At 64.9% G+C, this 53,946-nt stretch carries 61 protein-coding genes and 1 riboswitch (1 of these 62 only partly in view); of the genes, 18 read left to right on the top strand and 43 right to left on the bottom strand.

All coding sequences use genetic code 11. From position 1 onward, the window contains the following. The 5 genes from KMZ68_RS21975 to KMZ68_RS21955 form a co-directional block, all read right to left on the bottom strand. Positions 1–474: the 5' portion of a M16 family metallopeptidase gene (locus tag KMZ68_RS21975; protein WP_249779447.1), read on the bottom strand. The gene continues 906 nt to the left of window position 1, outside the view; 474 of the gene's 1,380 nt are visible here — the first part of the coding sequence; its start codon is at positions 472–474; its stop codon lies beyond the left edge, outside the window. Between the two features lie 218 nt (positions 475–692). Continuing rightward, a complete protein-coding gene (locus KMZ68_RS21970; protein WP_215613240.1) occupies positions 693–1,394 on the bottom strand; it encodes a hypothetical protein in 702 nt (233 codons plus the stop codon). 89 nt (positions 1,395–1,483) lie between these two features. Continuing rightward, a complete protein-coding gene (gene lspA / locus KMZ68_RS21965) occupies positions 1,484–1,981 on the bottom strand; it encodes a signal peptidase II (protein WP_215613239.1) in 498 nt (165 codons plus the stop codon). Positions 1,982–2,156: 175 nt separating this feature from the next. After that, positions 2,157–5,156, bottom strand: a complete 3,000-nt coding sequence (gene ileS, locus KMZ68_RS21960; RefSeq protein WP_215613238.1) for an isoleucine--tRNA ligase — start codon at positions 5,154–5,156, stop codon at positions 2,157–2,159. A 202-nt stretch (positions 5,157–5,358) separates the two neighbouring features. Next, positions 5,359–6,342: a bifunctional riboflavin kinase/FAD synthetase gene (locus KMZ68_RS21955; RefSeq protein ID WP_215613237.1), complete on the bottom strand. Its 984-nt coding sequence runs from the start codon at positions 6,340–6,342 to the stop codon at positions 5,359–5,361. 228 nt (positions 6,343–6,570) lie between these two features. Here KMZ68_RS21955 and KMZ68_RS21950 point away from each other — a divergent pair, with 228 nt between their 5' ends. After that, a complete protein-coding gene (locus tag KMZ68_RS21950; protein WP_215613236.1) occupies positions 6,571–6,966 on the top strand; it encodes a response regulator in 396 nt (131 codons plus the stop codon). 252 nt (positions 6,967–7,218) lie between these two features. Here the strand turns inward: KMZ68_RS21950 and KMZ68_RS21945 are convergent, their stop codons facing one another. The 8 genes from KMZ68_RS21945 to uvrC form a co-directional block, all read right to left on the bottom strand. After that, positions 7,219–8,073, bottom strand: coding sequence for a TIGR01459 family HAD-type hydrolase (locus tag KMZ68_RS21945; protein WP_215603431.1), 855 nt, complete (start codon positions 8,071–8,073; stop codon positions 7,219–7,221). A 15-nt stretch (positions 8,074–8,088) separates the two neighbouring features. Continuing rightward, positions 8,089–9,555, bottom strand: a complete 1,467-nt coding sequence (locus KMZ68_RS21940; protein WP_215613235.1) for an EAL domain-containing protein — start codon at positions 9,553–9,555, stop codon at positions 8,089–8,091. Positions 9,556–9,786: 231 nt separating this feature from the next. Further along, on the bottom strand, positions 9,787–11,133 hold the full coding sequence (locus KMZ68_RS21935) for an aspartate aminotransferase family protein (RefSeq protein WP_215613234.1): 1,347 nt from the start codon (positions 11,131–11,133) through the stop codon (positions 9,787–9,789). A gap of 126 nt (positions 11,134–11,259) precedes the next feature. Further along, entirely contained in the window at positions 11,260–12,222 is a 963-nt protein-coding gene (prmB, locus tag KMZ68_RS21930) for a 50S ribosomal protein L3 N(5)-glutamine methyltransferase (RefSeq protein ID WP_215613233.1), read from the bottom strand. Beyond that, a complete protein-coding gene (locus KMZ68_RS21925) occupies positions 12,222–12,689 on the bottom strand; it encodes a molybdenum cofactor biosynthesis protein MoaE (RefSeq protein ID WP_215613232.1) in 468 nt (155 codons plus the stop codon). The genes prmB and KMZ68_RS21925 overlap by 1 nt, the downstream gene beginning before the upstream one ends. A gap of 4 nt (positions 12,690–12,693) precedes the next feature. Then, positions 12,694–12,945, bottom strand: coding sequence for a molybdopterin converting factor subunit 1 (gene moaD, locus KMZ68_RS21920; protein ID WP_215613231.1), 252 nt, complete (start codon positions 12,943–12,945; stop codon positions 12,694–12,696). Beyond that, positions 12,942–13,559 (bottom strand): CDP-diacylglycerol--glycerol-3-phosphate 3-phosphatidyltransferase, encoded by a 618-nt coding sequence (gene pgsA, locus KMZ68_RS21915; RefSeq protein WP_215613230.1) that lies wholly within the window; start codon positions 13,557–13,559, stop codon positions 12,942–12,944. Before pgsA ends, moaD begins: the two co-directional genes overlap by 4 nt. Before the next feature lie 92 nt (positions 13,560–13,651). Further along, positions 13,652–15,742: an excinuclease ABC subunit UvrC gene (gene uvrC / locus KMZ68_RS21910; RefSeq protein WP_215613229.1), complete on the bottom strand. Its 2,091-nt coding sequence runs from the start codon at positions 15,740–15,742 to the stop codon at positions 13,652–13,654. A 281-nt stretch (positions 15,743–16,023) separates the two neighbouring features. On the opposite strand from uvrC, the gene KMZ68_RS21905 reads away from it, so the two are divergent. Next, positions 16,024–16,647 (top strand): outer membrane protein, encoded by a 624-nt coding sequence (locus KMZ68_RS21905; RefSeq protein ID WP_215613228.1) that lies wholly within the window; start codon positions 16,024–16,026, stop codon positions 16,645–16,647. Between the two features lie 200 nt (positions 16,648–16,847). Here KMZ68_RS21905 and KMZ68_RS21900 read toward each other — a convergent pair whose 3' ends face one another. The 4 genes from KMZ68_RS21900 to KMZ68_RS21885 all read right to left on the bottom strand — a co-directional run bounded on the left by KMZ68_RS21900 (position 16,848) and on the right by KMZ68_RS21885 (position 19,702). Beyond that, positions 16,848–17,060 carry a cold-shock protein gene (locus tag KMZ68_RS21900; RefSeq protein WP_027536987.1) on the bottom strand — a complete coding sequence of 71 codons (213 nt, stop codon included), beginning with the start codon at positions 17,058–17,060 and terminating at the stop codon, positions 16,848–16,850. Positions 17,061–17,349: 289 nt separating this feature from the next. Further along, positions 17,350–18,210: a 23S rRNA (adenine(2030)-N(6))-methyltransferase RlmJ gene (locus KMZ68_RS21895; RefSeq protein WP_215613227.1), complete on the bottom strand. Its 861-nt coding sequence runs from the start codon at positions 18,208–18,210 to the stop codon at positions 17,350–17,352. 187 nt (positions 18,211–18,397) lie between these two features. Continuing rightward, complete coding sequence (locus KMZ68_RS21890) at positions 18,398–19,102, bottom strand: ribonuclease T2 family protein (RefSeq protein WP_215613226.1); 705 nt, start codon at positions 19,100–19,102, stop codon at positions 18,398–18,400. A 129-nt stretch (positions 19,103–19,231) separates the two neighbouring features. Then, positions 19,232–19,702 carry a hypothetical protein gene (locus KMZ68_RS21885; RefSeq protein WP_215603420.1) on the bottom strand — a complete coding sequence of 157 codons (471 nt, stop codon included), beginning with the start codon at positions 19,700–19,702 and terminating at the stop codon, positions 19,232–19,234. Between the two features lie 166 nt (positions 19,703–19,868). On the opposite strand from KMZ68_RS21885, the gene KMZ68_RS21880 reads away from it, so the two are divergent. Then, entirely contained in the window at positions 19,869–20,174 is a 306-nt protein-coding gene (locus KMZ68_RS21880; RefSeq protein WP_215613225.1) for a hypothetical protein, read from the top strand. A gap of 43 nt (positions 20,175–20,217) precedes the next feature. After that, positions 20,218–20,763: a DUF3617 domain-containing protein gene (locus KMZ68_RS21875; protein WP_215613224.1), complete on the top strand. Its 546-nt coding sequence runs from the start codon at positions 20,218–20,220 to the stop codon at positions 20,761–20,763. Between the two features lie 42 nt (positions 20,764–20,805). Here the strand turns inward: KMZ68_RS21875 and KMZ68_RS21870 are convergent, their stop codons facing one another. Genes KMZ68_RS21870 through KMZ68_RS21860 form a run of 3 tightly spaced genes read right to left on the bottom strand, consistent with a single transcriptional unit; the run spans position 20,806 to position 23,498 of the window. Then, positions 20,806–22,194 (bottom strand): ATP-binding protein, encoded by a 1,389-nt coding sequence (locus tag KMZ68_RS21870; protein ID WP_215613223.1) that lies wholly within the window; start codon positions 22,192–22,194, stop codon positions 20,806–20,808. A gap of 24 nt (positions 22,195–22,218) precedes the next feature. Continuing rightward, entirely contained in the window at positions 22,219–22,941 is a 723-nt protein-coding gene (locus tag KMZ68_RS21865; RefSeq protein WP_215613222.1) for a response regulator, read from the bottom strand. After that, complete coding sequence (locus KMZ68_RS21860; RefSeq protein ID WP_215613221.1) at positions 22,938–23,498, bottom strand: MarR family winged helix-turn-helix transcriptional regulator; 561 nt, start codon at positions 23,496–23,498, stop codon at positions 22,938–22,940. Before KMZ68_RS21860 ends, KMZ68_RS21865 begins: the two co-directional genes overlap by 4 nt. Before the next feature lie 397 nt (positions 23,499–23,895). Here KMZ68_RS21860 and KMZ68_RS21855 point away from each other — a divergent pair, with 397 nt between their 5' ends. From KMZ68_RS21855 to KMZ68_RS21840, 4 genes are all read left to right on the top strand, one after another. Further along, complete coding sequence (locus tag KMZ68_RS21855) at positions 23,896–24,975, top strand: branched-chain amino acid aminotransferase (protein ID WP_215603414.1); 1,080 nt, start codon at positions 23,896–23,898, stop codon at positions 24,973–24,975. Between the two features lie 260 nt (positions 24,976–25,235). Beyond that, positions 25,236–26,744, top strand: a complete 1,509-nt coding sequence (hisS, locus tag KMZ68_RS21850) for a histidine--tRNA ligase (protein ID WP_215613220.1) — start codon at positions 25,236–25,238, stop codon at positions 26,742–26,744. Positions 26,745–26,893: 149 nt separating this feature from the next. Beyond that, complete coding sequence (locus KMZ68_RS21845) at positions 26,894–27,097, top strand: tautomerase family protein (RefSeq protein WP_025590867.1); 204 nt, start codon at positions 26,894–26,896, stop codon at positions 27,095–27,097. Between the two features lie 163 nt (positions 27,098–27,260). Next, positions 27,261–27,656 (top strand): thioesterase family protein, encoded by a 396-nt coding sequence (locus tag KMZ68_RS21840; RefSeq protein ID WP_215613219.1) that lies wholly within the window; start codon positions 27,261–27,263, stop codon positions 27,654–27,656. 41 nt (positions 27,657–27,697) lie between these two features. Here KMZ68_RS21840 and proC read toward each other — a convergent pair whose 3' ends face one another. Then, entirely contained in the window at positions 27,698–28,462 is a 765-nt protein-coding gene (gene proC, locus KMZ68_RS21835; protein ID WP_249779662.1) for a pyrroline-5-carboxylate reductase, read from the bottom strand. A 225-nt stretch (positions 28,463–28,687) separates the two neighbouring features. Next, positions 28,688–29,188, bottom strand: coding sequence for a YbjN domain-containing protein (locus KMZ68_RS21830; RefSeq protein ID WP_215613217.1), 501 nt, complete (start codon positions 29,186–29,188; stop codon positions 28,688–28,690). Between the two features lie 428 nt (positions 29,189–29,616). Continuing rightward, positions 29,617–29,792, top strand: a riboswitch (FMN riboswitch). 73 nt (positions 29,793–29,865) lie between these two features. On the opposite strand from KMZ68_RS21830, the gene KMZ68_RS21825 reads away from it, so the two are divergent. The 4 genes from KMZ68_RS21825 (at position 29,866) to KMZ68_RS21810 (ending at position 32,562) form a co-directional block, all read left to right on the top strand. Further along, positions 29,866–30,465, top strand: a complete 600-nt coding sequence (locus KMZ68_RS21825) for a 6,7-dimethyl-8-ribityllumazine synthase (RefSeq protein ID WP_215613216.1) — start codon at positions 29,866–29,868, stop codon at positions 30,463–30,465. A gap of 280 nt (positions 30,466–30,745) precedes the next feature. Further along, the gene (locus tag KMZ68_RS21820; protein ID WP_215613215.1) at positions 30,746–31,036 is read left to right on the top strand and encodes a hypothetical protein; all 291 of its coding nucleotides are present in this window, start codon (positions 30,746–30,748) and stop codon (positions 31,034–31,036) included. 136 nt (positions 31,037–31,172) lie between these two features. Further along, the gene (locus KMZ68_RS21815) at positions 31,173–32,180 is read left to right on the top strand and encodes a c-type cytochrome (protein ID WP_249779446.1); all 1,008 of its coding nucleotides are present in this window, start codon (positions 31,173–31,175) and stop codon (positions 32,178–32,180) included. A 115-nt stretch (positions 32,181–32,295) separates the two neighbouring features. Next, positions 32,296–32,562, top strand: coding sequence for a DUF3551 domain-containing protein (locus KMZ68_RS21810; RefSeq protein ID WP_215613214.1), 267 nt, complete (start codon positions 32,296–32,298; stop codon positions 32,560–32,562). A 32-nt stretch (positions 32,563–32,594) separates the two neighbouring features. Here KMZ68_RS21810 and KMZ68_RS21805 read toward each other — a convergent pair whose 3' ends face one another. The 10 genes from KMZ68_RS21805 to KMZ68_RS21760 all read right to left on the bottom strand — a co-directional run bounded on the left by KMZ68_RS21805 (position 32,595) and on the right by KMZ68_RS21760 (position 41,299). Further along, complete coding sequence (locus KMZ68_RS21805; RefSeq protein WP_215613213.1) at positions 32,595–33,884, bottom strand: MFS transporter; 1,290 nt, start codon at positions 33,882–33,884, stop codon at positions 32,595–32,597. 304 nt (positions 33,885–34,188) lie between these two features. Then, positions 34,189–34,401: a hypothetical protein gene (locus KMZ68_RS21800; RefSeq protein ID WP_215613212.1), complete on the bottom strand. Its 213-nt coding sequence runs from the start codon at positions 34,399–34,401 to the stop codon at positions 34,189–34,191. Between the two features lie 167 nt (positions 34,402–34,568). Further along, a complete protein-coding gene (locus KMZ68_RS21795; RefSeq protein WP_215613211.1) occupies positions 34,569–34,997 on the bottom strand; it encodes a hypothetical protein in 429 nt (142 codons plus the stop codon). A 100-nt stretch (positions 34,998–35,097) separates the two neighbouring features. Next, on the bottom strand, positions 35,098–35,529 hold the full coding sequence (locus tag KMZ68_RS21790; protein WP_249779445.1) for a hypothetical protein: 432 nt from the start codon (positions 35,527–35,529) through the stop codon (positions 35,098–35,100). Positions 35,530–35,910: 381 nt separating this feature from the next. After that, a complete protein-coding gene (locus KMZ68_RS21785) occupies positions 35,911–36,864 on the bottom strand; it encodes a ribose-phosphate pyrophosphokinase (protein ID WP_215616429.1) in 954 nt (317 codons plus the stop codon). Positions 36,865–37,026: 162 nt separating this feature from the next. Beyond that, on the bottom strand, positions 37,027–37,704 hold the full coding sequence (locus KMZ68_RS21780) for a hypothetical protein (protein ID WP_249779444.1): 678 nt from the start codon (positions 37,702–37,704) through the stop codon (positions 37,027–37,029). 93 nt (positions 37,705–37,797) lie between these two features. Beyond that, on the bottom strand, positions 37,798–38,568 hold the full coding sequence (gene pgeF, locus KMZ68_RS21775) for a peptidoglycan editing factor PgeF (RefSeq protein WP_215613210.1): 771 nt from the start codon (positions 38,566–38,568) through the stop codon (positions 37,798–37,800). Continuing rightward, entirely contained in the window at positions 38,565–39,641 is a 1,077-nt protein-coding gene (locus tag KMZ68_RS21770; protein WP_371741483.1) for a class I SAM-dependent methyltransferase, read from the bottom strand. The genes pgeF and KMZ68_RS21770 overlap by 4 nt, the downstream gene beginning before the upstream one ends. A 56-nt stretch (positions 39,642–39,697) precedes the next feature. After that, a complete protein-coding gene (gene lgt, locus KMZ68_RS21765) occupies positions 39,698–40,552 on the bottom strand; it encodes a prolipoprotein diacylglyceryl transferase (RefSeq protein ID WP_215613208.1) in 855 nt (284 codons plus the stop codon). A gap of 12 nt (positions 40,553–40,564) precedes the next feature. After that, on the bottom strand, positions 40,565–41,299 hold the full coding sequence (locus tag KMZ68_RS21760) for a dienelactone hydrolase family protein (RefSeq protein ID WP_215613207.1): 735 nt from the start codon (positions 41,297–41,299) through the stop codon (positions 40,565–40,567). A 211-nt stretch (positions 41,300–41,510) separates the two neighbouring features. Here KMZ68_RS21760 and KMZ68_RS21755 point away from each other — a divergent pair, with 211 nt between their 5' ends. The 4 genes from KMZ68_RS21755 (at position 41,511) to ychF (ending at position 44,679) form a co-directional block, all read left to right on the top strand. After that, entirely contained in the window at positions 41,511–41,768 is a 258-nt protein-coding gene (locus KMZ68_RS21755; protein ID WP_215613206.1) for an accessory factor UbiK family protein, read from the top strand. A gap of 309 nt (positions 41,769–42,077) precedes the next feature. After that, entirely contained in the window at positions 42,078–42,827 is a 750-nt protein-coding gene (locus KMZ68_RS21750) for a 50S ribosomal protein L25/general stress protein Ctc (protein ID WP_215613205.1), read from the top strand. A 21-nt stretch (positions 42,828–42,848) separates the two neighbouring features. Further along, positions 42,849–43,451, top strand: a complete 603-nt coding sequence (gene pth / locus KMZ68_RS21745) for an aminoacyl-tRNA hydrolase (RefSeq protein WP_215613204.1) — start codon at positions 42,849–42,851, stop codon at positions 43,449–43,451. A 130-nt stretch (positions 43,452–43,581) separates the two neighbouring features. Beyond that, positions 43,582–44,679 carry a redox-regulated ATPase YchF gene (gene ychF / locus KMZ68_RS21740; protein WP_215613203.1) on the top strand — a complete coding sequence of 366 codons (1,098 nt, stop codon included), beginning with the start codon at positions 43,582–43,584 and terminating at the stop codon, positions 44,677–44,679. A 31-nt stretch (positions 44,680–44,710) separates the two neighbouring features. Here the strand turns inward: ychF and KMZ68_RS21735 are convergent, their stop codons facing one another. Further along, positions 44,711–45,004 (bottom strand): DUF4282 domain-containing protein, encoded by a 294-nt coding sequence (locus tag KMZ68_RS21735; protein WP_215613202.1) that lies wholly within the window; start codon positions 45,002–45,004, stop codon positions 44,711–44,713. Positions 45,005–45,206: 202 nt separating this feature from the next. Here KMZ68_RS21735 and KMZ68_RS21730 point away from each other — a divergent pair, with 202 nt between their 5' ends. Next, positions 45,207–45,671 carry a MaoC family dehydratase gene (locus KMZ68_RS21730; protein ID WP_215613201.1) on the top strand — a complete coding sequence of 155 codons (465 nt, stop codon included), beginning with the start codon at positions 45,207–45,209 and terminating at the stop codon, positions 45,669–45,671. After that, positions 45,671–46,153 carry a MaoC family dehydratase gene (locus KMZ68_RS21725; protein ID WP_215613200.1) on the top strand — a complete coding sequence of 161 codons (483 nt, stop codon included), beginning with the start codon at positions 45,671–45,673 and terminating at the stop codon, positions 46,151–46,153. The genes KMZ68_RS21730 and KMZ68_RS21725 overlap by 1 nt, the downstream gene beginning before the upstream one ends. Positions 46,154–46,180: 27 nt before the next feature. On the opposite strand, the gene KMZ68_RS26170 is transcribed toward KMZ68_RS21725, so the two are convergent. The 10 genes from KMZ68_RS26170 to uvrB form a co-directional block, all read right to left on the bottom strand. Further along, a complete protein-coding gene (locus tag KMZ68_RS26170) occupies positions 46,181–46,315 on the bottom strand; it encodes a hypothetical protein (RefSeq protein WP_256443688.1) in 135 nt (44 codons plus the stop codon). Positions 46,316–46,458: 143 nt separating this feature from the next. Continuing rightward, positions 46,459–46,872, bottom strand: a complete 414-nt coding sequence (locus tag KMZ68_RS21720) for a hypothetical protein (protein WP_215603390.1) — start codon at positions 46,870–46,872, stop codon at positions 46,459–46,461. 159 nt (positions 46,873–47,031) lie between these two features. Further along, entirely contained in the window at positions 47,032–47,919 is an 888-nt protein-coding gene (locus KMZ68_RS21715) for a hypothetical protein (protein ID WP_249779443.1), read from the bottom strand. A 214-nt stretch (positions 47,920–48,133) separates the two neighbouring features. Next, positions 48,134–48,574, bottom strand: coding sequence for a nuclear transport factor 2 family protein (locus KMZ68_RS21710; RefSeq protein WP_215613199.1), 441 nt, complete (start codon positions 48,572–48,574; stop codon positions 48,134–48,136). Between the two features lie 174 nt (positions 48,575–48,748). Next, positions 48,749–49,015, bottom strand: coding sequence for a hypothetical protein (locus tag KMZ68_RS21705; protein WP_215613198.1), 267 nt, complete (start codon positions 49,013–49,015; stop codon positions 48,749–48,751). Between the two features lie 157 nt (positions 49,016–49,172). After that, the gene (locus KMZ68_RS21700) at positions 49,173–49,622 is read right to left on the bottom strand and encodes a nuclear transport factor 2 family protein (RefSeq protein WP_215613197.1); all 450 of its coding nucleotides are present in this window, start codon (positions 49,620–49,622) and stop codon (positions 49,173–49,175) included. Beyond that, positions 49,589–49,852: a hypothetical protein gene (locus KMZ68_RS21695; RefSeq protein WP_215613196.1), complete on the bottom strand. Its 264-nt coding sequence runs from the start codon at positions 49,850–49,852 to the stop codon at positions 49,589–49,591. Before KMZ68_RS21695 ends, KMZ68_RS21700 begins: the two co-directional genes overlap by 34 nt. A gap of 36 nt (positions 49,853–49,888) precedes the next feature. After that, entirely contained in the window at positions 49,889–50,029 is a 141-nt protein-coding gene (locus KMZ68_RS21690) for a hypothetical protein (protein ID WP_215613195.1), read from the bottom strand. A gap of 663 nt (positions 50,030–50,692) precedes the next feature. Beyond that, positions 50,693–50,890: a hypothetical protein gene (locus KMZ68_RS21685; protein ID WP_215613194.1), complete on the bottom strand. Its 198-nt coding sequence runs from the start codon at positions 50,888–50,890 to the stop codon at positions 50,693–50,695. Between the two features lie 6 nt (positions 50,891–50,896). Then, positions 50,897–53,935 (bottom strand): excinuclease ABC subunit UvrB, encoded by a 3,039-nt coding sequence (gene uvrB, locus KMZ68_RS21680; protein ID WP_215613193.1) that lies wholly within the window; start codon positions 53,933–53,935, stop codon positions 50,897–50,899. Positions 53,936–53,946 lie beyond the last annotated feature (11 nt).

Genomic DNA, 53,946 nt, shown 5'->3' with positions numbered 1-53,946 from the left:
GAATTCTTCCAGCACGACGTCGCGTTCCGGCAGCACGTTTTCGTCCTTCAGGATCAGGCCGGTCATGCGATCGGCCTCGAACTCCATCATCTTGGCCAACTGCTCGCGCGGCACGCGCTGGAAATAGCCGGTGTAGTCGGTGGAGGTGAAGGCGTTCTCGTTGCCGCCGATCCGAAGCACGGTCTTTGAAAACTCGCCGGCCGGATGCTTGGCGGTGCCCTTGAACATCAGATGTTCGAGAAAGTGGGCGAGGCCGGATTTGCCGGGTGTCTCGTCGGCGGAGCCGACCTTGTACCAGATCATCTGGGTGACGACGGGAGTGCGGTGGTCCGGGATCACCAGCACCTGCAGGCCGTTCGGGAGCGTGAAGGTGGCGGGACGCTCGGAGGTTACGGTGGTCTGGGCACTGGCGCTCTGCAGGGCCAGCGGCGGCACAATGAGCAACGTCAGCGCCGAGGCGAGACGGATCGCCATTCGAAGTCGTGAAGTCATGACGTGTGTTGACGGCAGTCAGCCTGGATATTCGCTGATTGCGGCCGGTCCTTCCTCGCTCGAGAAAATTCGATGGTGCAAAGCCGCGCCGCCGGCTTTCGGTTCGACGCGTTGCCGCTCGTCCTTCCGACGCACGATACCGGGCGGGAACCGGCGCGTCCTGAGACTGGCGCGGCCGCCGATGCGGCTGGCGCCCAGGTTCAACGCTCTTTACCCGTCATTACGTCGTATTGCTTGTCGAGCGATTGCTTCGGTCCGGTGCCGTAGGCGAAATTCGGCGATGGGGTCTGGTAGCCGGTCGGTGGCTGGGTCAGGGAGTCCCGCGTCGGCTCGCCCTGGAAGGGCGCGGTCTCGGTGGCGTTGCCGCCGAACATGTTCCTGAACAATCCGCCATCGTAACCAAGCTGCGATGGGCTGAGCATCGGATTGGACGAAGCGCCCGGCTGGATCGGGTCATTGTCCTTGCGAGCCGGCGCCGCGGTTCGGCCGACATTGAGTTCACTCGGCGTCAGGATGCGGGCCGATTGCTGAGGATCCTTGTTCTCTTTCTTGCGGGCCGCGATGGCGGCCTTGCGCCGGGCTTCATCCGGATCCTTCGGCCAGTTCGGCGCCTTCACCTCGGCCGACGTGGAAGCCGGCGGCGGCAGGGCGAGCTTGGGAGGCACCACCAGCGGCGACCGCTCGCGGTACTCGATACCCCGGTTCTCCATGTTGGTGCCGCCGATGCCGGCCATGATACCTTCGACGATCTTCTCCTCGAAGGTCTTGTCGTCCTCTTCATCGTCCTGGGCGCGCACAGGGCCGGATGCCATCACGAGGCCGATGCCCAGCGCGACGGCGGAGAGCTTCAGCGCTCTCCACGGGTTTTGCACAATCCAACCGCTGGCTTCGGTGTCGCGCATCGCGTTGTTCCTGTTCAAAAATCTTCGCGAGGGGGCGCCGCTGTGAGGCGCAGCTCCGTTCCTGCCTGGAGGGCTCGTATCAGCCGGGATCAGGGCGCTTTTGCGGCCGGCACCCCTAGGAAGGAATCATACAGCAGGGCCGCTACCCCGGCAACAATCGCCACGTCGGCCAGGTTAAACACGTACCAATTGAAGGTTTTTCCCCCGATCTGGAGGTGAAATAGGGCGAAATCGACCACCGCGCCATAGGCGAAGCGGTCGATGGCGTTGCCGATGGCGCCGCCGATGATCAGGCCGAGGGCGATGGTCGCCAGCACGGTCCGCGACCGCGCCATCCAGACCGCCAGAACCACCACCGCCACCGCCTTGACGATCATCAGCACGATCTGGGTGAACTGGCTTTCGCTCTGGAACCAGCCGTAACTGATGCCGGTATTCCAGGCCAGCACCAGGTCGAAGAACGGCGTGACCTTCACCGCGCCGCGGCGGGCGATGTCGAACACGAACAGCAGCCAGAGTTTCGACGCCTGATCGAGCGCAAGCGCGACCATGGCGGCCATCACCCCGGCGCGGAGGTGGGAGTTCATGGCGCCCCCGCCGCCGCAAAATAAGATGTCGTCCCGGCGAACGCCGGGACCCATACGCCGTGTCGGTCCTGTTTGGAAAGACTGCTCGCCATCTTCCTTTGTCTATCGCTGACGCCGGTGGTTATGGGTCCCCGCGCCGAGTGCGCAATTGCGCACCAGGCGGGGACGACAGGAATTACACGGTCACTCCCAGCGCCTTCCATTCGCGCAGCGCCTTTGCGTCGCGCGGCGAGACGTCGGGATATTCGGCATCCTCGCCGACGGTGGGCAGGATCTTCCACGACCGCGCGCACTTGGTGCCGACCGCCTTCTCGACCACGACGGCGACGCCGGGCACCTCGTTGAGGCGGAACGCAGCCGCCGGCGCCGCGTCATTGGTCGCCATCGCGTTCGAGGTGATGCAGACCTCGGCCAGATCGATATCGAACAGCGTCTCGAAAATCTTCCGGTCCGAGACATAGACCAGCGGCGAGGCCTCCAGCGAGGAGCCGATGCGCTTGGCGGCGCGTTCGACTTCCAGCGCGCCGGTGACGACGCGGCGGACGTTGCGGATGATCTCCCATTTCGCCGCCAGCGCATCGTCGCGATAGGCGCCGAGGTCCGTCGGGAAGGTGAGGAGGTGCACCGACCGGGTGCCTTCGGGCCGGTAGTTTACCCAGGCCTCGTCAGCCGTGAAGCTGAGCACGGGCGCCAGCCATTTCAGAATCGCGTCACACAGGATATCGACCGTGGTGAGCGCGGCCTTGCGCGCCAGCGAAGACGGCGGATCGCAATACAGCGTATCCTTGCGGATATCGAAATAGAACGCCGACAGCTCGGTGTTCATGAATGCCGCCAGCGTCGCCACCACCGTCTTGTAGTCGAATTCGGCATAGGCCTTGCGCACGATGGCGTCGACTTCGGCCAGGCGATGCAGGATCAGCCGTTCGAGTTCGGGCATCTCGGCGCGATCGACCACGTCGCCGGGCTTGAGATGCGCCAGCGTGCCGAGCATCCAGCGGATCGAGTTGCGCAGCTTGCGGTAGGTCTCGATGGTGTTCTTCAGGATCTCCGGGCCGATGCGCTGGTCGTCGGCATAATCGGTGGCGCAGACCCAGAGCCGCAGGATGTCGGCGCCGGAATCCTTCATCACCTTCTGCGGCTCGACGGTGTTGCCGAGCGACTTCGACATCTTGCGGCCGTTCTCGTCCAGCGTGAAGCCGTGGGTCAGCACCACGTCATAGGGCGCGCGGCCGCGGGTGCCGCAGCTTTCCAGCAGCGAGGAATGAAACCAGCCGCGATGCTGGTCCGAACCTTCCAGATACATCACGGTGTCCCGGCCGCCATCGACCTTGCGGACGATATTGCCGAGGCTGGGGAAATTCTGGCGGTCTTCCAGCACGAAGGCGTGGGTCGATCCGGAATCGAACCAGACGTCGCAGATATCGTCGACCTTTTTCCAGTCCTCGGCCGCGCGATCCCCGAGAAAGCGTTCGCGGGCGCCGTCCATGTACCAGGCGTCGGCGCCTTCCTCCATGAAGGCTTCGGCGATGCGCTGATTGACCACTTCGTCCTGCAGGATTTCGGCGGAGCCGTCGCCCTTTTCGCGCACGAACACCGCGATCGGCACGCCCCAGGCGCGCTGGCGCGAGATCACCCAGTCGGGCCGGCCGGCGATCATGCCGTTGATGCGGTTCTGGCCTGCCGGCGGCACCCATTGCGTCACCGAGATCGCACGCAGCGCGCGGGCGCGTAGCGTGTCGCCGGGCTTGGCCTTGCCGCCGTCGACAATGTCCTTGTCCATCGCAATGAACCATTGCGGCGTGTTGCGGAAGATCACCGGCTTCTTCGAGCGCCAGGAATGCGGATATTGATGCTTGAGCCGGCCGCGCGCCAAGAGCATGCCGGCCTCGACCAGCGCCTTGATCACGGCCTCGTTGGCGTCGCCCTTTTCGCCCTTGTCGTTGATGACGCGTTTTCCCGTGAAGCCCGGCGCGTGATCGGTGAAGGCGCCGTTCTCGTCGACGGTGTAGGGGATGGTGGTGTTGATGCCCCGCGGCTCCAGCTCGCGCGCATTCGCCATCCAGACGTCGAAGTCCTCGCGGCCGTGGCCGGGCGCGGTGTGGACGAAGCCGGTGCCGGTGTCGTCGGTGACGTGCTCGCCTGCGAGCAGCGGCACGGTGAACCCGTAGCCGCCGCCGGCGCCCTTCAGCGGATGGGCGCATTCCACTGCGTCCAGCGTGTCGGCCGCAATATCGCGTACCTTCTCATAGGCCGCGACGCGCGCCTGCTTGAACACGCTGTCTGCCAGCGCATCCGCCAGGATCAGGAGATCGCCGTTCCTGGCCCAGTTGTCGGCCGGCGCGTCGGTGACCTTGTAGAGGCCATAGGCGATCTTCGGCGAGAAGCTGATGGCGCGGTTGCCGGGCAGCGTCCACGGCGTCGTGGTCCAGATCACGACGCTGGCGGTGGCCAGCGCGCCATGCGCCGGCGACGTCACCGGAAATTTCACCCACACGGTATCCGAGGTGTAGTCCTCGTATTCGACTTCGGCCTCGGCCAGCGCGGTCTTTTCCACCACGCTCCACATCACCGGCTTGGAGCCGCGATAGAGCGTGCCGTTGGCGGCGAACTTCATCAGTTCGCGTGCGATCTGCGCCTCGGCGGGATAGCTCATGGTGGCGTAGGGATGATCCCAGTCGCCGATGATGCCGAGCCTTTTGAATTCCTCGCGCTGCACGTTGAGCCAGTGCGTCGCATAGGCGCGGCACTCCCTGCGGAACGCCACCATGGCGGCAGAGTCCTTGAAATCCGGCTTCTGCTTACCCTTGGAGCGGTAGTTCTCTTCCTCGATCTTCCATTCGATCGGCAGGCCGTGGCAGTCCCAGCCCGGCACGTAGTTGGAATCGAAGCCCAGCATCTGCTGGCTCTTGGTCACGACATCCTTGAGGATCTTGTTCAGCGCATGCCCGATATGGATGTTGCCGTTGGCATAGGGCGGGCCATCGTGCAGCACGAATTTCGCCCGGCCGGCGGCGGACTTTCGCAATTGATCGTAGAGGCCGATCTCGTTCCAGCGGGCCAGGATTTCCGGCTCTCGCTGCGGCAGCCCGGCGCGCATCGGGAATTCCGTCTGCGGCAGGAACAGGGTTTTGGAATAATCTGATGCGTCGGACTTCTGCGGCTTTTCGGACATGAATACTCTGGTTTGGCTCGAAGGGCGCTGGAAACGCGATTCATTCGCGGATGAACGAGGGAAATCCCGGTCTTGCGCCGAGCCGGAACTCAGGCGGAAGCCGGGCCGCTAATGGGGATGGTGCGCCGCGCAAACATGGGCTTTCCATAGCAGCCGGCCGGGGGAATCGCAAAGCCCCGCCGTCCGGCGATCCGGCAGGCGATCAACCGACCACCCCGAGCTTCGGGAAGGCGTCGGGTGCGGCGGCCAGGGCCGCGCGGGCGATGGCGCTGTCATCGTCCATCCGGGTCACCAGCGCCTCGACCGAGTCGAACTTCAATTCCTCGCGAATGAAGGCGATGAAGGCGACGTCCAGCGTCTCCCCATAGAGGTCGCCCTTGAAGTCGAACAGGAATACTTCCAGCAGCGGCGCGCCATTGTCGAAGGTCGGGCGGCGGCCGAAGCTCGCCACGCCATTGATCCGCACCTGGTCCTTTCCCTGGCCGCGGCCGACCCGCACCGCATAGATGCCGTGCTTGAGCCCGCAATTCTTGTCGAGGCGGATATTGGCGGTGGGATAGCCGAGATCGCGGCCGCGTTTCTCGCCGTGGATCACCTCGCCGGTGATGAACCACGGGCCGCCGAGCATCGTGGTGGCGTCGCCGATCTGCCCCTCCGCCAGCGCCATCCGGATCGCGCTGGAGGAGACCGGCCGTTCCTCGATATCGATATGGGCCTGGACGTCGACCTCGATGCCGAGCCGGGGGGCTTCAGAAACCAGAAGGCTCGGCGAGCCGACCCGGCCCTTGCCGAAATGGAAGTCGTAGCCGACCGCAATCCCGCTGATTCCGAGCCGTTCGATCAGGTCATGGTGAATGAAATCCTGCGCCGTGGTCCCGGCGCGCCCCTTGTCGAAGGTCATCACCACGGCGCCGGAAAGCCCGGTCCCGGCCAGCAGCCTGAGCTTGGCGGCCTCGTCGGTCAGCCGGAACTGGGGGGTGTTCGGGCTGAAATAGCGGCGCGGGTGGGGCTCGAAGGTCACCGCCAGCGCCGGCCGGCCATGGGCGCGCCCCATCTGCAGGGCGGCTTCAATCACCGCGCGGTGGCCGAGGTGGACGCCGTCGAAATTGCCCATCGCCACCACCGCGCCCCGGGGAATCGCGGTCGTGGGCGTGGTGTCGCGGATAACAATGAAGCCAGGCGTCATTTTCGGGGATTCTTGCTCAAATCGGATGGGGACGGGACCGTGACGTGGCGGCCCCAATGAAGTCAAGCGGGGCCCGATCGACCGTAGAACGGGTGTCTTGCCGGTCTTTCCCGCGGAGGTCGGTTAACGGGCTGTTTAACGGCTGATGCTACTGATGGGGGCGAACTGCGGGGCTTTTCGGCCCGATGCAGGCTCGTTGATGGTTTGTAGCGTTGCGGGGGAGTGAAGATGGCGGTTGATCTGTCGATGCCGGTTCTGGTGGTGGATGACTACAGCACCATGATCCGCATCATCCGAAATCTTCTGAAGCAGCTCGGCTTCGAGAATATCGATGACGCCAACGATGGATCGGCGGCGCTCAACAAGATGCGCGGCAAGAAGTACGGGCTGGTGATCTCCGACTGGAACATGGAGCCGATGACCGGCTACGACCTGCTCCGGGAAGTCCGGGCCGACCCCAATCTCGCCACCACCCCGTTCATCATGATCACGGCCGAATCCAAGACCGAAAACGTCATCGCCGCCAAGAAGGCCGGCGTGAACAATTACATCGTCAAGCCGTTCAACGCCGCCACGCTGAAGACCAAGATCGAGGCGGTATTCCCGGACATGGCGAACGCGTAAGGCGCGCTACACCCCCTCGGGACGATGCATCCAGGTTAACGGCTAGCGCCATTTCCACCTCAGATGCTCCATCCTTCGAGACGCATCGCGGAGCCTGTCATCGGGCGCGCATTCGCGCGACCCGTTGGCGATGCTCCTCAGGATGAGGTCTCAGTCCCTCATGGTGAGGAGCGCGTCTTCGCGCGTCTCGAACCATGAGGCCCCGCGTGAAGCGTACTGGTTCGGGCAAGCTGGAAAACGCTCCAGAACCCACTACCACCTCAGCTCCCGCGTCAGCGCCTTTGGCGGGTGGCCGAACAATTCCTTCACCGACGCCGGGTCGAGCTGGTCGATGCCCTCGAACTCCTCGGAGTGGATGCCGCGGGTCACGAACAGGCAATCGATGCCGAAGCCGTGCGCGCCGGCCAGGTCAGTCCGCACGGAATCCCCGATCGCCAGCACGCGGTTGAGCTCGATCGGATGGCTGTGGCGCTCGGCGGCGAGCTCCATGGCGCGTTCGTAGATCGGCCGGTGCGGTTTGCCGTAGAAGATCACCTCGCCGCCGAGTTCGCGGTAGAGTTCGGCGATCGCGCCGGCGCAATAGATCAGCCGGTCGCCGCGCTCGACGACGATGTCGGGATTGGCGCAGATCAGCGTCAGCTTGCGCTCGCGGGCCTTGAGCATCATGCCGCGATAGTCCTCGGCGGATTCGGTTTCGTCGTCGAACAGGCCGGTGCAGACGATGTAGTCGGCCTGCTCCAGCGGCGCGAGCACCGGATCCAGGCCGCGATAGATCGAGTTGTCGCGCTCCGGGCCGAGCCAGAACATCTTCTTGCCGGGATGGCCGGCGACGAAATGCCGGGTCAGGTCGCCTGAACTGACGATGGCGTCATAGGTCTCGTCGGCGATGCCCATCTTGCGCAATTGCCGCTGCACGGAGTCCGCGGGCCTTGGCGCGTTGGTGATCAGAATGACCGCGCCGCCCCGGGCACGAAACGTATGCAGCGCCTCGCAGGCTTCGGGAAAGGCCTCGAGCCCGTTGTGAACCACGCCCCAGATATCGGAGAGCACGACGTCGACGCCATCGACGAGGTCGCGCAGCTTCTCGACGAACGTCAGCGCCGTCATGACGGGGAACGCCGGTCAGCCCGGTCCGGCGGCGCGGCGCGCCAGCGCGGCATTGCCGGTTGCCCGCGGCGGGGGCTCGATGGCCGGACTGTTGAGTGGAGCCGTATTGCTGGAGCCATGGGGTTCCTGCGCCTTGTCTGGAGTGGCCCCGCCGGTAGCAGATGCCCCCTCGGGCCGCAACGGCCGCGGCGGTGCAAACAGAAATCCCTGCCCGAACCGCACGTCATAGTCGAGCAGATCGACCACGGCGCGTTCCCCCTCGATCTTTTCGGCGATCAGGTCGATGCCGAAGCGGCCGAGCAGGTCGGAAAGGTCCGAGGGGTGAATGTCGGATGTGGAGGTCTGCTTCGGGTCCAAGAGCAGCGCTGCCGGCACCTTGATGAAGCGGACCCCGCGGTCGGCGAGTTCCCGCGGCTCGATCCGCAGGTCGGTGACGTGATCGATCGAGAAACGGAAGCCGCGCTGCGCCAGCGCCGCGAGATGCTCGGTCTCGGTCAGACCGAGGTTGCGGAACGTCGCCTGCTTGAATTCGAGCACGAAGGACGGCGCCAGCGCGCGATTGGCTTCGAGGAAATCGAGGCATTGCGCGAAGGTGGCGGGATTGCCCAGCGTCGCCGCGGCGACGTTGCAGAAGATCCCGACATCCTTGTTGCGCACCATCAGCCGGCGCAGCACCTGCACGCAGCGCAGCATCACCATGTTGTCGATCCGCCCGATCAGCCCGCCGGCTTCGGCGACCGCGATGAAATCCTCGGCGGCGAGAATCTGGTCCTTGTCGTCGCGCAGCCGCGTCACCGCCTCGTAGAAGCGCACCTTGCGCTGCGGCAGCGTCACCATTGGCTGCAGATAGATATCGATGCGGTTTTCCTCGACCGCGCTTTTGACCGCGGCGAGCAGCTGCGCCTGGCTGCGCGAAGGCGCGGTCTGGGCGGCGGGGGCAGCAGCCGCGGCGGCGGGAGTGGGCGCTGCCGTGGCGGCGGGCGCTACGGCAGGGGCCTCGGCCGCAGTGCCGGTTTCCTCGGCGGCAAACGTCAACTCGTTCTGCGCTTGCCTGTCCGGCGGCTGAACTGCGGCGCCCGAGGCCAGCAGGTCGTCATGGCCGGCGACGGAGACCGCAAGCTGCTTGACCAGCATCCCGAGCTCGTTGATTTCGCCAACCACGTTCTGGATGCGGTCGGCTCCGGCTGAATTGGCCGACGCCACCCGGCCCTCGACGGCGGCGAGGCGGCGCCCGAATTCGGCGACCTGGCGGGCGAGGTCGGCGGTGCCGCGCGACAGGTCGGCGATCTGGCCGCCGACGTCGGTGCGGTCGCGTAGCCGCATCGACACGGCATTGTAGAGGATCAGGAAGGTCAGCGCGGTCAGCGCCACGATCGCGGATTCCGATCCGCTGATGCCTGCCACCGAATACAGGATCAGGCCGAGGGAGGCTGCGACCAGCACCATGCAGATGGCGATGAAAATCGTGGAAATGCGGATCATGTCGCGCGCAACGCCCTCAAGACCAGACTGCCCCCGCTTCCGGAAAACGCGCAACCTTCAGGAATCGGTCGTATCGTGCGCTCCCCCAAGCGGCGCAAGCTTAGCATCAATGTTGATTCGCAGGGCTAGTGTTCTTTTGAGCGGCGCCGAACTGTCCTCCGGCTCAAGCGTATTCTGGTTCAGCTCTCCCTCGCCCCGCAAGCGGGGCGAGGTGAAGAGGCCGCGGCGGCGCTACGCTACCGCGCGGATCACCTTGGCGACCTTGGCGACGATTTCGCCGATCTGGTCTTCGCTGACGATCAAGGGCGGCGTCAGCGCCAGGGTGTCGCCGGCGACCCGCAGCATCAGGTCGTTGTCGTGGAAGGCGCTGTTCAGCCCGTCGAAGCCGCGCTTGCCTGGCATATCCGGGCGCGACGCGAGATCGATGCCGGCGGTCAGGCCGACGGTGCGGATATCCACCACATTGGGCTCGTTCTTCAGCGACATCACCGCGTCGGCGAATTTCGGCTCGAGCTTGTTGGCGCGCTCGAACAGCTTCTCGTCGCGGTAGATATCGAGGGTCGCGAGCGCCGCGGCGCAGGCGATCGGGTGCGCCGAATAGGTGTAGCCGTGGGTCAGTTCGACCATGTGTTCCGGGCCGCTCATGAAGGCGTCGTGGATGGTGTCGCGCACCAGCACGCCGCCCATCGGCGCCGCACCGTTGGTGATGCCTTTGGCAAACGTCAGCATGTCAGGCAATACGCCGTAGCGTTCCGCCGCGAAGGCGAAGCCGAGCCGGCCGTAGCCGGTGATGACTTCGTCGAAGATCAGGAGAATGCCGTGCTTCTGGGTGATCTCGCGCAGCCGCTTCAGATAGCCCTTCGGCGCCGGCAGCACGCCGGTCGATCCCGCCATCGGCTCGACGATGACGGCGGCGATGGTGGAAGCACCGTGCAAATTGACCAGCCGCTCCAGCTCCTCGGCAAAGTGCGCGCCATATTCCGGCTCGCCCTTGGTGAAGGCCTGCTTGTCGCGGTCATAGGTGTGGGGCAGGTGATCGACGCCGGCGAGCAGCGTGCCGAACATCTTGCGGTTATTGACGATGCCGCCGACGGAAGTACCGCCGAAGCCGACGCCGTGATAGCCGCGCTCGCGGCCGATCAGCCGGGTGCGGGTGCCCTGACCCTGAGTCTGGTGATAGGCCAGCGCGATCTTGAGCGCGGTATCGGCAGCCTCCGATCCGGAGTTGCAGAAGAACACGTGATCGAGGCCCTTGGGCGCGAGATCGGCGATCCGGCTGGCGAGTTCGAAGGCCTGCGGGATGCCGAACTGAAACGGCGGCGCATAATCCAGCGCGGCGGCCTGCTTGCCGATCGCTTCGGCGATCTGGCTGCGGCCGTGGCCGGCATTGCAGCACCACATGCCGGCGGCGGCGTCGATGATCTTGCGGCCGTCGACGGTGAGATAATGCATGTCCTTGGCGCCGGCGAGCAGCCGCGGGTTCTTCTTGAACGCACGGTTGGCGGTGAACGGCATCCAGTGCGCGGCAAGGTCGTTGGGGACGTTGACGGCGGCGGGCTTCGGGCTCTTGTCCAGCATGGGGGCCTCTTCAATTTTGGGGCGTGGCGCTATTCAAACAGGCTATCAGCTTCGTCGCGCCACGGGAACGCCAATGCACCGCAATATTTCCGCTCGATCGGGCGGATTGACGATGGTTTTGCGCGCTCAGAGGTCGGCGGCGGCGATCCAGAACACTTCGCCGTCGGATTCCTCGGTGTCGAGCCACAGCAGCGGCAGTTGCGGGTAGGCGGCCTCCAGCGCCGGCCGGCAACGGCCGATCTCGCACAACAGCCCGCCCTGCGGCGTCAGGTGCCGCCCGGCCTCATCGAGGATGCGCCTGACAATGTCGAGCCCGTCGGGGCCGCCGTCGAAGGCGAGCTTCGGCTCGGCGCGGCATTCGCGCGGCAAACCGGCCATGCCTTCGGCGTCGACATAGGGCGGATTGGAAATGATCAGGTCGTAACGCTTGCCGCCGACCGGCTCGAACAGGTCGCCCCGGTGCAGCGTCACCCGGTCCTGCAGGCCGTAATCGGCGACATTGCGCGCGGCGACGGCGAGCGCGTCCCTGGAGATATCGACCGCGTCGATCCGGGCATTGGGGAATCGCCGGCTCGCGAGGATCGCAAGACAGCCCGAGCCGGTGCAGAGGTCGAGCACGCTTTCCATTGCCAGCGGATCGTCGATCAGCGAGCCGCCGGCGTCGTCATCCTCGCCGCCGAAATGGGAGTCCAGCAACTCGCCGATGAAGGAGCGCGGCACGATGGTGCGTTCGTCGACATAGAACGGCAGGCCGCGCATGTAGATCTTGTTGACGAGATAGGCGGCCGGTTTCCGCGTGGCGACGCGGCGCGCGATCACGTCGAGGATCGCCTTGGCCTCCTGCGCCGTGACCCGCGCGGTCGCGAAGGCCTCGAACTGGTCGGGATGCAGATGCAGCGTTTCGCAGACCAGGAAGGCGGCTTCCGCCACCGGATCGGTGGTGCCATGCGCGAACGCCAGTCTGGCCTCGACGAAGCGGCTCGTCGCATAGCGCACGAAATCGAGCAGCGTCAGCAATTCGCCGGATGCGACCTTGGGGAGCTTGGCGGCGGCAGGCCGCTTCGCTGCCGGTTTCGAGCGCCTGGCCATCAGGATTTGGTCCAGCGCGCAGCGGCGTCGTCGTCATGGCTGCGCGCTTCGACCCAATTCGTGCCTGCGGCGCTTTCCTCGCGCTTCCAGAACGGCGCATTGGCCTTCAGGTAATCCATCAGGAACTCCGCCGCCTGGAACGCCGCCTGCCGGTGCGCGGAAGCCGTCAGCACCAGCACGATATTTTCACCGGGCGCGATGCGGCCGACGCGATGGATCACGGTCAGCCCGGTCAGCGGCCAGCGCGCCATCGCGGTCTCGGCGTGCCGCATGATCTCGGCTTCCGCCATGCCCGGATAATGTTCGAGCGTCAGCGCGGCGATGCTCTCGCCGTTCTCGCTGCCGCGGCAGATCCCGGAGAAACTGACGACGGCGCCGATGTCGGTGCGCCCGCTCGTCATCGCCGCGATCTCGCGGCCGATGTCGAAATCGGCCTCCTGGATGCGGACGGTGGCGATCGCGGTCATCGGGTCAGCCGCCGGTCATCGGCGGAAAAAAGGCGATCTCGCGGGCGCCGGCGATGACGGCGTCCGGCTTGACGTGGGCGTGGTCGATCGCGGCGCGAATCACCTTGGGCTTCTCGAAGGCGTATGCGTAGGTCTCGCCGCGGCCCGCCAGCCAGGCGATCAGATCGTCCACCGTGCGCACATCGGCTGGCGGTTCGATCGTTTCCTCGGTCTTGCCGATCCGTTCGCGCACCCAGGCGAAATACTTGACCTTCATCCTCCATCCTCCTCGATGAGATGATGGATGCCGGAGCGGAAATAATCCCAGCCGGTGTAGATGGTGAAGATCGCCGACAACCACAAAAGGGCGATGCCGATCAGCGTGGTCGCGGGCAATACCATCTCGCCGGCTTCGCCGGCGATCAAAAAGCCGATCGCGACCAGCTGGATGGTGGTCTTCCATTTCGCAAGCCGGGTGACGGGAACGCTGACCCGCAGGGCGGCGAGATATTCGCGCAGGCCCGACACCAGGATTTCGCGGCACAGGATCACGATGGCGGCCCACAGCGTCCAGCCGTGGATGCTGGAGTCCGCCGCCAGCATCAACAGGCAGGATGCGACCAGAAGCTTGTCGGCGATCGGATCGAGCATCCGGCCGAAGGCCGACTGCTGATCCCAGATCCGCGCATAATAGCCGTCGAGATAATCGGTAATCCCGGCCGCAATGAATACCGCCAGCGCCACCCAGCGCAGCCACAACGGGCCGTCCATCACGGATTGGGCGAAGACGCAGCCGACTACCACCGGAATCGCGGCGATCCGGCCGTAGGTCAGGATATTCGGCAGGGACAGCGAATTCCTGGCCGTCCCCTTTGTGGTCGCGATGTTCATCTGTCTTACCAATACCGCCCAAGCCCAGAGGTCAACTGTGCGGCGCCCGTGATCCCTTGCAGACGACGCAAATCTGGCACGCGAAACCGCCCCTATCCCGGCTGCGCGTGGAAAAATTCGAAAATCTTGCGGGCGCTTTCGGCGCTGACGCCCGGAACCTTGCCGAGATCGGCGATCGAGGCCCGCTCGATCTCCTTCAACGTTCCGAAATGGTGCAGCAAGGCCCGTTTGCGGGACGGGCCGATGCCCGGGATCTCCTGCAGGCCGGCTTCGCGAATGTCCTTCTTGCGCAGCTTGCGGTGCGAGCCGATCACGAATCGGTGCGCCTCGTCGCGCAGCCGCTGGATGAAATACAGCACGGGGTCGCGCGGCTCGAGCTTCAGCGGCTCCTTGTCCGGCATGAACAGGGTCTCGCGGCCGGCGTCGCGGTCCGGCCCCTTGGCCACCGCCAGCAGCGCCACCCCGGTCAGTCCGAGGCCGGCGAAGATCTCCCGGACGGCGTTGAGCTGGCCGCGGCCGCCGTCGATGATGACGAGGTCGGGCCATTGCGGAAACGAATCGTCGTCCGCCTTCTGTTTGGCGGCGTCACCTTCGGCGGCCTGAGTCATCAGCCGCTTGAAGCGGCGCTGCAGCACCTCGCGCATCATCGCGTAGTCGTCGCCCGGCGTCAGGCCTTCGGACTTGATGTTGAACTTGCGGTACTGGTTCTTGATGAAGCCATCCGGCCCCGCCACGATCATGGCGCCGACCGCGTTGGTGCCCTGGATGTGGCTGTTGTCGTAGACCTCGATCCGCTTCGGCGGATGCGCCAGCCTGAGCGTGGTGACCAGCCCCTGCAGCAGCCGGCCTTGCGTCGCGGTATCGGCCAGCTTGCGGCCCAGCGCCTCGCGCGCATTGGTGAGCGCGTGGCTGATCAGCTCCTTCTTTTCGCCGCGCCGGGGCGTGGCGATCTCCACCTTGAAGCCGGCCTTGATCGAAAGCGCGTCGGCCAACAGCCCGGTCTCCTCGATCGCATGCGACAGCAGGATGAGCTTCGGCGGCGGCTTGTCGTCGTAGAACTGGGCGAGGAACGAGGACAGCACCTCTTCCGGGGTGAAGGATTTCTCCGCGCGGGGAAAATAGGCGCGGTTGCCCCAGTTCTGCCCGGTGCGGAAGAAGAAGACCTCGATGCAGGAATAGCCGCCCTCCTGATGGATGGCGAAGACATCGGCTTCCTCGACGGTGTGCGGATTGATGCCCTGCTGCGACTGGATCGCGGACAGGGCGGCGAGCCGGTCGCGGTAAAGTGCCGCGGTCTCGAAGGCGAGATTGGCCGAAGCCTTCTCCATCTCGCCGGCGAGTTCCTGCTTCACCGCGCGGCTGCGGCCGGAAAGGAAATCCGTCGCCTCGCGCACCAGTTCGGTATAGCCGGGAAAATCGATCTCGCCGGTGCAAGGCCCGGCACAGCGGCGGATTTGATAGAGCAGGCAGGGCCGGGTGCGGCTTTCGAAGAACGCGTCGGTGCAGGAGCGCACCAGAAAGGCGCGCTGCAGGGCGGTGATGGTGCGATTGACCGCGCCTGCAGAGGCGAACGGACCGAAGTACCGTCCGGGCCGCGACTGCGCGCCGCGATGCTTGAGGATCTGCGGCGCCCAGTGGTCGCCGGTGATCAGGATATAGGGAAACGATTTGTCGTCGCGCAGCTGCACGTTGAAGCGCGGCCGCAACTGCTTGATCAGATTGGCTTCCAGCAGCAGCGCCTCGGTTTCGGTCGAGGTCGACACGATCTCGACCGAAACCGTGGCGGCGATCATGCGCAGGATGCGCGCCGGCTGCGGCGCCGAAACCCGCGCATAGGAGGAGAGCCGCTTGCGGACGTTTTTCGCCTTGCCGACATAGAGCACGTCGTTTCCGGCGTTGAGCATGCGGTAGACGCCGGGCGAGGTCGGCGCGAGCCGCACCGCCTGCTCGATCGCGGCATGGCCGACCGCGAGCCGGCCTTCCGGCAGCACGTCGGCTGATTCGTCCGGGGCCTCCGGCAGCCGCGCCTCGTCGTCCTCTTCGATGCCCGCCGTCGCCGGGTCGATATCCTCCAGCGCCGGGTCCGGCGGCGGCAGATCCGCGGGCCGGGAGGCCGGACCGGAGCCGCGCCGCGCCGTCCGCGGGCCGGAAACCTTGGGATTGTCGGTAGAATCGTTGTCCATCGGCCGAATACTTAAGCGCTGGGGCCGGGCATCGCCAGCGTCGCGGCGGGGACGGAAGGCGCAGCCACCGCTGCTGCGATCCGGCGCGCCGGATCCGCCGCCTAACGCTTTGTTAAGAATGATGAGCGGGCGGTAACCGGCCTTAACAAGCCTTTAACTTAAAACTCTCGATAAATCTTATCAGAAAAAGATCGAGTTCCGTAACCATGCGGCTTCGCATCGCGCCCCCGCCGGGCGCCTTTCGAAGCGGAAGGTCACGGCAGTTGCGTTGGGAGAGTGCGATGAAGAAGTTCGTATCGGGCGCGGTGGCGCTGGTCGCCGCAGGCTGGACCATGGCGGCGCAGGCGGCCGACATGAATTACGGAACGCGGGCTCCCTATACCGTCAACCAGCCGCTCAATGCCTATAGCTGGGCCGGCCCCTATCTCGGCGGCAACATCGGCTATGCCTGGGGCAAGGTCGACAACAACCCGACCAAGCCGTCGGGTTTCGTGGGCGGCGTGCAGGGCGGCTACAACTGGCAGAACGGGCCATGGGTGTTCGGCGCCGAAGCCGACATCCAGGCGACCGGCGCCGATGAAACCTTCGCGCCGTGGAAATTCTCGAATCCATGGTTCGGCACCGTGCGCGGCCGGGTCGGCTACGCCTTCAACAACATCCTGTTCTTCGGCACCGGCGGTCTGGCGTTCGGCGAATTGCGCGGCGAGACCTTCGGGCTGTCGGAGACCCATACCAACGCCGGCTGGACCGTGGGCGCCGGCGCCGAGTTCGGCCTCGCCCAGCACTGGAGCGCCAAGATCGAATATCTCTACGTCGATCTCGCCAACTCCAACTTCACCATCACCGGGGCGTCGAACGGCTATCGCTTCGGCCTGGTGCGCGCCGGCGTGAACTATCACTTCTAAACAAGAAAACTGGACCACCTTAACCTCCCGGCCGCTTGCAGCGGCCGGGATTTTTTTGCGGTCTCAAAATGCGCGTTTGGCTGCCCGTGTCATCTGCGCGAAGACGCGCGGAGCCTGTCATCGGGCCGCGCTACGCGCGGACCCGTTGGCGCTTTGGCCCGGGCACGCCCGATTTCGTCAAAATGATTTTGAACGCGGCGCTAGGAAATCACGAGGTTGACCGCCTTCGGGCCCTTGCCCTTCTTGTCCGGCTCGACCTCGAAGGTGATGCGCTGTCCTTCGGTCAGATCCTTCAACCCGGCCCGCTCCACTGCGGTGATGTGCACGAATACATCGCGTCCGCCGTCATCGGGCTTGATGAAGCCATAGCCACGTTCCCCGTTGAAGAACTTGACCGTACCCGTCATGGCCATCGGGAAACTCCTCCCCCGCATTGCTCCCGCCGCTGGGCGCGTCCCGCGCGCAACGGCCCGACCGGACATTCGCTGCCGGAGAGCTTGGCCACTTGCGGATTAGGCCGTCACGCCGATCCGTCTTGGCATTCTACGAGGCCTTGTCACTCCGCCGCTCCCATATGCGAAAGCGGAACGTAAGCCAGTCCCTGTAGGAGCGAGCATAATATAGTTCCCGGCAAATTGCCTACCGTTCTGATCGGACTATTGCGGGTGGCCGTCCGCCGCAGCCCCGGGGGCCTCGGGCTTACTACGGTTTGGGTACCTCCAGCCGGAAGCGGCCGGCGCCGCCCTGGCCGAGCGGCTTTTCCAACTCGGGAAGGATCGCCTTCAACTCGCCCATCAGCGTCCATGGCGGGTTGACCATCAACAGGCCGGTCGAGGTCAGGCCGCCGCCCGCGACCTGCGGCGCCACGCTGAATTCCAGCCGCAGGCATTTTCCCGGCGGGGCGGTAGAAGCGGCCACCCCGGCGACATGCCGCGCCAGCTCATCGGTGGCGCGCCGGCTTTTCACCGGATACCACAGCAGGTAGCTGCCGGTCGGCCACTTCGCGAAGGCCCCGGCGAAGCCGTCGGCCAGCCGTTCGAACTCGTCCTTTGCCTCGAAGGGCGGGTCGATCAAGATCAGCCCGCGCCGCTCCTTCGGCGGCACGAAGGCCGGCAGCGCCATCCAGCCGTCGAGGTCGACCACCCGGGCCTGGGTGTCGCGCCGCAGCGCCTCGATCAGGCGCTTGCGCGCCTTCGGTTCGACCTCGCAGGCGGTCAGCCGATCCTGCGGCCGCAGCAGCGCCCGCGCGATCAGCGGCGAGCCGGGATAGGCCACGAGGTCACGCTGCGGGTTGAACGCCCTGACGATGTCGAGATAGGGCTTGATCAGCGGCGCGGTCGTTTCCGAGAACCGCGCCTGCATGATGCGCGCAATTCCCGTGGTCCACTCGCCGCCGCGGCGCGCTTCCTCGGAGGTGAGATCGTAGACCCCGGCGCCGGCATGGGTGTCGATGACGCGAAACGCGGCCGGCTTTTCCTGCAGATAGGTCAGCATCCGCACCAGCACGATGTGCTTGATGACGTCGGCGAACGAGCCGGCATGAAAGGCGTGACGGTAGTTCATGGGGGAAAACCTGGCGCCCGCTGAGAGGAGATGCAGGCGTCTTCTACGCGTCATGGCCGGGCTTGTCCCGGCCATCCACACCTTTGGCTGACAAGACCAAAGAAGAAGACGTGGATGCCCGGGTCGCAGACAAGTTTACGCAGTCTGCGCAAGGCAGACTACTATGGCCGGGCATGACGGTTGAAAATCAGCCGCCCCGCATCGGCGGCATCACCACCTCGTCGCGGCGGCAGGCGCGGCGATCGGTCTCCTCGCAGGCGCGGAACTGCAGGTCCTTGCTCATGCAGATGCGCACCTCGCTGAGCCGCTTCTTGCCGCAGACCACCGCAATCGCCGAAGCGCTCAGGCCCGGATTGACCTTGATGAAGGCTTCCTCGACCTCGGCCGGTGCCAGGGTCTTCTCGGCGGCCAATTCGAGATATTCCGGCGGGATCTTCACCGCGGCCCGGGCCTTGCGGATGGTCTCGAAATAGGCCCGCGCGCCGAGCCCGGAGCAGGTGCCGTGCTTGTCCCATTCGGCAAAGATCAGCCCGGGCGCCGGCATCACATCCAGCATCGACCTCATGATATTGCGATCGAGCCGCGGCGACGGCCGCAGGCAGTAGTTGGGAAAGCCGCGCTCATATTGCGGCCACAACCCGTGGACCACGAAGGCGTAGGGCCGGCCGCACTGGATTTGCTGCGAACGCCCGCTGTTGCCGCGCTCGGCCGCTTCCTCGCAGTAGGAGGGCGACCAGGACAGCGACAGCACGTAGAAATCGAACTCGCCGGGGGCATTCTGACGGCGATCCTGCGCCGAAGCCGGTCCCGCGATGCCGATCGCGGCGGCCACGGCGAACAGGCCCAATGAGATCAATGCCTGCGAAATCCAAATCCGCGAAGGACGAAACATGGCGACGCTCCCATACCCGAAACCGCCCGGGAGCCTAGCAGGCGATCGGAACATTTCAAGAACAAAATAAGGAAGGACGGCTTCGAGGCTGTTCGCGAAGGTCAGGTTGGCCCGGAAAGGGCGCCCGACTCAGGGCTTGGCGGCCTTGCAGCTGGGATTATAGGCCCAGTTGCGGTCGAGCCCGGTGACGCACCATTCGACGCCCTGGCCGAAGCCGGCAAAGCCGCCGTCTTCGATGATCGAGTAGTGCACCTGCCGCATCTTGCCGTCGCTCAGCATCACGTCGGCGCTGCAATAGCGGCGCGGAATGTTGTCGGACTGCCAGGGCCGGAACGCGGTTTCATGGACCTGGCCGTAGGCGGTGATCCGCAGCGACGAGTTCCAGTAGGTGCTTTCCTTCTCCCAGAACTGGTTGGTGATGGTACCAAGTGCGGCAGTGCATTCCTTGACCCGTCCGTCGTAGCGCGGCCCGAACAGTCCGAAATTCAGCTCCAGCGGATTGGCGGCTTCGGCCGCCTGGCCAAACGACAACAGTCCCAGCATGACGCCGAACGCGGTGCCGAGAGCGGGTCGTTTCAGGGATGTGAAGAAGTCGCGCATGGGCTATCCGCCGGATGTTCCAACGCCTGGGACGGTGCCGCGAAGCCCGCACGAGGTCAAGTGCAACGCGGCAACACCTGCCGATTAGTGCGCCTTCGGCCGTTACCCGTTCTTTTCATGGCGGCCGATGCGCCTTAAGGTGTCTTCCAGCCAAATGGAGTCTGCGATGCGAAAGTTCGGGGCCGCGAGCCTGGTTGCCATGTGCGGGATTGCCATGTGCGGGATGCTGGCGTGCGCGCCGGCGCAGGCCCAATGGGTGCCGCCGATCAAGGGCAACGACACCGGCGGTATCGTTGCCTATTCGCTGGCGTCGCAGATGGATGTTCGCGCGCGGGCGATCGACCACTGCGCCTTTTACGGCAAGGTGGTGAAATTCCTCGCCGTGCAGCCTGATGAGGGCGGCTACATCTCCTTCGCCTGCCGCTGGTTGCCATATGGCGCGGCCGGAGGGCCGGTGCGCGCCAACTACTGAACCGGACTACCGATCTGACAAAACCTGCCGGGGAGCGCGGAGCATGACGCGACAGCTGCTTGCCTTCTGTCTGGGCTCCTGCCTGCTGGCCGCACTGCCGGCGTTCGAGGCGCGCGCGGCGGAATTGCCGGTGCGCAAGGCGGGCCTGTGGGAGATGAAGACGTTGCGGACCGGCTCGCCGATGCCGGAGATGACGATCCAGCACTGCACCGACGCGGCCACCGACAAGGAAATGAGTTCGTCGTTCTCGCCGGCGTCGAAGGAGATGTGTTCGAAGCAGGACATCCAGAAGACCGCGACCGGCTATGTCACCGATTCCGTCTGTAGCGTCGCCGGCGTGACGATCACCTCGCATGCCGAGATATCGGGCGACTTCAATTCCGCCTACACCGTCAAGTCCACCTCGCATACCGATCGCGGTCCCGCCGCCGTGCCGCGCGATTCGACCGCGACGATCGAGGCGAAGTGGCTGGGCGCCTGCAAGCCCGACCAGAAGCCCGGCGACATCGTGATGCCCGGCGGCATCAAGATGAACATCACGGACATGGAAAAGCTGAAGGGCATGATCCCGAAGCAGCTGCCGAAATAATCCGGAACTGACTCCCCGCAAGCGGGGAGAAGGAGAAGAGGACTAAACCGGCACCCGCACCGTGGCGCGTAACCCGCCCAGCGGGCTGTCGCCGAGGGTGATGTCGCCGCCATGCGAGCGCGCTATGTCGCGGGCGATCGCCAGCCCCAAGCCGGTGCCGCCCTCGTCCTGGTTGCGGGCGTCGTCGAGCCGCAGGAACGGCTTGAACACCTCCTCGCGCATGTCAGGTGGAATGCCCGGCCCGTCGTCGTCGATCGTCACGGTGAGATAACGGTGGTCGCGATGGCCGGTGATCGCGATCGTCCTGGCGTGCCTTGCCGCGTTGGAGACAAGGTTGGCGAGGCAGCGCTTGAACGACGCCGGCTTCACCGTCACCACAGGCAGGCCGTGAAACGATACCGTCGCGGTGTGGCCGTTGCGCTCGGCGTCGCTGCGCAATTCCTCCAGCGCCATCGCCATGTCGGTCGGTTGCGCGTGTTCGCCGCTGTCGCCGCGCGCGAACGCCAGATAGGCCTCCAGCATGCCGGACATCTCGTCGACATCCTTGCGCATGCCATCGACCTCGGGACTGTCGCCGATCAGCGCCAGCTCCAGTTTGAAGCGGGTCAGGATGGTGCGCAGGTCGTGGCTGACGCCGGCCAGCATCGCGGTGCGCTGTTCAATCGAGCGCTCGACGCGCGCTTTCATTTCCAGGAAGGCGTGCGCCGCGCGGCGCACTTCGCGCGCGCCGCGGGGCCGGAAGTTCGGCGCCTCGCGGCCCTTGCCGAAACTTTCGGCGGCATCCGCCAGCCGCAGGATCGGCTTGATCTGGTTGCGCAGGAACAAGACCATGACGATCAGCAGGATCGACGAGGTCCCCAGCATCCAGAAGATGAAGATCTCCGAATTTGACGCATAGGCGGCGCTGCGCTGCGCAAAGATCCGCATCACCGCGTCGTCGAGCTGAATGCGGATTTCTACCAGGTTGGAGCGGCCGACGGTGTCGATCCAGAACGGCTTTGCGATCTGCCGGCCGAGCTGTACCGACAGCGTCTGGTCGAGCAGCGAGAAGAACGGTTTTGGGCCGGGCGGCGGCATGTCGCCGACCGGGAGGAAATCGACCACCAGCCCGAGCCGTTGCTGGGCGATGCGCCGCAGCTGCGCGCGGTCCTTGTCCTGCGGATAGACCTTGTAGACATCGATCAGCGTGGCGACATCGGCCACGACGGCGGCGGAGAGCCGCCGCGTCACCGTGTTCCAGTGCCGCTCCATGAACACGAACGCCACCACCGACTGCAGCACCACCATCGGCACGATCATGATCAGCAGCGCGCGGGCGTAGAGCCCGGTCGGCATCCAGCTCTTGAACGCGTTGCCCATCCAGCCATTGGCCGCGGAGACGCGCCGCGAAGCGGTGCGGATCAGCGTCAGGCCGGTGTCGAGCGTGCTCATCGGGCTGGTTTCACTGCAAAGGGCTCAAGGGGAAGCGACCAGGCGATAGCCGACGCCGCGCACCGCCTGCAGGAACAGGGGATTGGCCGGATCCTTTTCGATCTTGCGCCTGAGACGGTTGATCTGCACGTCGACCGCGCGCTCGTTGACGGAGCCGTCGCCGGTGAGCGCGCTGCGCGGCACGGTCTCGCCCGGGGCGCTGGCGAGAATGCGCAGCATCTCGCGTTCGCGATCGGTGAGATGGACGATCTCCTCGCCCTGGCGCAGTTCGCCGCGGTCGAGGTGGTAGACGTAGGGTCCGAACGCGACCTGCTCCAGCGTTTCCACCGGCGGCGGCGCGGTGCGCTTGAGGATATTGCCGATCCGCAGGACCAGCTCGCGCGGCTCGAACGGCTTGGCGACGTAATCGTCGGCGCCGATCTGCAGGCCCTCGATGCGGGCTTCCGCCTCGTGGCGCGCCGTCAGCATGATGATCGGCACCGAGGACGAGGTGCGGATGAAGCGGGCGAGATCGAACCCGGTTTCGCCGGGCATCATCACGTCGAGGATCAACAGGTCGAAATGCAGGCCGAGCAGCTTGGCGCGGGCGTCGCTGGCGCTCATCGCCGTGGTGACGCGGTAGCCTTCGCCGCAGAGGAAGCGCGACAACAGATCGCGGATGCGGCGGTCGTCGTCGACCAGCAACAGATGCGGGGCGTCGTCAGCCGGTTTCGGCGGTGTCCGCGCGAGGGTGGCAGCCTGGATCACGCCTGGTCCTTTGCAATTGCGTTGCCGGTGCCGAGAATCGTCGCCAGCACCTTGTCGGGATCGTCGCGATCGATCATCGCGCGCAGGAATTTGCGGACCTCATCGGCGGCCTCGGGCGTGACGTCCCGCAGCGCGCGGTTGATGCGGTCGGTCTGCAATCCCGCGAGCTTGCCGACCAGCGCCTCGCCCTTGGCGGTGGCGTAAAGCAGGCGCTGCCGCCGGTCGTTGTTGCCGGTCCGCTGCACGATATAGCCTTCGTCGAGCAGCTGCTTGAGAACCCGCCCCAGCGACTGCTTGGTGATGCGCAGCACGTCGAGGAGATCGGCGACCTTGAGCCCGGGATAGCGGTGGACAAAGTGAAGCACCCGGTGATGCGCCCGCCCGAAACCGAACGCCTCCAATTCGTGATCGGCGTCGCCGACGAAATCCCGGTAGGCGAAGAACAATAGCTCGATGATATCCCAGCGCAAATCGGCGTGGCCCGGGGCGGGGGACCGCGCTTCGCCGGCCCTCGAATCAGGGTCGGTAGAGGATGCTGAGAAATTTATGTCAGCCATATTGACGTATCTTGGGTTCAATGTTACAAAACTGTCAGCCGCGACGAAATATTAAGTCGTATCGTGCGCGGTACAGTTCCAAGGGGCCGGACAAGGCCTGAAGTGGCGGTCGAGTGCGAACAAGGCCGTGAATTGTTGACCGTACGATTGTCGAGCGGCATTTCGGCAAACATACTGGACTTCCGCATTCCACAAAAGCATGTCCTAAGGACGTGCCGGCGGGGAGCCGGCCGCAAGGCCGGCCAGCTCGAGGCCAGGCGTCACTAACAGCGCCACGGCGCAGACGCGAGACCAGCGTCAATCCGGGAGAGAGCCCATGGGAGTTTCGTTTGAGCAGGCCCGGAGAGCCAGGCCGACGCCAGAAATAGCGTCGGTTCCGACAGCGGGAAACGAGGGAATGAGTTTGAAGTTCGAAATCCATCCTGCGACGAATCCGGCGTCCGAGAAGGAGCGCGCGGCAAAGCTCGCGGACCCGGGCTTTGGCCGGGTTTTCACCGATCACATGGCTGTGGTCCGCTACAATCGCGCGAAGGGCTGGCATGACGCGTGCGTCGAAGCACGTGCGCATTTCCCGCTCGATCCGGCCGTAGCCGTCGTGCACTATGCGCAGGAGATTTTCGAAGGCCTCAAGGCCTACAAGCGCGACGACGGCGGCGTGAACCTGTTCCGCCCCGACGCCAATGCCCGGCGCTTCCGGAGTTCGGCTGAGCGCATGGCGATGGCGCTGCTGCCCGAACCTGTGTTCATCGAAGCGGTCGAGCAGCTCGTGCGCATCGACCGCGCCTGGATCCCAGGCGGCGAGGGCAGTCTCTACCTGCGGCCCTTCATGATCGCGAGTGAAGTCTTCCTCGGTGTGAAGCCTTCCGAGGAATACATCTTCGCCGTCATCGCCTCGCCGGTCGGGTCCTATTTCAAGGGCGGACCTGCGCCGGTGTCGATCTGGGTGTCGGAGAACTACACGCGCGCCGCGATCGGCGGCACCGGCGCCGTCAAATGCGGCGGCAATTACGCCGCGAGCCTGCGCGCGCAGGCCGAGGCCATCGATCACGGCTGCGATCAGGTGGTTTTCCTCGATGCGGTCGAGCGCCGCTACATCGAGGAACTCGGCGGCATGAACGTCTTCTTCGTGTTCGACGACGGTTCGCTGCTGACGCCGCCGCTCGGCACGATCCTGCCGGGCATCACCCGCGATTCGATTATCGCGCTCGCGAAGGATTCCGGCACGCGCGTGCGCGAGGAGGCCTACACGATCGAGCAGTGGCGCGCTGATGCCGCCAGCGGCAAGCTGAAAGAGGCCTTCGCCTGCGGCACAGCGGCTGTCATCTCGCCGATCGGCAAGGTGTGTTCCGCGAGCGGCGATTTTCTCATCAGCGGCGGCGCGGCCGGCCCCGTCGCCATGGGGCTGCGCAAGCAGCTGGTCGACATCCAGTACGGTCGCGCGGCCGATCCGCACAACTGGATCAGAAAGGTGCTGTGACGGGCGGTTTCCTTCTCCCTCTCCCGCTCGGGGGAGGGCCGGCCTGAGCTTTCTACCCCTCTCCCCTTGTGGGAGAGGGTGCCCCTCTCCGCGGACGCAAACCCCTCATCCGTCGCGGACTGCGCATACCCGATGCGAAGCATCGGCGTCTTCCCTGAGGAACGGCGGCCGAAGGCCGCCTATGGCCACCTTCTCCCACAAGGGAAGAAGGGAAGAAGCCACGGTTGCCGCATCGCGCCTCGGCTGGTACCAACCCGCCCATGGCCGAAAAACCCAAAAAACCCCAGAAATTGAGAGCCCGCCTGCCCCGGGGGCTCGCCGATCGCGGCCCTGCCGAGATGGCAGCGACGCGGGCGATGCTCGCCAAGATCCGCGACGTCTATGAGCGCTACGGCTTCGAGCCGGTGGAAACCCCGGCGATGGAGTTCACCGACGCGCTCGGCAAATTCCTGCCCGACCAGGACCGCCCGAACGAGGGCGTGTTCTCGTTCCAGGACGACGACGAACAATGGATCTCGCTCCGCTACGACCTGACCGCGCCGCTGGCGCGCTACGTCGCCGAGAATTTTGATTCGCTGCCGAAACCCTATCGCAGCTACCGCGAGGGCTACGTCTATCGCAACGAGAAGCCTGGCCCCGGCCGCTTCCGCCAGTTCATGCAGTTCGACGCCGACACGGTGGGCAGCGCATCTCCGGCGGCCGACGCCGAAATGTGCATGATGGCCGCCGACACCATGGAAGCGCTCGGCATTCCCCGCGGCAGCTATGTGGTGCGGGTGAACAACCGCAAGGTGCTCGACGGCGTGATGGAGTCGATCGGGCTCGGCGGCGACGAGCATGCGGGGCGGCGGCTGATCGTGCTGCGCGCCGTCGACAAGCTCGACAAGTTTCCGATCGCGGAAGTGGAAAAGCTGCTCGGCCCCGGGCGATGGGACGGAGGCGAGGAAGGCAAGGGTGACTTCACCAAGGGCGCTGGCCTGAGTGAGTCCGATGCACACGCGATCGCGACCTGCTTCGGCGATCCGGGCAAGGCGGAAGATACCGCTTTTCGTTATCTGTTCGAGTCGGAGACGGTTCAGAAGGCGCGCGCGGAACTGACCGATATTTCGAATCTCATCGTCGCCTCGGGCTACGGTCCGGATCGTATCCGCATCGATCCCTCCGTGGTCCGCGGTCTCGAATATTACACCGGCCCGGTCTACGAGGCCGAACTCACGCTCGACACCCGCGACGAAAAAGGCCGTCCCGTTCGCTTCGGTTCGGTCGGCGGCGGCGGCCGTTATGATGGCCTCGTCTCGCGCTTTCGCGGCGAGCCGGTGCCGGCGACCGGCTTTTCCATCGGGGTGTCGCGGCTGCAGGCCGCGCTCACCATGCTGGGCAAGCTCGACACCGCGCCGGAGTTCGGCCCGGTGGTCGTCACCGTGTTCGACCGCGACCGCGTCGCCGATTACCAGAAGATGGCTGCAACGCTGCGCAACGCCGGCATCCGCGCCGAGCTCTATCTCGGCAACCCCAAGAACATGGGCAACCAGCTCAAATATGCCGACCGGCGCAACTCGCCTTGCGTGATCATCCAGGGCTCGGACGAGAAGGCGCGCGACGAGGTGCAGATCAAGGATCTGATCGAGGGCGCCAAGGCGGCCGCCGCGATCGCCTCCAACCAGGAATGGCGCGAGACCCGCCCGGCGCAGTTTTCCTGCGCCGAAGGCGACATCGTCGCCAGGGTGCGCGAAGTGCTGGCGCGGCACGAGGTGAAGTGGGGAAACTGATTTCGTCATACGCGGGCTTGACCCGCGTATCCATCTTCCAAATGATGGATTGCCGGGTCATAGGCGAGCGGAAGCGACGCCGTCCTTCGGACGGCTATGCCCGGCAATGACGGTCTGGCGAATAGCAAAAACAAAGGGAGAGACAACAAATGCCTGAGATCACCGTGAGCATGGCCGCCGGCCGCACCGACGAACAGAAGGCCGGCATGATGCGCGACATCACCCAGGCGCTGGTGAAGAACCTCGGCGTCGACGCCGACGCCGTCGTGATCCAGATCAACGAAGCCCCGCTGGCCCACAAGATGAAGGGCGGCAAGACCTTCGTCGAGCGCGCGGCTGCTGCGAAGAAGTAGGGCTGTCTCTCTCTTCCTTCTCCCCTTGTGGGAGAAGGTGGCTCGCATCGCTAGATGCGAGCCGGATGAGGGGTCTCTATCCGCGGAGACAGACCCCTCACCCGTCTTCGCTTCGCGAAGCCACCCTCTCCCACAAGGGGAGAGGGGGAAGGAAAGTTCCCCCATGGATGCACGCGACATCATCAGGATCGGCATGAGCGCCGAGCGCACGCTCGTGGTGCCGCCGGAACGCACCGTCGGGCATTTTGTTCCTAACATGCCGATGGTCTATGCGACCCCGATGATGATCCTGGAAATGGAAATGGCCTCGGGCGACGCGATCCGCGGGCATCTTCAGCCGGGCTGGGTCACGGTCGGCACCGAGGTCGATATCAGGCATCTTGCCGCTTCGCTGGTCGGCGCCACGGTGCGGACCACGGCGAAGGTGGTCGCGGTCGAGCGCCGCATCATCCGCTTCGAGGTCGCAGCCTTCGAAGGCGAGCGCAAGATCGGCGAGGGCCGCCACGCCCGCGGCCTCGTCAATGTCGAGAGTTTTAATAAGCGTTTGGGCGCGAAGTAGCCGCATCCACCGCGCTCCTCAGGATGAGGACCGGCAGAAGATTACTTCGCCAGCTCCTTCGACCGCTTGGTCGCCGCGGCGACCGCGCGGATCATCAACTGCCACAGGCCGTCAGGCCCCATCAGCACTTCCAGCGCCGCCGCCGTGGTGCCGCCGGGCGAGGTGACGTTCTTGCGCAGCGTGGCGGAGGAATCTTCCGAGCGATGCAATAACTCGCCGGAGCCGGCGACGGTTTCGCGCGCCAGTTTGGTGGCAAGCTCTTGCGGCAGGCCGGCTTCGACGCCGGCGCGCGCCAACTCCTCGGCGAGCAGGAAGATATAGGCCGGGCCGGAACCGGACACCGCGGTCACCGCGTCCATCAGGCCCTCGTCGTCGACCCATTCCACCGATCCGGTGGCGCGCAGCAGCGCGTCGGCGACCGCGCGCTGCGCGGCGCTGACATTGTTTGCCGCCACCGCCACCGTGATGCCGCGGCCGATCGCCGCCGGCGTGTTCGGCATCGCGCGCACCACGCTGCCGCCGCAAACCTCCTGCAGCGCCGATATGGTCGTGCCCGCCATGATCGAGATCAGCAGCGTCGATGGCCCGACGAACGGCTTCAGCGACGGGCCGGCCTCGCGGAACATCTGCGGCTTCAGCGCCATCACCAGCGTGGCGGCGCTGCCGATATCATCAGGCGACGGATTGATCCGAACGCCCTTGGTCGCCAGCGCGCCGATCCCGGGGGAGGGATGGGGCTCGATCACCGCCACGCGCTTCGGATCGAGTCCCCGCGCCAGCCAGCCCGTCAGCATCGCGCCGCCCATCTTGCCGGCGCCGGCCAGCACGATGGTGCCGGCGATGTCTTGCAAGGCGTTACTCGTGTTCAAGGATGCCACCACACTGTCCGCCGTCGTCCCCGCGAACGCGGGGACCCATAACCACAGGTGGTTCTAGTAAAGCGAAGGGCGGGCCACCACAAGCATTTTGCCCGAACGCCGGCGTCACGGAGTATGGGTCCCGGCGTTCGCCGGGACGACGTAGAATTTGAACTACGCTTCGCCTGCGGTGTCGAACATCGCGGCACTCATGGCTTCCGCTGCGGTCTTGCCGGCCCAGACCACGAACTGGAACGCCGGGTAGTAGCGCTCGCAGGCGTGGATGGCGCCGACCAGCATGCTTTCGCATTGTGCGGTGGAGGCGGTGAGTCCGCCCGGCAGCACCAGCGCCTGCCGGTACATGATCATGCCGGTATGGGTCCAGATGTCGAAATGCCCGACCCACAATTGCTCGTTGATGGCGGCGATCAGCCGCTGCACCTCGGGCCGGCGCGCGGCGGGAATCTTCATGTCGAAGGCGCAGGCCAGATGCAGCGCCTCGATCTCGGCCATCCAGGTGAAGGACAGCTGGTAGTCGGTCCAGTCGCCCCTGGAGACGATCGTGACTTCGTCTTCGCCGGAACGTTCGAACGACCAGTTGTTATCGGCGGCGATGTCTTCGACCACCGCGAGCGGGTTGTTCCGGGAATCGATAATGCCTTCGAGGAGGGACATGCCGTCTCGACCCTATTTTCTTGCTCGGTTGATCTCGGTTGATACGCACGCGGGGACCGGCGCGCGCCCTTCGCAATGCGTCGCCGCCGACTGCAATCCCCAAATGTCTGCCCGAACACCCCGGGGCCTGCCGGGATCAAGTGATGTGATTTGCGGAATCCGCGCAACCGCACCCCGAGTCCTTCCACAGCCAAAGCGCTGCTCGTCCACAGCTGATCGCGGCCACAATTATTAATTTGAGAACAAACCGGAATCGGATTCGCCTTGTACCCAAATCGTTAACTTTTGCGCCGGCCGGTTTCGACTCCGCCGCCTGCAAGCCGCGGCCGGGAGGGCATGGGGACATGCGAAAAGGCGATGGGGAAGGCGCTTGCCCCGGTCCGGGCGACCCGCCATAGTTCCGCTTAAGGCCGTTCATCCCGGACGGCCGATGTTCTCAGGGCGGGGTGAAACTCCCCACCGGCGGTAAGGGTGACGTCACCCAAGCCCGCGAGCGCCTTCTTCTCCCTGGAATTTCCCTTGGGATTTCCTCGGGCGGGAAGGGTCAGCAGATTCGGTGTGAATCCGAAGCCGACGGTTAAAGTCCGGATGAAAGAGAACGGTTGCGGCGGCTGCGCCCTTGCGCGCGGCTGGCGTCGATCCGTGTGCCCTGATTCTGGTCCTGAAAGAGGAAAGCCATGAATCAGATGTTGCAAGAAGCCGAAGTCCAAGAATCCCAAGCTCAAGAATCCCAAGTCAAAGAATCCGAAGCCAGGGAATCCCGGTCGCCCGAAGCGCCCGAGCGTCCGCCGGCGCCGGCCCATCCGCGGTTTGCCAAGCCGCAGCGGGTCGCCTTCGTGCAGTCGTCCTGGCATCGCGACGTGGTGGAGGAATGCCGGATCGCCTTCCTCGCCGAGATCGCGGCGCGCCACATCACCAATGTCGACGTGTTCGAGGTGCCCGGCTCGTTCGAGATCCCGCTGCATGCGCAGATTCTCGCCAAGACGCGGCGCTATACCGCGATCGTCGCGGCGGGGCTCGTGGTGGACGGCGGCATCTACCGCCACGAATTCGTCGCCGACACCGTGATCAAGGCGCTGATGGATGTGCAGCTGCGCACCGAGGTGCCGGTATTCTCCGCGGTGCTGACGCCGCAGCAGTTCCACGAAAGCGCCGCGCATTTCGAATTCTTCCGCAAGCATTTCGCCATCAAGGGCATCGAGGTGGCGGAAGCCTGCGCCAACACGCTGCTCAGCCTCGAACGGCTGCGCGGTCAGGTCGCGGCAGGGATTACCTAGGCGGAGTTTTACTCACCTCTCCCCGCTTGCGGGGAGAGGTCGGCGCGTAGCGCCGGGTGAGGGGGACTATCCGCGAGTCGTACTCGTTGAGAGAGCCCCTCACCCCGACCCTCTAAGAGCGAGATTCGCTCGTCTCGACCCCGCAAGAGGGGGACGAGGGAGAAGACACGGCTCGATTGTCATTCCCGCCGCCGGGCCTGTAAACTCGGCGGTGGGAAGGTCTGAACCCTATTGAGTTTTGGAGATTTATCCATCGCACCGCCAACATCGGGAGCGGAAAATGGCCCTTCTGAAACGGGAACTGTATCGCCGGGTAAGCGGCCCCGAGATTACCCATGCGGATCGCTGCACGCTTGTTTTCGATGCCGACAGCAAGAGTTTGTATGTCGAGCGCGAGGTGGCGCATCTGGACGCCGGCTTCGGCGGCACCGTCGATTTTCAAACCGCGACAATGGATATTGCGGACTATCTCAAGCAGGGCGGTCAAACCTCCGGACACCGCGAACTGTGGCGCCTGCTGAGGTCGCTGTTCAGGGAAGACGCCAACCCCGACGAGGCGATCTCCGAATGAGCTGCCTGAGGCCGCGGCATCGAAGCCGATCTCGCGGGCGGGTTCGGTCGCGCTGAACCCGGCGTTAACTTCAGGCGGCGGACAATGCTGTCGACCGGGCGCATGTCCGAAATCCGGCTTTGGTGACGAGAGACCGATGGTTTACCGCAATCCTTTTGTACTGCTCTGCTCGTGGACAATGCGTGCGGTTGCGGCCGTTGCCATCGCGATATCAGCGACCAATGCGGGGCGCGCACAGACGGTCTCTCCTCCGGTCTGGACGGTGCCCGAAGTCGGCGCGCTGCCCGATGACGATCATGGCCGCCTGGTGCGGCGCGGGCGCGACCTGATCACCGCGACCTACGCCCATATCGGGCCGCAGGTGCCGGATTCGGCCAAACGGTTTGCCGGCAACAATCTCGCCTGCAGCAACTGCCATCTCGAAGCCGGCACCAGGAAATTCGGCCTCCCGGTCTTCGGGCTGGTCGAGCTGTTTCCGCAATACAGCGCCCGCCTCGGCGCCGAGATCACCATCGAGGACCGGGTCAACGCGTGCATGTCGCGCAGCATGAACGGCCGCGCGCTGCCATCGGACAGTCCGGAGATGCGAGCCTTCGTGGCCTACATCCGGTTTCTGTCGTCGGGGGTTCCGGCCGGCAAGGTGCTGTCGGGACTCGGCGCCGGGTCGATGCCTGAACTTGATCGCGCCGCCGATCCGGTTCGCGGCAAGGCGATCTACGCCAATGCCTGCCTGGCCTGTCACAATACCGACGGCTCCGGAATCCGCCGCAGCCTGCCGACCACCGATCTCGGCTACATGGTGCCGCCGCTGTGGGGCCCGGACAGTTTCAACGACGGCGCCGGCATGGCGCGGCTGATTACCGCGGCGAATTTCGTGCACTTCAACATGCCGCACGGCACCGACTACCTGAATCCGCAGCTCACGGTCGAGCAGGCATGGGACGTCGCTGCCTATATGATCTCCCAACCGCGTCCGGCAAAAGCCGGCCTCGACAAGGACTATCCCGACCTTCTGGCCAAGCCCGTCGATGCGCCCTACGGCCCGTATGCCGACGGTTTCGATCGGGAGCAACACAGGTACGGACCATTTTCCCCGATCCGGGCCGAGCACGCCAAAAGGCAGAGCGGCGCTGCGCCCAAGTAAGGCGCCAACAAAGCACCCATCGCGGGCTCGCGCGCGAATGTGAATTGACCGGGATCGATGGGGTTGGTCTCTTCGATGCGTTGATGCCGCCCCGTCAATCCCGAGGGAGATTCTGATGCGCATTCTGGCTTTGGCGATTTTGACGATCGCGACGGTTTCGGCAGCGCCGTCGGCTCGCGCCCAGACGTATAGTCCGGATTATCCGGTCTGCCTCCATGTCGTCTCCATCGACGGCGAGTACATCGAATGCGGTTATACCTCGCTAGCGCAGTGCGCTCAGTCGGCATCGGGCCGCGCCGCCTGGTGCGTCACCAATCCCTATTTTGCGAGAGCGCAAGTGCCCCGGGAACGACGTTATCGGCGGCATCCTCGCGTCTACTAGGCCTGATCCTGGGCGCGGGATGCGGTGGAATCTCAAGCCTCGTGCGCTTTCAGCCGGGCGCGCATTTCGTCGCTGGGCCTGACGTCTTTGGAGCGGCTGTAGATCGCGAGGGCGACGATCAGCACCAATGTGAGCACGCCGAACAGAGCGCGGTAGGCGGTCTCGCTGCGGGCGCCGCCGGCCAGCGGTTCGAACGCGCCGACGATGACGCCGGACAGCGACTGCATGCAGGCGACGCCGAGCATCACGGAGGTGTTGAGCGTCGACATGCCGCGCCCGATCAGCCGGTCCGGGATGATGCCGCGGCCATGGGTCAGCACCATGGTCGAGGAAGCCGAGAAGAAGCCGATGCCGAGGATGGCGCCGACCGGCACCCAGGCCGGCGGCTGCGACGCCAGCGCCAGCGTGGCGAGCAGGGCGATCACCACCAAGGAGCCTCCGATGGCGATCCATTTGCGGGTGTCCAGCATGCGGTCGAGCGGGCCGAAGGCGAGCATGCCGAACTGGTAGGTGACGACGGCGGCGAGCAGCACGTTGCCGGCCTCGATCGCGCTCATCCCGTGCACCTCGCGCAGGAACGGGCCGCCCCACAGGCCCTGCACCGTGAAGGTGCAGGCATAGCTGCAGAAATTCAGCGCCAGGATCGGCTTCAGGCGCGGGTTGCGCAGCACCTCCATCAGGCCTTGCAGCATCTGGCGCGGCGGCTCCGCGGTGCGGTCCAGGAACGGGTGGCCTGATGGAGCGTCGCGCACCACCAGCCAGACCGCGACGGCGGCGAGCGCGGTGAACACCACGGCGACGCCGAACACGCCGCGCCAGCCGATCGCCTCCGAGGCCCAGGCCAGCGGCGTCGTGGCGGCGAGGTTGCCGAGCAGGCCGATCGACATCACCATGGCGATCAGGGTGGAGAAGCGGTCCGGCGGAAACCAGCGGGTGACCACCACCATGGTGCCGATCAGCATGACGCCGAAGCCGGCGCCCATCAGCACCCGGCCGGTCAGCAGCACCGGCCAGCTCGGCGCCAGCGTGAAGATGGCGCCGCCGATCGTGGCGAGGACCAGCAGGCCGGTCACGGTGCGGCGCGGGCCGAAATGATCGAACAGGAAGCCGCAGGGGATCTGCATCGCGGCGAAGCCGAAGAAGAAGGCGCCGGTCAGCGCGCCCAGCGCTTCCGGCCCGATGGCGAGGTCGCGCATCAGGTCGAGCCCGATGGTGACGTTGGAGGCGCGGAAGAAATGGCTGGCCATATAGGCCGTGGCCATGGTCGTGACGATGATCAGGCCCCGGCGGTGGGGGAATGGGCGCCGCTCGGCGGGCTGCATCGCTGGGGGTTGTCCCGCTTCTTGTTGGTTTGATGGGCAGGCGTTTCGCAGGTGCGGAGCCTAGGCGGGACGGGTGGGGGGATCAAGGAGGGGGCTGACTGCCGCTTGGCCATTTCTTTGCGATACTTTTCCAGATCGCTCTGCGCTATCGGATCTTCGCCTCGCAAGCCTCATCGGCACGATGTCTTTGATACCGTCGGCGACGAAGCGAAAGCGCTGCAGCGACGGTTGCCGAATGACGCGTCACAGATCGTGGCGCGCGACACCGACAAGGAAGGCGAGCCCGCCGTTGCAGCGTGGACGGCTAATGCAGCCGTCTTTCATCCCTGACCATTGGCCAGCTTGCCAGTTTGACTTCAGGCGCGTTCGCTTCGGTGGAGATTTCGGCGGCTTCAAGAGCGGCCTGTGTTCGATACCTGGCGGCCTGCGCGAGCCAATACCATTTTCTTTCAGACTCGCTCTGCGCCCGCCGGCGGCAATCGGCTTCCAGTCCTCGTAACCGGGCAATTTCCTTCATCGGAGTAACCCCTGCGAGAAACCAGTGGTGTACCTGACACATCGACGGATCAATTTCCGGCGACCTCATGCAGATGGCAAACCCGACGTTGGGTTATGATGAATACGTACAAGTTTAATCGCAGTTTTTGATCCGGCCCTTGCGGCGGACAGGAGGTCGCCCGACAGCTACCGATCCTCTTCCTCCGGATGCACCCACTTGTACGGCGTGATCTCCCGCGTCGCCGTCAGCTTGATCATGTGCACCGGCGGCGCGTAGCGGCCCTTGCGGCAGGAGCGGCATTTCAGCGACGCTTCCAGTTTCCACAGCGGCGTATCGCGCGGCCTTCGGATGGCTGTCAGCGGCAGGCTCGCGCGGGTCTTGCAGCGGTTGCATTCGACCTCGAGCCAGCCGAGGCCGCCGTTGAGGCATTGCCCGATCGAGGGCGCGGGCTGCGCCGGCCCGCCATAGCCTTCCATCCGGATCGACCAGGCTTCCGCCTCGGCGCGGTCGGCCTCGCGAATGGCTTTCGCGGCGGCTTCCCGCGCGCCGTCGGCGCGGATTTTCGCGCCCCGGATGCGGCCGCCCCAGATGGACTCGCGCGACTTGGTGCTCATGGTCAGGCGATTACAGCCAGTCTTGCGGCGCTAGGCAACGCCACTAGGAATAGCGGGGAGGAACACGCATCTCCCACCAAGGCTCGGGAGGTGGTGCGGCTTAAATCAGCCCGCCGGCGTCGATGGCTTTTCTGGCAAGCTCGACGGCCTTCTCGGCGGTGAGCGCATCGGCCGAGGTGGTGGCTTCGTCGACCACCGAGGGCGGGATCGCGACCCGGATTTTCTTGCCGTCGAGCCGACGGATGGTCGAGCGCCATCTGTCGGTATCGCGCCGGAAGGCGTCGATGACATAGGCCTTGTAGGTCACGCCGCTCATGGCGGGCTGCTTCACCGCGCGAACCTCCGGTGGATTCTGCGGTTGAGGCAGCAGCGGCCCGTTGGCGATGCTGCGAATGGACTCGATGATCTCCCGGACGATATCGCCGCGCGCGCCGCCGGTTGTGTCCTTGAGCAGATATCTCACCGCCGCACTGATCTCTGTCCTGGCGTGGTCGTCATCAGCGAAATCCCGATCGATCGGATCTGACATCATGGCTTGGCGCTCCGGGCCGCAACGCGTTGGCGGACAGGGTGCAGCTAAGCGGGCTCTCGTTAAGGTCTGATTATCGGATCAGTTTTCATTTTACGGGCTGGTGCGGGCAAATCAGTTGCCTCATCCGATTTTCTGTCCAGCCCCTCGCGCGAGATCGTGAAGGCGTGGTTGTGTGCGAACGCACGCCACATCCTCACCTGTCATCACCCGCGAAAGCGGGTGACCCAGTATCCCAGAGACGTCAGTGATTGAACCGATAAGCCGCGGCGTACTGGATCCCCCGCATGCGCGGGGGATGACGACCGGTTGCAAAGTGATCCGTAACCCAGATGAAGCACAGCCGCCCCGATGAAGCGCAGCGATATCCGCCGCCGGGACGGCCTAGTCGAACAGGCTCGACACCGACTCTTCCGACGCGGTGCGGGCGATGGCTTCCGCGATCAGCGGGGCGATCGACAGTGTGCGGATGTTGGGCGCCTTGGTGACCGCCTCGGTCGGCAGGATCGAGTCGGTGATCACGAGCTCCTTCAGCCGGGAGCCGGCGATGCGGGCGGCGGCGCCGCCCGACAGCACGCCATGGGAGATGTAGGCGTAGACATCCTTGGCGCCGTTGGCGAGCAGCGCATCGGCGGCGTTCACCAGCGTGCCGCCGGAATCCACGATGTCGTCGATCAGGATGCAGGTGAAGCCTGCGGCATCGCCGATCACGTTCATGACTTCGGATTCGCCGGCGCGCTCGCGGCGCTTGTCGATGATGGCGAGCGGCGTGTTGATGCGCTTGGCGAGGCCGCGGGCGCGCACCACGCCGCCGACGTCGGGCGACACCACCATGACGTTGGCGAGGTCGAAGCGTTCCTTGATGTCGCGCACCATCACCGGCGAGGCGTAGAGGTTGTCGGTCGGAATGTCGAAGAAGCCCTGGATCTGGCCGGCGTGCAGGTCGAGCGTCATGACGCGGTCGACGCCGGCGCGGGTGATCAGATTGGCCACCAGCTTGGCCGAGATCGGCGAACGCGAACCGACTTTGCGGTCCTGCCTGGCATAGCCGAAATAGGGGATCACGGCGGTGATGCGGCGCGCGGAAGCCCGGCGCAGCGCGTCGGTGATGATCAGGAGTTCCATCAGATGGTCGTTGGCGGGAAACGACGTCGACTGGATGATGAAGACGTCGGAGCCGCGGACGTTTTCCTGGATCTCGACGAAGATTTCCATGTCGGCGAAGCGGCGGACAGTGGCCTTGGTCAGCGGCAGGTGCAGCCAGTTGGCGATTTCCTGGGCCAGCGCAGGATTGGAATTGCCGGCGACGAGCTTGATGGAGCCGTTCTTGGCCGACATCGAGGCTTCTCCCCGCGCCTTGCTGGATACAATGTTCAGCATCTCGGAATACCCATGGAACCGGCGCGTTTCGACGAGCGAGGTGATATCAAGGAGGCAGTCCGGCTGGCAACCCGTGGAACTACGTTTTCCTGCGCAAAATCAGGTCCCGGGGCGTTTTCGTTAACGGGCACTGTAACCCAAAGCACCCTCGCCGCCGAGGGCGCTGTCGCTGCCGGGGGCGCTGGCCGCAAAACCGTCCGAAACCAGCCAGGGCAGTTCCGCGCTGGCGACCGCGGGGCCGCGCCGGCCCGGTGCGGGGGCAGGCTGCGGCGCTTCCGCCGGCGCGGTTCCATTGATCATGGCGGCAAGGCCGCTCAGCCCGGCCTGGGCGATTTTTCGCAACAGGAGGTCATCGGCCGCGGCCCAGGCGTCGCGTCCGGCCTTGCCGGCGGGCTCCTCGCCGGAAAGCCGCAGCGCGCGCTGCTGGTCGCGGTCATAAACGTCCCAGACCCAGGCGATGGTGGTGCGGCCGCGGCTGACCTGGGCGGCGAGATAGCTGCGCACCCGGTAGGCGGCCGAGCCCTCGCGGGACACGACCTGAAGGTTGCGCAGCTTGGATTCGCTGTCGAGCACGCTCACCATCCGCTCGAACACCTGCGGCGGCGGGCCGTCGATCGATTCGAAGGCGACGGTGGGACCGCTGCCGGCCATCGCGAACGCGCCGCTGCCCGCGCCGCCGCTGCTGGCGCAGCCGCCGAGTCCGCAGGCGAACGCAATCAACGCTGCGGCGATCGCCGCGCGCAATGCGGTCCGGCCGGTCGTGCCGGTCCGGAGCAGGTTCGTTGACGCGTCCCTCATTGCGCCCAGCGATATCGTTAAAACGCGTTAAGGTCTAGGGCAGCGGCGCTGTCGGGTTCCGCAAGGCCGGGCCGCAATCTGCGCGATCGGGAGCTACTCCCGCTCCAGCGCGATCGAATGGACATGCCGGCCGTAGTCCGGCTCGCCCCGATGCACCGAGCGGCGGTAGCTGAAGAAGCGTTGGTCGGAATAGGTGTCGATGCCGGTGTCGTCGATCATAGGCACGCCGGCATTTTCGAGCCGCATCCGGATGAAGCCGGCGAGGTCGAACATCGAATGGCCGGCGCGTACCGAGGGAATGAAGAACAGCGCGTGGTCGGCGTCGGCCTCGATGAAGCGCTCGACGAACTCGCCGCCGACTTCGTAAGAGGGCTGGCGGATCATCGGGCCTATGGCGGCGATCAGGCGGCCGCGCTCGGCGCCGAGTTTTTCCATCGCCTCGATGGTGGATTCCAGCACGCCGGTCAGCGCGCCCTTCCACCCCGCATGCGCCGCACCGATCACGCGCGCGCCGGGGTCGACGAACAGGACCGGTCCGCAGTCGGCCGCGGTGGCGCCGATGGCGACGCCTTCGGTGCGGGTGACGATGGCGTCGGCGCGCGGCCGCTCCTCTCCCTGCCATGGTCCTGTGGTGACCACGACGTCGGGCGAATGGGTCTGCCAGACGCTGAGAAAATGTTGGGGCGTGACGCCCAATCGCTCCGCCATCCGGCGGCGATTTTCTTCGACGTGAGCGGGATCGTCGTTGGAGCCGACGCCGCCGTTGAGGCTGCCGTAGATGCCGCCGGACACCCCGCCCTCGCGGGTGAAGAAGGCGTGGCGCAGGCCGGGAATGGCCGAGAGCAGCGGCGATTCCAGCGTCATGGCTGCGCCGCCCTGGCGTCGGGCCTGGCGTCCGGCTCGTCCTTGAATCCCGCGAGATCGGTGAGGTGGGGTTCCGATACCGCGAGCACCTTGAACATCGATCCCATGCCGCCGCGGCCGCCGCCGACCAGCCGCTTCAGCGCGCCGGAGATGTCCTCGGAGACCTCATGAGAGGCCTTCGCCATCAGGGTCACCGCGCGGGTTTCGATGCCGAGCCGCTTCAGGAAATCGCCCTGCGGCACCGGGCCGTGGACGCGTGCGCCGAGGTCCTCGGCGGCGCGCACCAGCGCCTGGAAATCGACATGGGCGGTGACGTCGGCCTGGCCTGGATTCTTCAAGGGATCGGTGAAGCTGTGGCGGGCGATGGCCTGGAAGGTATCGCCGGCGTCGCTGCGCAGGTGACCGTAGTCGATGATCAGGGCGGCGCCGCCCTGGTCGCGCATCCGTGTCGCGATTTTCATGATCTCGGCGTCCGGCCGCCACTCGAACACCGCGCCGACCGGCGCGGCGCGCACCAGCGGCGGCAGCAGGACTTCGAAGCGCGGCATCGGCTCCGGCGCGGCGCCGAATCCCAGTTTGCCGGTGTCGTCGATTTCGACGGTGCGCTCGTGCCAGCCGGTCTCGCGCTTCACCACCTGGTGGATCGGCAGCACGTCGAAATATTCGTTGGCGAAGATCACCGCGGGCCCTTCCGGCACCTCGTCGATGCTCTCGTGCCAGGCGATGTTGCGCACGCCCGACAGCGTCGACTTCTGCTTGTCGCGCAGCACCGGATTGATCTCGACCAGATGGATGCTGAGCGACTGATAGAGCGGCGGCAGAACCCGCAGCGCGCGCAGCGCATCCGCCATCATGGTGCCGCGGCCGGGCCCGAGTTCGATCAGCCGCAGCAGCGGCGGCGACCCGATCGCCTTCCAAACCGAAGCCGCCCACAGCCCGAGCAGTTCGCCGAACATCTGGCTCACCTCGGGGGCGGTGGTGAAATCGCCCTCGCGTCCGAGCGGATCGCGCGAAACATAGTAGCCGTGCTTGGGATGCGTCAGGCACAGTTCCATGTAGCGCCAGACCGGCATCGGCCCCGACGACTTGATCAGCTTTTTGATCTCGGACTGCAGCGGCGAATATTCGGTCACGGTGTTGCCTGGTTGGATTTCAACGCTCGAGCCGGCGGCGTACGGCGCCATGCCACCACGATCAGGATCGCTCCGGCAATGATCATCGGCACCGACAGCAGCATACCCATTGTCAGCCCGCCCCACAAAAATCCGAGCTGCGGGTCGGGTTCGCGGAAAAACTCGCCGGTGATGCGGGCCAAGGCGTAGATCGCAATGAAGCTGCCGAGGATCAGGCCCGGCCGCTTCAGGGCGCCGAAGCGAATCATCACCGCCAGCACTGTAAACAGCACGATTCCCTCGAGCCCGGCCTCGTAGAGCTGGCTCGGATGGCGCGGCAGCGGCCCGCCATTGGGAAACACCATCGCCCAGGGCACGCTGGCGTCCGCCGGCCGGCCCCACAACTCGCTGTTGATGAAATTGGCGAGCCGCCCGAGGAACAGCCCGATCGGTCCGACCGCGGTGGTGATGTCGCCGAGCGACAGGATCGGAAGGCCGTTCCTGCGGCAGAACAGCATCACCGCGGCAACGCAGCCGAGGAAGCCGCCGTGGAACGACATGCCGCCCTTCCACAATTCGAAGATCTCGGCCGGATGCTGGATGAAGAACGGCAGGTTGTAGAACAGCACGTAGCCGGTGCGGCCGCCGAGGATGATGCCGACCGTGACCCAGAGGATGAAATCGTCCATCTGCGGCAGCGTGATCGGCGCCGGCCCGCCCCACAATTTCTCGTTTTTGATCAGCGCGCGGGCGTAGAGCCAGCCCAGCACGATGCCGCCGATATAGGCCAGCGCATACCAGCGGATCGCGATCGGCCCGATCGCGATGGCGATCGGATCGAACACCGGGAATGCGATGGTGAGAAAGGGCATTGCGCCTGCGGCTTACTTTGAGAGGTTGCGGCGATACAGCGCCAGCAGCCGTTCCCAGTGCCGTTCGGCCGCGTCGCGATTATAGACCGGCCGCTTCGGAAACGCGAAACCATGATGGGTGCCGGGATAGATTTCGACCTCGGCATTGGCGCCCTTCATCGATGCCATCACCTTGTCGATGATCTCCTGCGGCGCGTAGATGTCGGTTTCGGCGCAGCCGAAATAAAGCTCGGCCTTGGTCTTGCTGGCGGCGAGATGCGGGCTGTCGGGCTGGTCGGTGGCCAGATGCGTTCCGTAGATCGAGGCCGCCGCCTTGACCCGGTCCGGGAAATGCGTCGCGGCGTTGATGGAATAGCGGCCGCTCATGCAGTAGCCGACGGTGCCGACGATCTTCGCGTTCGCGGCCGGCTGCTTGTCGGCGTAGGCGAGCAGCGCGGCGGTATCTTCCATGACCAGGGGAATGTTGATCGAGTTCATGAACCCGAACATGCGCTTGCGCTCGGGCGCGTCGGGGTCCGGCGGTATCGGCCCGATTTCCATGACGCCGGAGCGGTAATACAGGTTCGGCAGCATCACGTAATAACCCGACGTGGCCAGCCGGCGCGCCATGTCGCGCAGTTCCTCGCGGATCGCCGGGGCGTCCATGTAGAAGATGATGACGGGAAACGGGCCGCCGCGTTCGGGATGGCTGATGAAGGTGGTGGTGTGGCCATCTTTGGTCGGAATCTCGATCTGCTGGTCGATCATGGGACGTCTATTCTCGTTTCCGGCTGGCGGTTTTGTTGTTCCGGCAATGGGATACGATTGCAAGGAAACCAGATCATGACAAGGCGACCTGGGCTTAGGGCTTTGCCTTGGGACTTGGCGTTAGGCAACCATGCCGGCCTTGAACCGCGCCCTCAGGATCGCCATTGTCAGGTTCGACAGTATCCTTTGCAGCCGACCGGAGAATTTTGAGATGACCCAGACCAGCAATCGGTTCTTCGACGAGATCGGGCGTCTGATGAACGACGCTGCCGGCGCCGCCCAGGGCGTCAAGCGCGAGGTCGACACCGTGGTCCGCAATCAGGCCGAGAAAATCCTGCGCGACCTCGACATCGTCAAGCGCGAGGAGTTCGAGGCGGTCAAGGACATGGCCCGGCTGGCGCGCGAGGAAAACGAGGTGCTGAAGGCCCGCATCGCCGTGCTGGAAGCCAAGCTCGGCGTCTCCCAGTAGGCGGCGGGTGTCGGCAGCCTGAATACGGACGGGTAGGCGTTTCACTCTATTCGGTGTCATGTCCGGACCTGATCCGGGCATCCATCAATCTTCGTGAGGGATGGATCGCCGGGTCGAGCCCGGCAATGACGAGTTTGTGGGCCGGCCCCCAAAACCAGCAGAAAAATCCCCGCATTTCCTTGTCATTTCACCCCTTTGGGGCTAGAACGCCGCCACGTCCGCAGCCCCCGCACCCCTGGAGGCTTGCTGCGGCGGCAACCGGGCCGCGATGCGGCCTTTAACTTTTTATAAAACAAGGACTTACACCAAATGGCGACCGTCAAGGAATTGAAGGCGACCACGCGTCCGGCAGGCGGCAAGGGGGCCGCACGGGCAGAGCGTCGCGCCGGGAGAGTGCCCGGAGTGATCTATGGCAACAACCAGCCCCCCGTGACCATTTCGGTCGAAGACGCCGAACTGCGCCAGCGCATCCTGGCCGGCCGGTTCCTCACCACGATTTACGACATCGAGCTCGAGGGCAAGAAGCACCGCGTGATTCCGCGCGACTTCCATCTCGATCCGGTGCGCGATTTTCCTGTTCATGTCGATTTCATGCGGCTCGGCGAAGGCGCCACCATCCGCGTCAGCGTTCCCCTGCACATCCAGAACGCCGAAACGGCGCCGGGCGTGAAGCGCGGCGGCACCGTCAACATCGTCACCCACTCCATCGACCTGGAATGCTCGGTCGATAACATCCCGCAATATATCGAAGCCGATGTCAGCAAGCTGGAAATCAGCCACTCGCTGCATCTGTCCGACGTCAAGCTGCCGACCGGTGTAAAGTCGCTGTCGCGCGAGGACGTGACGCTGGTGACCATCGTGCCGCCGTCCGGCTACGCCGAAGAACTCAAGGCCGCGGCTGCCGCTGCGGCCGGTCCGGCGGCTGCGGCTGCCCCAGGTGCCGCTCCGGCGGCCGGCGCTGCCGCTGCCCCGGCGGCGGGTGCCGCTCCCGCGGCGGGTGCCAAGGCTCCGGCGGCCGGCGCGAAGGCGCCTGCCGGCGGCGGCGACAAGAAGAAGTAACCGGACGCGGGATGCCGCGTCATGCGACTGTTTGTTGGGCTCGGCAATCCCGGCGCGAAATACGCGCATAACCGGCACAACATCGGCTTCGCAGTCGTCGATGAAATCGCGCGGCGTCATGGTTTTGCACCATGGCGCCGCCGTTTTCAGGGCGAGAGCGCGGAAGGCACGCTCGATCACGAACGCGTCGTCCTGCTCAAGCCCACAACCTTCATGAACGAGTCGGGACGGGCGGTTCAGGAGGCTGCGAATTTCTTCAAGATCGCGGCCGGCGAGATCGTCGTATTCCAGGATGAACTCGAACTGCCGGACGGCAAGGTGCGGGTCAAGGTCGGGGGCGGCATTGCCGGCCACAACGGCCTGCGCTCGATCTCCTCGCATATCGGCAACGATTATCGCCGGGTGCGGATCGGGATCGGCCACCCCGGCATCAAGGAACTGGTACACGGCCACGTGCTGTCGGATTTCGCCAAGAGCGACCGTCCCTGGGTCGAGGCGCTCTGCCAGGCGATTGCCGACAACGCCGGACTGCTCGCGACAGAAAAGGACTCGACGTTCCAGAACCGGGTGCATCTTGCGCTGCAAGCCAAGGGATTTTTCGGCAAGGAAGAAGGCGAAAAGTAACGCTCGTCATCGCCGGACTTGATCCGGCGATCCATCTTTCAAAGAAGACGGATACGCGGGTCAAGCCCGCGTATGACGACCTCAAATCATTCACCCGCTGCGGATGTCGCGCGAAAGATCGGAAGCTACTATGGGATTCAAATGCGGTATCGTCGGCTTGCCCAATGTCGGCAAATCGACGCTGTTCAATGCGCTGACGGAGACGGCGGCGGCGCAGGCGGCGAACTATCCGTTCTGCACCATCGAGCCGAATGTCGGAGAGGTCGCGGTGCCCGATCCCAGGCTCGAGAAGCTCGCCGAGGCCGGCAAGTCGGCGCAGATCATTCCGACCCGGCTGACCTTTGTCGATATCGCAGGCCTGGTGCGCGGCGCGTCGAAGGGCGAGGGCCTCGGCAACCAGTTTCTCGCCACCATCCGCGAGGTCGACGCGATCGCGCATGTGGTGCGCTGTTTCGAGGATTCCGACATTACCCATGTCGAAGGCAAGATCGCGCCGCTGGCTGACATCGAGACCATCGAGACCGAATTGATGCTCGCCGACCTCGACAGCCTGGAAAAGCGGATCGACAACCTCACCAAGAAGGCCAAGGGCAACGACAAGGACGCCAAGGAACAGCTCGATCTCGTCAACCGCGCGCTGGTGCTGCTGCGCGAAGGCAAGCCGGCGCGGTTTCTCGAGCGCAAGCCGGAGGAAGAGCGCGCCTTCGGCATGCTGGGATTGCTGACTTCAAAGCCGGTGCTCTACGTCTGCAACGTCGAGGAAGGCTCCGCGGCCAAGGGCAACAAGTTCTCGCAAGCCGTTGCCGAACACGCCAAGAAGGAGGGCGCGGTCGCCGTCACCATCTCCGCCAAGATCGAGTCGGAAATTGCGACGCTGTCGCGCGAGGAACGCGCGGAGTTTCTCGAGACGCTGGGCCTCGAGGAAGCCGGTCTCGACCGGCTGATCCGCGCCGGCTACCAGTTGCTCGACCTCATTACCTATTTCACCGTGGGCCCGAAGGAGACCCGGGCCTGGACCATCCACCGCGGCACCAAGGCGCCCGCCGCGGCTGCCGTGATCCATACCGACTTCGAAAAGGGTTTTATCCGCGCCGAAACCATCGCCTATACCGACTATGTGACGTATGGCGGTGAGGCCGGCGCCCGCGACGCCGGCAAGTTGCGGCTGGAAGGCAAGGAATACGTGGTCGCCGACGGCGACGTCATGCATTTCCGGTTCAATACCTGATCCGGGCTACTACTCAACGTCTTCGCCAGCCCTAATGCATCTGGCCCTGATCGCGGATCGCGCCGAGGTGCTCGTTGATGCGGAATACGATCAGGATGAATTCCGCGGCGATGCGCGAAAAGATCACCCCGACGACGACGCTGGCGATCGAGGACAACAGCACGATGAAGCCGCCGAACGGGCTGATCGCCATCGCGGCCAGGCCTGAGAAAATGCCGGAAATGCCGAACAGCGCAATCAAGCCGATCACCAGCCAGTAGAAGGTCTTGATGATCGTGGGCGTGATGAAGCGGTCCCACTGAAACAGATCCCGAAATTCAAACATCGGTCGTTCTCCCGGCGCGTCGAGTATGAGCTACGTCCAAACCTGCCGCATAGGGCTAGCCCCGAATGTTGCCAGGGGCAAGATCAGGGACCAGCGGCGAAATACGGCCTTCGCCCGCAGAACACGAGGCATGCGGGTGGGCGGGTTGAGATTGCCGCAAATAACGGCCACAATCAGGCTTCCCTCACAGCAATCCCCCATCATGACACTCAGCTTCGAAGATTTCCCGCCCGGCCATTTCGGGACATTCGGCCCGCGCCACGTTACGCGCGAGGAGGTCCTTGCCTTTGCCGCGGAATTCGACCCGCAGCCCATGCACCTGGACGAAGAGGCCGCCTCGCGCTCGATGCTCAAGGGCCTCTCGGCCTCGGGCTGGCACCTGTGCTCGATCACCATGCGCATGATGTTCGACGGCTTCATCGGCCGCACCGCGTCGCTGGGCTCGCCCGGCGTCAATGAACTGCGCTGGCTGGCGCCGCTCCGGCCGGGCGACGACATCACGCTGGATGTCGAGGTCGCGGAGGCCAGGGTTTCCAAGAGCCGGCCGGAGACCGGCATCGTGACGTTCAAGGCCGTGGCGCGCAACGCGACCGGGCTGCAATTGTGCGAATGGATATCGCCGATCATCGTGCGTCGGCGCGACTCCGCGGCGGGGCAGACGGACTGATGCGCTTCTTCGAGGACATGGAGGTCGGGCAGCGGCGCGAGGTGGGATCGTTCACCTTCACCGCCGATGCAATCAAGAAATTCGCCGCGCAGTTCGATCCGCAGCGCTTTCATCTCGACGAGGAGGAAGGCAGGAAGTCGCTGTTCGGCGGGCTGGCCGCGTCGGGCTGGCACGTCGGATCGGTGTGCATGAAGCTGCTGGTGACCGACGGCCAGAGTCAGGCGAGGGAAGCCGCCGCGCGCGGCGAGACGATCGCGGTGTGGGGACCGTCGCCGGGCTTTCGCGAACTGCGCTGGATCAGGCCGGTGCTGGCCGGCGATACCGTCAGCTTCTCCAGCGAGATCGAATCGCTGCGGACCTCCGAGAAGCGGCCGGAATGGGGCATCGTGCAGGCCCGCCACACCGGCACCAACCAGCGCGGCGAACTGGTGTATTCGCTGCTGGCGACCGCCTTCGTGCCGCGCCGCAATGCGAATTCCTGAACCAGGAAACCCCGCCACGCGACTTGATCAGCGCCAGGCCAGCGCCAGCACCACTACCGCCAGGAACAAAAGCCCGACAAACCGGATCATGATGTTGCCCATCCGGTGCGGAGAATTCCGCAGCGGAATCGGATCGGTGGTGTCGGGCCGAATGCTCTTCATGAAGGTTTGTCCCCGCCGCAATATGGTGCCGGACCTTGGTCGCGGCCGGGGCCCGGCAAGTTCAAATCCGGTGCGGGCAAAATGAAACCGCCGCGCTCCCGGGGGCGGGAGGCGGCGGCAATCAGGTGCGGGATATCAGGGGATCAGCTGTTGCGAAGCCCGTCGGCGGCGCGCTTCCACTGCGTCACATTGTCGGCGATCATGCGCGTGGACTTCATCGCAGCCTGGCTGAGCTGCGCATAGCCGGAAATCTCGCGCTGCACGCGCTGACCTTCGGCGTGCAACAGGTCGCGCAGGCTTTCGAGTTCGGCGATCAGGTTTTCGATTTCCGAAAGCGACGTGCCGGCGACGCGCTGGATCAGCGAGTTGACGTTGTTGACGGTCGCCTCGGTGCTCGGCTCGAGCGCGGCGTCGGGCGTGAGTGTCGGCGGACGGCGCAGATAGGCGACGTCGTTGCGGACGAAGTCGCGGATCCCGGCCTCGACTTCCGAGACGGCGGCGAGATTGGAATCGACTTCAGTTGATTCAATTGCTTCAGAACGAACGCTGGCGTTCATCGGTTAGTCCCCTGTTTCGCGTGTGTACCGAGCGCGGTTGTCCCCCGCACGACGAAATTCACGATGCCATCAGGGCTGCTGATTTTGACCGCATCGCGGCCAATATGCGGCAATGCTCGATCTTTCCCGGGATCGGCGCGGGCACGGCGGTGCCGGCCCTCACCAGCTGTGCTTGAATCCCGCGGTGAGGCTCTTGTTCGAGGTGCCGAGCGCGGTTTCGCCGATCGAGCCGTTGATGGTGACGCCGCCGGGCAGTTTCTGCTCGGCGCCGATCTTGCGAAGCCATTTGTCCTCGGTCGACGACAGCGACTGGCCGGCGGTCAGGCTGGTGCCGGTGTCGGCGATGGAGAGCCTGGCCGATTGCTCGGTCTGATAGCTTCGCACCGGGTGCGCGGCGATCCCGGGCATCGGCACGATGCCCTGCTGGATCACGTTGTAGCCGTTCTGCAAAGTGAGCGAATATTGCTCGCCGAGCGGCAGCGACTTGGTCAGGGAGGTGCCGAGCTTGCCCTGCTCCTGCGAGGGATCGACCCGGGCCTCGACCGCGGTCTTGTCCCAGATCGAGCCGACGCCGGGGGCGGTGATCGCCGCCCAGGCGGTCCCGGAGGATTGCGACGGCTGGCCGTCGCTGGAAAATTTCTGCCGCAGCAGATCCGCGCCCGTCTGCGTCTGCGGCTGGTCGACCACGGTCATGTCGGCGCCGATCCGGGTATCCCAGAACGGCGACAGCGGCTGCTTCACCGACACTTCGGCCGCGCCATTCGACTTGTCCTTCGCGGTCCACGACATGTCGGTGCCGCCGGCCGCTTTCGGAAGGCGCGCCTTCGCGGCCGGGCCCGGCGGCAGGGTGGAGGCATCGACATTGAGCTGGCTCCAGTCCGGCTCGAGCTCCCTGATTTCGGCGTCGGTTGATTCGGAGGCGTCGGTTTCCGCCGCCGCGTCCGGATTGTCGTCCGACGGCAGCGCCTGCGCGTGTGCCGGCAGCACCGGCGCCATGCCGACAGCCGCCGCCAGCATCAGCAGCAACGCCAGCCTGTGTCGTGTCATGGAAAACCCCGCCTGCACTGCAGAGCGCCATTGATGCGGACAGATCGGCGCAAAATTGTGGCGGGGCTGTTCTCGGAGTCTGAGCGAGTCGTTCGTCATGGCCGGGCTTGACCCGGCCATCCACGTCTTACTTGCAGCCAGACCGTCAAGACGCGGATGCCCGGCACAAGGCCGGGCATGATGAACTTCAACGGTTCAATTTCGTTCGATAAACTCAGGCGAACGACGCCATCTTCGGCAGATGGATCGGACGGCCGAGCGCCTGCTCCACCAGGTCGAAGGTGTCGACGAGAACCCGGAGGTTGAACAGCCGGCCGGCCCTGAATTGCGCGAAATGCGCGATCCGCAGGCTGATCGGTTTGAGCGAATCCAGCATCGTCAGCGAATAGCGCAGCATCGAGGACGCCGATTCTTCCCCGAGCATGATCGTCTCGCGATCGAAGCGGTGGACCCGGACGTTTTCCGCGATCTGCCTGATGACCTCGATCACGGCTTCCCTGCCGCGGCGCGCGCCGAGAAAGGGAAACATGTCGATCGGGCCATAGATCGCCCAGTCGACATCTTCGTCGATCAAGGCCTCGAGGTCTTCGTACCGGCGTTCATTGATCGCGCGATGCAACGCACGCGAAAAACGCCAGAGGCTGTGCTCTGTCATTTTCTGTATCGTCCTGATCTGAATCGACAAAATCAGCAAACGGCCACAATGAGCGTCATTCGCGACGCTTGGGCCTGGATGCTGCACGTCATTGTTGGTATTAAAAATACCAGATTTTGACTAGAACTCAACGGATATTTTTGCATTGCACAAAATGCGGCGGGGCCTGCCCGTTTACCTGTCGCGCCGCCGCGCAGGCTCCCGCTCGATGGCGATTTCGGCGTCGCGAATCGCGATCACCCCGAACAGCAAGCCGCCGCCGATCCCGCCGATCGCCGCACCCAGCGGCATGAAGGTGAAGAACACCAGCATGGCGCTATAGCCTTCAAAACTGGTGGTCTTGAAGATTTCGACCCAAGCGAGTCCGGCGCCGATCCCGAGCGCTGCGCCGCCCAAAGCTCCCAACAGCAGACCGAGCAGGACGAGCAACGCAATTTTCATGGATGTGGTTTCTTTGTGTCGGTGGCCGCAAAAACTCGTGTTTGGTCGCGGCAGGGCGCCGCGAGGTTCAACGCGAGTTGCCTCGCGCCGTGCTTCCCCGGTGCGCACCTGCGGTCTGGGTCCTCCGGACCATCCCGGAATGACGAGATGCACGCGCTCAGGTCTTCTTGGGCTTGGTTTCAGCCAGCACGGCAGCGACGTCGCGTTCCAGCACCTGTTGAACCAGGTCGAAGGAATCGATCACTTCGCGGATATGCGTGATCAGACCGTCACGAAAGGTGAAGAAGACCGCGATGTCGAATTGCACGACCCGGTCGCTGTCGCTCTTGCGGAAGAATGCGCGAATGAGCGTCGCGACCTTGTCGCCTTCGGCGACGATGAAGGGCAGTTCGTAGCGCATGCTGGAATAGCGGGCGTGGACGGTCTGCCACATCTTCCTGATTTCAGCCTTGCCGCGGCGGTGGCCGAGATGCGGCAGGATATCGATCGGCGCGGCCGCGATGTAATCGATGTCGTCGCTCAGGCGGGCCAGCGAGCCCTCGATGTCGCCGGAGTAATAGCCGTCGAGCAGGTTCAGCAGGCGCTGCCGGTTGAGATGCTCGACCATTCTTCTCCGCCGGTGTCTGGCCTGAATCGCATTGTCGATTCCATTGTCGACGGAATCGCACTGTGATCAATCGGCAAAAAGTTCCGCACCATTAGACGCGGACAGATCGGAAACAGTTCATGCAACCATGGGGTGTAGTTTGAAATAATGCCCTGCGAAGCATTTTCGCCGGCGCGGGCATCGCTGCCCGGGTCGCTCACATCGCGATCGATGTCCGGAAATCTCGTCATGCCCGGCCCTTGTCCCGGGCATGACGATGAAACCGGTCACTTCTTGCTGTTGGGGCTCTGGCCGGCCGGCGTCTTGCCGGACGAGAACGGCGACTGCGTCGCACCGCCCTTCTTGAGGTTCTTGTCGGCCTTCGGTTTCTTCTTTTCCTTGTTGCTGCGCATCTGACCCTTGGCCATGGCATTTCTCCCAGCGCCGGGTTGAAAGACTGTGGCGCGGCCGAACAATAGCAAATCGGGCGGGGATTGTATGCAAGCGGCGCGATGCGTCCGCGCTTTGCGTCGATGGTCACCCTCTGGGCGCAGGGAAGACCGGGTGCGCGCTGCACCCGCGGTCTCGTGTGCAAATATCTGCGAAGGAAACGCACACGAGCAATACAGGTTCAGCGGAGGCAATCCGGCCTTCCCCGCGCAATGGTTTTACGGTTTAGTCCGCGCTCTTGTGTCCGCAAACTGCCCGTCGCTGGATCTGAGCCCGTTCGTGCTCAAAGGCCCTTGGGAGCCTGTCGGGCAAATCACCGGCAGTCGCTTCATAGTCACTCGTCATCACCCGCGAAGCGGGTGACCCAGTGCGCCGCGGCTTCTCGGTTGGTCACGACCGTCTCTGGAATACTGGGTCGCCCGGTCAAGCCGGGCGATGACGGCTGTGGGTGTGCCGCGCCGCTACCGTGGTGCCGCGGTCTTTCCTGTCTCCGAGGTCGACGACGAACCGTGTCTGCTTCTCGGAACCGTCGGGGACATAGGCTTCACCGCGCGCCAGTTTGCCGGGCGAGGGTGGGGCGATAGGGCAGGGATTCCCGGCCGTGCATCTCGTCCCGATGGGCTTCCCGCGAACCAAAGGCATCAGATGATGTCTTTGGAAATCATCCACCCCACCAGACATATGATGAAGCCGCCGACGGCGCCGAGGAAGGCGCCGGCGATACGATGCTTCTTCCACAGCAGCGCGCCCGGAATTCCGAGCAGGAGGCCCGGGCCCCCAAAGACCAGCGCGATGAACATCTGGCTGACAGGGTCGTTCAGAATGCCGATATCGGACAATGGCGCCTACCGCCTCTTCCATCCGCCGCGATGCCCCGGCGCGCCGCCGCTGGAGCGGGGGGAGGGGCCGAATTCGGGGCCGGACTGGCGGGAGTCGGTGGGCTGGATCACCTTGCTGGTGCTGCCGAAGGGTTTTGCGGGAAGGGCGCGCTCGGGGCGGTAGGGCAGGGATTCCGGGCCGTGCATTTCGTCGAGGTGGGGTTTGTGGACTCTTGAAGCGTCATGACTCGTGGAGGGATGCCCCTCACCCCGACCCTCTCCCCGCAAGCGGGGCGAGGGAGGAGAGGCGCTTCCGCGTCCCGCCGCGCCGCGCTTCTTCATCGCGCCCGCCGGCAAGTTAGCGGCGTCGCCGTATTTCTTGGCGCCGGCGTAGGCGCCGGCCTTGTTCTGCACCGTGCGCTGCTTGGCGGTGGGGTCGTCGACCACGGCGAGTTCGGTGGCGCGCAGGCGTTTGACTTCGTCGCGCAGCCTTGCGGCTTCCTCGAAATTGAGGTCGGCGGCGGCTTCGCGCATCCGGGTTTCGAGGTCGGCCAGCACCGTTTCGAAATTATGCCCGATCGAGATGACGTCGTCGGCCATGCCGCCGTCGCCGATCTCCACCAGCACATGGTCGCGCTCGTAGACGCTGTTCATGATGTCGCCGATGGACTTCTTGATGCTCTCCGGCGTGATGTTGTTGGCGGTATTGTATTCGACCTGCTTCTCCCTGCGGCGGTCGGTCTCGGCGATGGCGCGCTGCATCGAGCCGGTGATCTGGTCGGCATAGAGGATCACCTTGCCGTCGACGTTGCGCGCGGCGCGGCCGATGGTCTGGATCAGCGAAGTCTCGCTGCGCAGGAAGCCTTCCTTGTCGGCGTCGAGGATCGCGACCAGCGCGCATTCGGGAATGTCGAGGCCTTCGCGCAACAGGTTGATGCCGACCAGCGCGTCGAAGGCGCCGAGCCTGAGGTCGCGGATGATCTCGATGCGCTCGATGGTGTCGATGTCCGAGTGCATGTAGCGCACGCGGATGCCCTGCTCGTGCAGATATTCGGTGAGGTCTTCCGCCATCCGTTTTGTCAATACGGTGACGAGCGAGCGATAGCCGGCCTGCGCGGTGGCGCGGACCTCGCCGACGAGATCGTCGACCTGGGTGCGGGCGGGGCGAATGTTGACGGGAGGATCAATAAGCCCGGTGGGGCGGATCACCTGCTCGACGAACACGCCGCCGCTTTCGTTCAGCTCCCAGCCGCCCGGCGTCGCCGACACCGCGACCGATTGCGGGCGCATCATATCCCACTCTTCAAAGCGCAGCGGCCGGTTGTCCATGCAGGAGGGCAGGCGGAAACCGTATTCGGCCAGCGTCGCCTTGCGGCGGAAGTCGCCTTTGAACATGCCGCCGATCTGCGGCACCGTGACATGGCTTTCGTCGGCGAACACCAGCGCATTGTCGGGGACATATTCGAACAGCGTCGGCGGCGGCTCGCCGGGGCGGCGTCCGGTGAGGTAGCGCGAATAGTTTTCGATGCCGGCGCAGCTTCCGGTGGCTTCCATCATCTCGAGATCGAAGGTGGTGCGCTGCTCCAGCCTTTGCGCTTCCAGCAGCCGGCCCTGGTCGTGCAGCTGGTCGAGCCGCCATTTCAATTCCGATTTGATCGACTTGATCGCCTGTACCAGCGTCGGTCGCGGCGTCACATAGTGCGAATTGGCGTAGATCTTGATGAATTCGAGATCGTCCTGCCGGTGACCGGTGAGCGGGTCGAACTCCTCGATATTCTCGACCGTGTCGCCGAACAGGTTCACGCGCCAGGCGCGGTCTTCATAGTGCGCCGGAAAGATGTCGATGACGTCGCCGCGCACCCGGAAGGTGCCGCGGGTGAAATCGGCCTGGGTGCGCTTGTATTGCAGCGCGACGAGATCGGCGATCAACTGCCGCTGGTCGATGCGCTCGCCCTTCTTCAGCGCGAACGTCATCGCGGTGTAGGTCTCGACCGAACCGATACCGTAGATGCACGACACCGAGGCGACGATGATGACGTCGTCGCGCTCCAGCAGCGCCCGCGTCGCCGAGTGGCGCATGCGGTCGATCTGCTCGTTGATGGAGGAATCTTTTTCAATATAGGTGTCGGTCCGCGGCACATAGGCCTCGGGCTGGTAGTAGTCGTAATAGGAAACGAAATATTCGACCGCATTGTCGGGGAAGAAGCTCTTGAACTCGCCGTAGAGCTGCGCGGCCAGCGTCTTGTTCGGCGCCAGGATGATGGCGGGGCGCTGCGTGGCCTCGATCACCTTGGCCATGGTGTAGGTCTTGCCGCTTCCGGTGACGCCGAGCAAGACCTGCGTGCGGTCGTTGCGCGCGATGCCCTCGACCAGCTCCCTGATCGCGGTCGGCTGGTCGCCCTTCGGCTCGTATTCGGACTTGATGACGAAGCGCACGCCGCCTTCGGACTTCTCCGGGCGCGGCGGCCGATGCGGGGTCCAGACCTTGACCTGGCCGTCGTCGCCCTTGAATTCGGGCCGGCCCTCGCGGATCAGCGCTTCCAGCGCATCCGCGGTGGCAGCGACGCCGAGCGCCTCCATCTTGTTGCGCGGCGGCCGCGCCATCGCGGCGAGGTCTTCCTCCTCGGTGGTGAAGCCGAGTTGTCTTGCCAGTTCCGGATCGAGCGTGGGGATCGTCGCCGAGGTGCCGTAATTGGCTTGCGGGGCTTCGTCGAGGCCTTCTGCTCCCCTCGAGAGCGAGCTTCGCTCGCCTCGGACCCCGCCACGCGCGTTGCGCGCGGGGGGAGGGGAGGAAGAAACAGCATCCCGCTTCGCCGCATCGTCGCTCGTGCCGCGCGTCGAGGCCCGCGCGCGATGCAGCGCGGCTTCACCGCCGGAGCGGCGGTCTTTCGAATTGTCCGGCGGCGGCTGCAGTCCGGTGCCCGAGCCGAGACCGGCATCGCCGCGATTGATCGCGGGATTGAGCAGTTCCGCCAGCGCGGGGCCAATCGGCTGCACGTCGGGGCGGTGCGCTTTCGATTTCGGGGTTTTGCCGGGCTTTTTGGGATTGTCTGGGTTCTTCGCCATGGCGGGAATAT

It is taken from the genome of Bradyrhizobium sediminis, from assembly GCF_018736105.1.
Classification (GTDB): domain Bacteria; phylum Pseudomonadota; class Alphaproteobacteria; order Rhizobiales; family Xanthobacteraceae; genus Bradyrhizobium.
The sequence above is the reverse complement of the archived record's forward strand: the minus strand, read 5'-3'. Positions and strand labels throughout refer to the sequence as shown.

Excerpts from the sequence above, each read along its gene's own strand:
- KMZ68_RS21970 (WP_215613240.1), bottom strand. The coding sequence starts at position 1,394 with ATGCGCGACACCGAAGCCAGCGGTTGGATTGTGCAAAACCCGTGGAGA.
- lspA (WP_215613239.1), bottom strand. The coding sequence starts at position 1,981 with ATGAACTCCCACCTCCGCGCCGGGGTGATGGCCGCCATGGTCGCGCTT.
- ileS (WP_215613238.1), bottom strand. The coding sequence starts at position 5,156 with ATGTCCGAAAAGCCGCAGAAGTCCGACGCATCAGATTATTCCAAAACC.
- KMZ68_RS21955 (WP_215613237.1), bottom strand. The coding sequence starts at position 6,342 with ATGACGCCTGGCTTCATTGTTATCCGCGACACCACGCCCACGACCGCG.
- KMZ68_RS21950 (WP_215613236.1), top strand. The coding sequence starts at position 6,571 with ATGGCGGTTGATCTGTCGATGCCGGTTCTGGTGGTGGATGACTACAGC.
- KMZ68_RS21945 (WP_215603431.1), bottom strand. The coding sequence starts at position 8,073 with ATGACGGCGCTGACGTTCGTCGAGAAGCTGCGCGACCTCGTCGATGGC.
- KMZ68_RS21940 (WP_215613235.1), bottom strand. The coding sequence starts at position 9,555 with ATGATCCGCATTTCCACGATTTTCATCGCCATCTGCATGGTGCTGGTC.
- KMZ68_RS21935 (WP_215613234.1), bottom strand. The coding sequence starts at position 11,133 with ATGCTGGACAAGAGCCCGAAGCCCGCCGCCGTCAACGTCCCCAACGAC.
- prmB (WP_215613233.1), bottom strand. The coding sequence starts at position 12,222 with ATGGCCAGGCGCTCGAAACCGGCAGCGAAGCGGCCTGCCGCCGCCAAG.
- KMZ68_RS21925 (WP_215613232.1), bottom strand. The coding sequence starts at position 12,689 with ATGACCGCGATCGCCACCGTCCGCATCCAGGAGGCCGATTTCGACATC.
- moaD (WP_215613231.1), bottom strand. The coding sequence starts at position 12,945 with ATGAAGGTCAAGTATTTCGCCTGGGTGCGCGAACGGATCGGCAAGACC.
- pgsA (WP_215613230.1), bottom strand. The coding sequence starts at position 13,559 with ATGAACATCGCGACCACAAAGGGGACGGCCAGGAATTCGCTGTCCCTG.
- uvrC (WP_215613229.1), bottom strand. The coding sequence starts at position 15,742 with ATGGACAACGATTCTACCGACAATCCCAAGGTTTCCGGCCCGCGGACG.
- KMZ68_RS21905 (WP_215613228.1), top strand. The coding sequence starts at position 16,024 with ATGAAGAAGTTCGTATCGGGCGCGGTGGCGCTGGTCGCCGCAGGCTGG.
- KMZ68_RS21900 (WP_027536987.1), bottom strand. The coding sequence starts at position 17,060 with ATGGCCATGACGGGTACGGTCAAGTTCTTCAACGGGGAACGTGGCTAT.
- KMZ68_RS21895 (WP_215613227.1), bottom strand. The coding sequence starts at position 18,210 with ATGAACTACCGTCACGCCTTTCATGCCGGCTCGTTCGCCGACGTCATC.
- KMZ68_RS21890 (WP_215613226.1), bottom strand. The coding sequence starts at position 19,102 with ATGTTTCGTCCTTCGCGGATTTGGATTTCGCAGGCATTGATCTCATTG.
- KMZ68_RS21885 (WP_215603420.1), bottom strand. The coding sequence starts at position 19,702 with ATGCGCGACTTCTTCACATCCCTGAAACGACCCGCTCTCGGCACCGCG.
- KMZ68_RS21880 (WP_215613225.1), top strand. The coding sequence starts at position 19,869 with ATGCGAAAGTTCGGGGCCGCGAGCCTGGTTGCCATGTGCGGGATTGCC.
- KMZ68_RS21875 (WP_215613224.1), top strand. The coding sequence starts at position 20,218 with ATGACGCGACAGCTGCTTGCCTTCTGTCTGGGCTCCTGCCTGCTGGCC.
- KMZ68_RS21870 (WP_215613223.1), bottom strand. The coding sequence starts at position 22,194 with ATGAGCACGCTCGACACCGGCCTGACGCTGATCCGCACCGCTTCGCGG.
- KMZ68_RS21860 (WP_215613221.1), bottom strand. The coding sequence starts at position 23,498 with ATGGCTGACATAAATTTCTCAGCATCCTCTACCGACCCTGATTCGAGG.
- KMZ68_RS21855 (WP_215603414.1), top strand. The coding sequence starts at position 23,896 with ATGAGTTTGAAGTTCGAAATCCATCCTGCGACGAATCCGGCGTCCGAG.
- hisS (WP_215613220.1), top strand. The coding sequence starts at position 25,236 with ATGGCCGAAAAACCCAAAAAACCCCAGAAATTGAGAGCCCGCCTGCCC.
- KMZ68_RS21845 (WP_025590867.1), top strand. The coding sequence starts at position 26,894 with ATGCCTGAGATCACCGTGAGCATGGCCGCCGGCCGCACCGACGAACAG.
- KMZ68_RS21840 (WP_215613219.1), top strand. The coding sequence starts at position 27,261 with ATGGATGCACGCGACATCATCAGGATCGGCATGAGCGCCGAGCGCACG.
- proC (WP_249779662.1), bottom strand. The coding sequence starts at position 28,462 with ATGGGCGGCGCGATGCTGACGGGCTGGCTGGCGCGGGGACTCGATCCG.
- KMZ68_RS21830 (WP_215613217.1), bottom strand. The coding sequence starts at position 29,188 with ATGTCCCTCCTCGAAGGCATTATCGATTCCCGGAACAACCCGCTCGCG.
- KMZ68_RS21825 (WP_215613216.1), top strand. The coding sequence starts at position 29,866 with ATGAATCAGATGTTGCAAGAAGCCGAAGTCCAAGAATCCCAAGCTCAA.
- KMZ68_RS21820 (WP_215613215.1), top strand. The coding sequence starts at position 30,746 with ATGGCCCTTCTGAAACGGGAACTGTATCGCCGGGTAAGCGGCCCCGAG.
- KMZ68_RS21815 (WP_249779446.1), top strand. The coding sequence starts at position 31,173 with ATGGTTTACCGCAATCCTTTTGTACTGCTCTGCTCGTGGACAATGCGT.
- KMZ68_RS21810 (WP_215613214.1), top strand. The coding sequence starts at position 32,296 with ATGCGCATTCTGGCTTTGGCGATTTTGACGATCGCGACGGTTTCGGCA.
- KMZ68_RS21805 (WP_215613213.1), bottom strand. The coding sequence starts at position 33,884 with ATGCAGCCCGCCGAGCGGCGCCCATTCCCCCACCGCCGGGGCCTGATC.
- KMZ68_RS21800 (WP_215613212.1), bottom strand. The coding sequence starts at position 34,401 with ATGAAGGAAATTGCCCGGTTACGAGGACTGGAAGCCGATTGCCGCCGG.
- KMZ68_RS21795 (WP_215613211.1), bottom strand. The coding sequence starts at position 34,997 with ATGAGCACCAAGTCGCGCGAGTCCATCTGGGGCGGCCGCATCCGGGGC.
- KMZ68_RS21790 (WP_249779445.1), bottom strand. The coding sequence starts at position 35,529 with ATGATGTCAGATCCGATCGATCGGGATTTCGCTGATGACGACCACGCC.
- KMZ68_RS21785 (WP_215616429.1), bottom strand. The coding sequence starts at position 36,864 with ATGTCGGCCAAGAACGGCTCCATCAAGCTCGTCGCCGGCAATTCCAAT.
- KMZ68_RS21780 (WP_249779444.1), bottom strand. The coding sequence starts at position 37,704 with ATGAGGGACGCGTCAACGAACCTGCTCCGGACCGGCACGACCGGCCGG.
- pgeF (WP_215613210.1), bottom strand. The coding sequence starts at position 38,568 with ATGACGCTGGAATCGCCGCTGCTCTCGGCCATTCCCGGCCTGCGCCAC.
- KMZ68_RS21770 (WP_371741483.1), bottom strand. The coding sequence starts at position 39,641 with ATGCCGGTCTGGCGCTACATGGAACTGTGCCTGACGCATCCCAAGCAC.
- lgt (WP_215613208.1), bottom strand. The coding sequence starts at position 40,552 with ATGCCCTTTCTCACCATCGCATTCCCGGTGTTCGATCCGATCGCCATC.
- KMZ68_RS21760 (WP_215613207.1), bottom strand. The coding sequence starts at position 41,299 with ATGATCGACCAGCAGATCGAGATTCCGACCAAAGATGGCCACACCACC.
- KMZ68_RS21755 (WP_215613206.1), top strand. The coding sequence starts at position 41,511 with ATGACCCAGACCAGCAATCGGTTCTTCGACGAGATCGGGCGTCTGATG.
- KMZ68_RS21750 (WP_215613205.1), top strand. The coding sequence starts at position 42,078 with ATGGCGACCGTCAAGGAATTGAAGGCGACCACGCGTCCGGCAGGCGGC.
- pth (WP_215613204.1), top strand. The coding sequence starts at position 42,849 with ATGCGACTGTTTGTTGGGCTCGGCAATCCCGGCGCGAAATACGCGCAT.
- ychF (WP_215613203.1), top strand. The coding sequence starts at position 43,582 with ATGGGATTCAAATGCGGTATCGTCGGCTTGCCCAATGTCGGCAAATCG.
- KMZ68_RS21735 (WP_215613202.1), bottom strand. The coding sequence starts at position 45,004 with ATGTTTGAATTTCGGGATCTGTTTCAGTGGGACCGCTTCATCACGCCC.
- KMZ68_RS21730 (WP_215613201.1), top strand. The coding sequence starts at position 45,207 with ATGACACTCAGCTTCGAAGATTTCCCGCCCGGCCATTTCGGGACATTC.
- KMZ68_RS21725 (WP_215613200.1), top strand. The coding sequence starts at position 45,671 with ATGCGCTTCTTCGAGGACATGGAGGTCGGGCAGCGGCGCGAGGTGGGA.
- KMZ68_RS26170 (WP_256443688.1), bottom strand. The coding sequence starts at position 46,315 with ATGAAGAGCATTCGGCCCGACACCACCGATCCGATTCCGCTGCGGAAT.
- KMZ68_RS21720 (WP_215603390.1), bottom strand. The coding sequence starts at position 46,872 with ATGAACGCCAGCGTTCGTTCTGAAGCAATTGAATCAACTGAAGTCGAT.
- KMZ68_RS21715 (WP_249779443.1), bottom strand. The coding sequence starts at position 47,919 with ATGACACGACACAGGCTGGCGTTGCTGCTGATGCTGGCGGCGGCTGTC.
- KMZ68_RS21710 (WP_215613199.1), bottom strand. The coding sequence starts at position 48,574 with ATGACAGAGCACAGCCTCTGGCGTTTTTCGCGTGCGTTGCATCGCGCG.
- KMZ68_RS21705 (WP_215613198.1), bottom strand. The coding sequence starts at position 49,015 with ATGAAAATTGCGTTGCTCGTCCTGCTCGGTCTGCTGTTGGGAGCTTTG.
- KMZ68_RS21700 (WP_215613197.1), bottom strand. The coding sequence starts at position 49,622 with ATGGTCGAGCATCTCAACCGGCAGCGCCTGCTGAACCTGCTCGACGGC.
- KMZ68_RS21695 (WP_215613196.1), bottom strand. The coding sequence starts at position 49,852 with ATGACGAGATTTCCGGACATCGATCGCGATGTGAGCGACCCGGGCAGC.
- KMZ68_RS21690 (WP_215613195.1), bottom strand. The coding sequence starts at position 50,029 with ATGGCCAAGGGTCAGATGCGCAGCAACAAGGAAAAGAAGAAACCGAAG.
- uvrB (WP_215613193.1), bottom strand. The coding sequence starts at position 53,935 with ATGGCGAAGAACCCAGACAATCCCAAAAAGCCCGGCAAAACCCCGAAA.